The 57,671-nt window shown below is 46.9% G+C and carries 44 protein-coding genes (1 of these 44 running past the window's edge); 13 read left to right on the top strand and 31 right to left on the bottom strand.

The annotated features are described in order from the left end of the window. A protein-coding gene (locus E2R66_RS05860; protein WP_158288341.1) for a gliding motility-associated C-terminal domain-containing protein crosses the window boundary here: on the bottom strand, nt 1–1,692 show its 5' portion. Its footprint begins 57 nt before the window's first position; the window shows 1,692 of its 1,749 coding nt (coding positions 1–1,692); its start codon is at nt 1,690–1,692; the stop codon falls past the left edge of the window. 351 nt (nt 1,693–2,043) lie between these two features. Between E2R66_RS05860 and E2R66_RS05855 the strand changes: the two genes are divergently transcribed. Continuing rightward, entirely contained in the window at nt 2,044–3,369 is a 1,326-nt protein-coding gene (locus E2R66_RS05855) for a cytochrome ubiquinol oxidase subunit I (RefSeq protein WP_133227908.1), read from the top strand. A 15-nt stretch (nt 3,370–3,384) separates the two neighbouring features. After that, nucleotides 3,385–4,407: a cytochrome d ubiquinol oxidase subunit II gene (locus E2R66_RS05850; RefSeq protein ID WP_133227998.1), complete on the top strand. Its 1,023-nt coding sequence runs from the start codon at nt 3,385–3,387 to the stop codon at nt 4,405–4,407. A gap of 188 nt (nt 4,408–4,595) precedes the next feature. On the opposite strand, the gene E2R66_RS05845 is transcribed toward E2R66_RS05850, so the two are convergent. From E2R66_RS05845 to E2R66_RS05735, 23 genes are all read right to left on the bottom strand, one after another. Further along, the gene (locus E2R66_RS05845) at nt 4,596–7,982 is read right to left on the bottom strand and encodes a DEAD/DEAH box helicase (RefSeq protein WP_240049243.1); all 3,387 of its coding nucleotides are present in this window, start codon (nt 7,980–7,982) and stop codon (nt 4,596–4,598) included. Nucleotides 7,983–8,133: 151 nt separating this feature from the next. Further along, nucleotides 8,134–9,132 carry a hypothetical protein gene (locus tag E2R66_RS05840; RefSeq protein ID WP_158288340.1) on the bottom strand — a complete coding sequence of 333 codons (999 nt, stop codon included), beginning with the start codon at nt 9,130–9,132 and terminating at the stop codon, nt 8,134–8,136. Nucleotides 9,133–9,312: 180 nt separating this feature from the next. Next, entirely contained in the window at nt 9,313–10,485 is a 1,173-nt protein-coding gene (locus E2R66_RS05835) for a pyridoxal phosphate-dependent aminotransferase (RefSeq protein ID WP_133227912.1), read from the bottom strand. Between the two features lie 21 nt (nt 10,486–10,506). Then, nucleotides 10,507–12,093: a flavin monoamine oxidase family protein gene (locus E2R66_RS05830; protein WP_204985872.1), complete on the bottom strand. Its 1,587-nt coding sequence runs from the start codon at nt 12,091–12,093 to the stop codon at nt 10,507–10,509. A gap of 263 nt (nt 12,094–12,356) precedes the next feature. Then, nucleotides 12,357–13,043 (bottom strand): retron system putative HNH endonuclease, encoded by a 687-nt coding sequence (locus E2R66_RS05825; RefSeq protein WP_133227914.1) that lies wholly within the window; start codon nt 13,041–13,043, stop codon nt 12,357–12,359. A gap of 1 nt (nt 13,044) precedes the next feature. After that, nucleotides 13,045–14,331, bottom strand: coding sequence for an AAA family ATPase (locus E2R66_RS05820; protein WP_133227916.1), 1,287 nt, complete (start codon nt 14,329–14,331; stop codon nt 13,045–13,047). Between the two features lie 163 nt (nt 14,332–14,494). Continuing rightward, complete coding sequence (locus tag E2R66_RS05815; protein ID WP_133227918.1) at nt 14,495–14,968, bottom strand: DinB family protein; 474 nt, start codon at nt 14,966–14,968, stop codon at nt 14,495–14,497. A 58-nt stretch (nt 14,969–15,026) separates the two neighbouring features. Then, nucleotides 15,027–15,788: a hypothetical protein gene (locus E2R66_RS05810; protein WP_134737908.1), complete on the bottom strand. Its 762-nt coding sequence runs from the start codon at nt 15,786–15,788 to the stop codon at nt 15,027–15,029. Nucleotides 15,789–16,012: 224 nt separating this feature from the next. After that, nucleotides 16,013–17,314, bottom strand: a complete 1,302-nt coding sequence (locus tag E2R66_RS05805; protein ID WP_133227922.1) for a sensor histidine kinase — start codon at nt 17,312–17,314, stop codon at nt 16,013–16,015. Then, a complete protein-coding gene (locus tag E2R66_RS05800) occupies nt 17,298–17,903 on the bottom strand; it encodes a sigma 54-interacting transcriptional regulator (protein WP_240049242.1) in 606 nt (201 codons plus the stop codon). The genes E2R66_RS05805 and E2R66_RS05800 overlap by 17 nt, the downstream gene beginning before the upstream one ends. Then, nucleotides 17,887–18,444 (bottom strand): hypothetical protein, encoded by a 558-nt coding sequence (locus tag E2R66_RS05795; protein WP_204985871.1) that lies wholly within the window; start codon nt 18,442–18,444, stop codon nt 17,887–17,889. Before E2R66_RS05795 ends, E2R66_RS05800 begins: the two co-directional genes overlap by 17 nt. A 4-nt stretch (nt 18,445–18,448) precedes the next feature. After that, nucleotides 18,449–19,696, bottom strand: a complete 1,248-nt coding sequence (locus E2R66_RS05790; protein ID WP_133227926.1) for an efflux RND transporter periplasmic adaptor subunit — start codon at nt 19,694–19,696, stop codon at nt 18,449–18,451. Nucleotides 19,697–19,943: 247 nt separating this feature from the next. Then, nucleotides 19,944–20,828 carry a PorP/SprF family type IX secretion system membrane protein gene (locus E2R66_RS05785; protein WP_133227928.1) on the bottom strand — a complete coding sequence of 295 codons (885 nt, stop codon included), beginning with the start codon at nt 20,826–20,828 and terminating at the stop codon, nt 19,944–19,946. A gap of 287 nt (nt 20,829–21,115) precedes the next feature. Continuing rightward, nucleotides 21,116–23,146, bottom strand: coding sequence for an alpha-amylase family protein (locus E2R66_RS05780; RefSeq protein WP_204985870.1), 2,031 nt, complete (start codon nt 23,144–23,146; stop codon nt 21,116–21,118). Between the two features lie 15 nt (nt 23,147–23,161). Further along, complete coding sequence (locus E2R66_RS05775; RefSeq protein ID WP_133227930.1) at nt 23,162–25,489, bottom strand: glycoside hydrolase family 95 protein; 2,328 nt, start codon at nt 25,487–25,489, stop codon at nt 23,162–23,164. A 357-nt stretch (nt 25,490–25,846) separates the two neighbouring features. Beyond that, nucleotides 25,847–27,790: an SGNH/GDSL hydrolase family protein gene (locus tag E2R66_RS05770; protein WP_133227932.1), complete on the bottom strand. Its 1,944-nt coding sequence runs from the start codon at nt 27,788–27,790 to the stop codon at nt 25,847–25,849. Nucleotides 27,791–27,927: 137 nt separating this feature from the next. After that, entirely contained in the window at nt 27,928–29,157 is a 1,230-nt protein-coding gene (locus E2R66_RS05765; RefSeq protein WP_240049241.1) for a DUF4998 domain-containing protein, read from the bottom strand. Between the two features lie 19 nt (nt 29,158–29,176). Then, on the bottom strand, nt 29,177–30,421 hold the full coding sequence (locus E2R66_RS05760; RefSeq protein ID WP_133227934.1) for a DUF5000 domain-containing lipoprotein: 1,245 nt from the start codon (nt 30,419–30,421) through the stop codon (nt 29,177–29,179). 37 nt (nt 30,422–30,458) lie between these two features. Then, a complete protein-coding gene (locus tag E2R66_RS05755) occupies nt 30,459–32,369 on the bottom strand; it encodes a RagB/SusD family nutrient uptake outer membrane protein (RefSeq protein ID WP_133227936.1) in 1,911 nt (636 codons plus the stop codon). Between the two features lie 24 nt (nt 32,370–32,393). Then, entirely contained in the window at nt 32,394–35,648 is a 3,255-nt protein-coding gene (locus E2R66_RS05750; protein WP_133227938.1) for a SusC/RagA family TonB-linked outer membrane protein, read from the bottom strand. A gap of 597 nt (nt 35,649–36,245) precedes the next feature. Further along, complete coding sequence (locus E2R66_RS05745) at nt 36,246–37,898, bottom strand: sodium:solute symporter (RefSeq protein WP_133227940.1); 1,653 nt, start codon at nt 37,896–37,898, stop codon at nt 36,246–36,248. Between the two features lie 26 nt (nt 37,899–37,924). Then, entirely contained in the window at nt 37,925–39,157 is a 1,233-nt protein-coding gene (locus tag E2R66_RS05740; RefSeq protein WP_133227942.1) for an enolase C-terminal domain-like protein, read from the bottom strand. After that, nucleotides 39,154–39,987: an SDR family NAD(P)-dependent oxidoreductase gene (locus E2R66_RS05735; RefSeq protein WP_133227944.1), complete on the bottom strand. Its 834-nt coding sequence runs from the start codon at nt 39,985–39,987 to the stop codon at nt 39,154–39,156. The genes E2R66_RS05740 and E2R66_RS05735 overlap by 4 nt, the downstream gene beginning before the upstream one ends. Before the next feature lie 564 nt (nt 39,988–40,551). On the opposite strand from E2R66_RS05735, the gene E2R66_RS05730 reads away from it, so the two are divergent. Further along, nucleotides 40,552–41,460: an AraC family transcriptional regulator gene (locus E2R66_RS05730; RefSeq protein WP_133227946.1), complete on the top strand. Its 909-nt coding sequence runs from the start codon at nt 40,552–40,554 to the stop codon at nt 41,458–41,460. A 78-nt stretch (nt 41,461–41,538) separates the two neighbouring features. Here E2R66_RS05730 and E2R66_RS05725 read toward each other — a convergent pair whose 3' ends face one another. From E2R66_RS05725 to E2R66_RS05715, 3 genes are all read right to left on the bottom strand, one after another. After that, entirely contained in the window at nt 41,539–42,270 is a 732-nt protein-coding gene (locus tag E2R66_RS05725; RefSeq protein ID WP_134737907.1) for a DUF6794 domain-containing protein, read from the bottom strand. 11 nt (nt 42,271–42,281) lie between these two features. Then, the gene (locus E2R66_RS05720) at nt 42,282–43,118 is read right to left on the bottom strand and encodes an aminotransferase class IV (protein WP_133227950.1); all 837 of its coding nucleotides are present in this window, start codon (nt 43,116–43,118) and stop codon (nt 42,282–42,284) included. A 279-nt stretch (nt 43,119–43,397) separates the two neighbouring features. After that, nucleotides 43,398–44,444: an RluA family pseudouridine synthase gene (locus E2R66_RS05715; RefSeq protein ID WP_133227952.1), complete on the bottom strand. Its 1,047-nt coding sequence runs from the start codon at nt 44,442–44,444 to the stop codon at nt 43,398–43,400. 142 nt (nt 44,445–44,586) lie between these two features. Between E2R66_RS05715 and E2R66_RS05710 the strand changes: the two genes are divergently transcribed. The 4 genes from E2R66_RS05710 (at nt 44,587) to E2R66_RS05695 (ending at nt 48,360) form a co-directional block, all read left to right on the top strand. Further along, nucleotides 44,587–45,474, top strand: coding sequence for a 1-aminocyclopropane-1-carboxylate deaminase/D-cysteine desulfhydrase (locus tag E2R66_RS05710; RefSeq protein WP_133227954.1), 888 nt, complete (start codon nt 44,587–44,589; stop codon nt 45,472–45,474). Between the two features lie 132 nt (nt 45,475–45,606). Continuing rightward, nucleotides 45,607–46,029: a hypothetical protein gene (locus tag E2R66_RS05705; protein ID WP_133227956.1), complete on the top strand. Its 423-nt coding sequence runs from the start codon at nt 45,607–45,609 to the stop codon at nt 46,027–46,029. A gap of 350 nt (nt 46,030–46,379) precedes the next feature. After that, the gene (lat, locus tag E2R66_RS05700) at nt 46,380–47,711 is read left to right on the top strand and encodes an L-lysine 6-transaminase (RefSeq protein WP_133227958.1); all 1,332 of its coding nucleotides are present in this window, start codon (nt 46,380–46,382) and stop codon (nt 47,709–47,711) included. A gap of 202 nt (nt 47,712–47,913) precedes the next feature. Continuing rightward, complete coding sequence (locus tag E2R66_RS05695; RefSeq protein ID WP_133227960.1) at nt 47,914–48,360, top strand: hypothetical protein; 447 nt, start codon at nt 47,914–47,916, stop codon at nt 48,358–48,360. Nucleotides 48,361–48,563: 203 nt separating this feature from the next. Here the strand turns inward: E2R66_RS05695 and bshB1 are convergent, their stop codons facing one another. The 3 genes from bshB1 to E2R66_RS05680 are packed head-to-tail and all read right to left on the bottom strand — an operon-like array spanning nt 48,564 to nt 50,419. Next, on the bottom strand, nt 48,564–49,289 hold the full coding sequence (bshB1, locus tag E2R66_RS05690) for a bacillithiol biosynthesis deacetylase BshB1 (RefSeq protein ID WP_133228008.1): 726 nt from the start codon (nt 49,287–49,289) through the stop codon (nt 48,564–48,566). A gap of 15 nt (nt 49,290–49,304) precedes the next feature. Continuing rightward, the gene (locus E2R66_RS05685) at nt 49,305–49,805 is read right to left on the bottom strand and encodes a glutathione peroxidase (protein ID WP_133227962.1); all 501 of its coding nucleotides are present in this window, start codon (nt 49,803–49,805) and stop codon (nt 49,305–49,307) included. Next, entirely contained in the window at nt 49,805–50,419 is a 615-nt protein-coding gene (locus E2R66_RS05680; RefSeq protein ID WP_133227964.1) for a DUF4294 domain-containing protein, read from the bottom strand. Before E2R66_RS05680 ends, E2R66_RS05685 begins: the two co-directional genes overlap by 1 nt. 110 nt (nt 50,420–50,529) lie before the next feature. On the opposite strand from E2R66_RS05680, the gene E2R66_RS05675 reads away from it, so the two are divergent. The 5 genes from E2R66_RS05675 (at nt 50,530) to E2R66_RS05655 (ending at nt 55,531) form a co-directional block, all read left to right on the top strand. Then, nucleotides 50,530–52,755 carry a RelA/SpoT family protein gene (locus E2R66_RS05675; RefSeq protein ID WP_133227966.1) on the top strand — a complete coding sequence of 742 codons (2,226 nt, stop codon included), beginning with the start codon at nt 50,530–50,532 and terminating at the stop codon, nt 52,753–52,755. A 149-nt stretch (nt 52,756–52,904) separates the two neighbouring features. Further along, entirely contained in the window at nt 52,905–53,375 is a 471-nt protein-coding gene (locus tag E2R66_RS05670; RefSeq protein ID WP_133227968.1) for a Fur family transcriptional regulator, read from the top strand. 1 nt (nt 53,376) lies between these two features. Then, on the top strand, nt 53,377–53,670 hold the full coding sequence (locus tag E2R66_RS05665; protein WP_133227970.1) for a DUF6922 domain-containing protein: 294 nt from the start codon (nt 53,377–53,379) through the stop codon (nt 53,668–53,670). Next, nucleotides 53,625–54,254 carry a nucleotidyl transferase AbiEii/AbiGii toxin family protein gene (locus E2R66_RS05660; protein ID WP_133227972.1) on the top strand — a complete coding sequence of 210 codons (630 nt, stop codon included), beginning with the start codon at nt 53,625–53,627 and terminating at the stop codon, nt 54,252–54,254. Before E2R66_RS05665 ends, E2R66_RS05660 begins: the two co-directional genes overlap by 46 nt. Next, nucleotides 54,254–55,531, top strand: coding sequence for an adenylosuccinate synthase (locus tag E2R66_RS05655; RefSeq protein ID WP_133227974.1), 1,278 nt, complete (start codon nt 54,254–54,256; stop codon nt 55,529–55,531). The genes E2R66_RS05660 and E2R66_RS05655 overlap by 1 nt, the downstream gene beginning before the upstream one ends. Before the next feature lie 130 nt (nt 55,532–55,661). Here E2R66_RS05655 and E2R66_RS05650 read toward each other — a convergent pair whose 3' ends face one another. Beyond that, on the bottom strand, nt 55,662–56,138 hold the full coding sequence (locus E2R66_RS05650) for a CPBP family intramembrane glutamic endopeptidase (protein WP_133227976.1): 477 nt from the start codon (nt 56,136–56,138) through the stop codon (nt 55,662–55,664). A 102-nt stretch (nt 56,139–56,240) separates the two neighbouring features. Here E2R66_RS05650 and E2R66_RS05645 point away from each other — a divergent pair, with 102 nt between their 5' ends. Then, the gene (locus E2R66_RS05645; RefSeq protein ID WP_133227978.1) at nt 56,241–57,530 is read left to right on the top strand and encodes an anthranilate synthase component I family protein; all 1,290 of its coding nucleotides are present in this window, start codon (nt 56,241–56,243) and stop codon (nt 57,528–57,530) included. The last annotated feature ends 141 nt before the right edge of the window (nt 57,531–57,671 follow it).

Here is a 57,671-nt window from a genome sequence, read left to right as displayed (position 1 = left end):
GTTTAGTTCAAGCAGGTAATAATAGGTACCATCGGCAAGACCATTGGCATCCCAGGTGTTGGCGTAATTCTCCGATTTATAAACCTGGTTTCCCCAGCGGTTGAAAATCATCAAACGGCTACCGGGGAACCCCGCTATGCCTTTCACTTCGAAAATATCATTCTTGCCATCGTTATTCGGCGTGATGATGTTCGGCACGAAGATGACGCCATCGGGGTTTGGTGCTTTCACGATAACATCCAGGCTGGCAGCCAGGGCCGAAGTGATCACATAGGCCCAGGTATCGATGCTTTTGTTATTACCAAAGTCGTCATCGTCGTTACTACTCAGGGCCGGGCCGCCCCATTTGTGCCCGTTGGTTAGGCTGCTTAGGCCTGTGGTATTGGTTACGGGGTTGGATGGTACACCATTTGGGGTAATGGGGCTATCGTCCCAATAAATGGTATTATCGGGCGAGTTAGCACCATTCGTACGTGTAAGCTTTATGCCGTTTAGGTTACGTTCCACATCAAAAAACGGGAAGTGTACCTCCGCAGCAAACAGCGATACGTTGATATTTATGGTGTAACTGGCCGCATTTGCCGGTACTACGCTTCCGGCACCGTCCTGCCCGTCCCAAACCACCTCATTGCTGCCCGCATTGATGGTGCCACTTAGTATTCGGTCTATCCCATCGGTAAAAACGCCGTTGCGATTAATATCTATGCTAATGGTGTAGCTGCCATTTGCCGTAGCCGTGAATTTAATTTTCCCACCGGGATTTGCCGTACTGGTTTGCCCGCTGATGCCATCGGCCCCTATAAAGCTGATATTGCTTAAAGTGGGTAAAACAGGTACGTTTACCAGCCAGGTAGTGCCCACAGGGGTATTTGCAGATGCGGGGAGGTCCGCAGCCGGGGTATTGAAGAATATTTTATGGGTGATGTCTGAAGGGGTATCGTCATTTGCGGGGTTATACACATCTGGGCTGCTGGTGTTGTTTACGCTTTTGTATGATGGCGTACCATCGGCATTGCGGAAACCCTTGTTATTGGCAAAAAATGTAAACCCGTTGCCTGCCTGGCCGTTATTATCCAGCGTGTAATGGTAGCCATCTTTAGTGAGGATGTGCAATATGGCGTTAAAACCCACGTCGAAAGTACCCAGGATGCCCGTTAGTACATTAGTGAACACCCTTCCGGTTAAAAATGCGGTATTGCCTGCATTGCGCACCGTAACATCGAACGCAGCGATATAGCGGTTGGAGGGTTGCACCCATTGCGCATCAACAGCCAATTGCGGCGGGTTGCCGCCCGTATCGCCGCCATTATTGGGCGATATAAAATCTATCTCCCAGATGCCTCCCTGACCTGCCAATACCGTGCGGGTAAAGGCCAGGTAACCGCCAACATTGGGTTGCGGCCCGGCAACTTCCTGCGCGCGGGTGCCGATAAAGCCTACTGTTTTTGAGTTACCGCTGGTGTAAGTGGCACCATCGGGCGAGCGCAGGTTAATAGTGCCCAAGTTTTGCCCCTGTGTGCTGGAGCCTACATAAATAGTTTCACCTTCCTTTACATAAACCTTCATGGTGCCAGGCGTAGGAAAGGGGTATGAAGGATTTGCTACCGTGGAGGATAAAAGATAAGCACGATTACCACCATTGGAGGCAAGCTCTTTGCTTCCTTCGGCACGCGAATTTACCGTGTAGAACATTGCCAGCAAAACAATGCAATAGCAAGGCAAATTACGAAGCCATAAGTTTGAAAAATATATCTCCATAAATTACCGAACGGTAAGCATTGGCTAAGTTTAAGGGCTGTGGCTAAAGTAAGAATTTCTAAGGGCAAAATAGCCATTAAAATACCGGTCGGCTAATTCCTCCGAATCGATACAACAAAGCGCTGTATCATCTAATTCTAAGTATGTAGCAGACAGACGATAGGCAATTACGAATAGTTTAAAAACAGTAGAAAACCAATTATAACCACAATACATAATCAATTTAAATTGCAATAATTGCTTGATAGGTAAAGCGTTGAAACCGCATTTGCGTAAATTTACGGCATGGATAATTTTATGGCCGCGCGCTCGCAGATGGCATTGTCCCTCGGCTTCCACATCATATTTTCGTGCATAGGTATGGTGATGCCCTTTTTTATGGCGGTATCGCACTTTATGTACCTCAAAACCAATAATCTTATTTACCAGAACGTAACCAAGGCCTGGAGCAAAGGCGTAGCTATCTTTTTTGCTACGGGAGCGGTATCGGGCACCGTCCTGTCGTTTGAGCTGGGGCTGCTTTGGCCCACCTTTATGAAACACGCAGGACCCATATTCGGCATGCCATTTTCGCTGGAGGGTACTGCCTTTTTTATCGAAGCTATCGCGCTTGGCTTCTTCCTTTATGGCTGGGACAGGTTCAACAAATGGTTCCATTGGTTTACCGGGGTGATCGTGGGTATTAGCGGTCTAACATCGGGTATCCTGGTAGTAGCAGCCAATGCCTGGATGAACAGCCCTACAGGTTTTACGCTGGTAAACGGCAAGTACACCGATATCGACCCCATAAAGGCCATGTTTAACCCCGCCTGGTTTTCGCAGGCTTTGCACATGTGCGTAGCGGCATTTGCAGCAACCGGGTTTGCCGTAGCCGGTGTGCACGCGCTGATGATATTGCGGAAACGGAACGTTGATTTCCATATGCGCTCTTTTAAAATAGCGGCAATATTCGGCGTGGTGGCGGCTATATTGCAGCCCTTAAGCGGCGATATCTCGGCCAAGATGGTGGCCAAAAGGCAACCCGCCAAGCTGGCCGCCATGGAGGCCCATTTCAAGACTGAACCCTACTCACCCCTCATCATCGGCGGCATACCCGATGTGAAGAATAAAAAAGTGGATTACGCCATCGAACTGCCCGGCATGCTGAGCTTTATGGTTTACGATGATTTCAAAACGCCTGTAAAAGGCCTCGACCAGATACCCCTTGCCGACCAGCCCCCTATTGCCGTAACGCACTATGCCTTTCAACTAATGGTAGGCCTGGGCATGGCTATGATGGCCCTTGGGGTAGTTTACCTTATCGCCCTGGCAAAAAAGAAAAGCTGGTTTAGCAAAGCTTGGTTCCTGAAGCTGTTCATCGCTGCCACACCGCTCGGCTTTATTGCCGTCGAAGCCGGGTGGACAGTGACCGAAGTTGGTCGCCAACCCTGGATTATACAAGGCGTGATGCGCACGGCAGATGCGGTGACACCTATGCCGGGTATAGGCTATTCTTTTTACCTGTTCACCGCGGTGTATTTTACGCTGAGTATTGCGGTTACCTTTTTGCTTTATCGCCAAATAAAAATGGTACCCGTACTTTACGATCATGAACCCACAGTTACGAATTAAACCGAAAAACTTATGATGATTTACGTGGTAATGGGTTTCTTATGGCTGGCGCTGTTACTGTACCTGGTAATGGGCGGGGCGGATTTTGGTGCGGGCATTGTAGAGCTGTTTACCTCCAACGCCAATAAAAACCGCACGCGCCGTATCATGTACAATGCCATTGGCCCTATTTGGGAGGCCAACCACATGTGGTTGATTATTGCCATCGTGATACTCTTCGTAGGTTTCCCCGTGATTTATACTACCATGAGCACCTACCTGCATATCCCGCTGGTGATTATGCTGATGGGCATTATTGCGCGGGGAACGGCCCTTACTTTTCGCAACTACGACGCTGTTACCGATAATATGCAGGCCGTGTACAATAAGATATTCGTGTATTCCAGCTTTATTACGCCCCTGTTCCTGGGCATTATTGCAGGCAGTGCAGTTAGCGGGCGCATAGATACCGGCGCCACCGATTTCATGACGGCCTATGTGTATAGCTGGCTAAACTGGTTTTCGGTAGCCATCGGCTTCTTTACTGTGGCGCTTTGCGGATTTCTGGCCGCTATTTACCTCATTGGCGAGGCGCAGGACCCCGAGGAAACCAGACGCTTCATTCGCAAGGCGCGGTTCATGAATATTGCAGCCGTGGTAGCGGGTGGACTAGTTTTTATTGCCTCGGTGGAGGAGAAGATACCGTTGGTACAATGGGTGTTTGGGAATATCATCGGCATTTTGGCCGTAAGCGCGGCCAGTCTTTCGTTGGGCGTTATGTGGTACCTTATCATCAAAGGCAAACGGTTCATCATCCGCGTACTGGCCGGCTTCCAGATGACCATGATTTTGCTTACCACCACCTACAAGCATTACCCTAACATCGTCATCCTGAAAAATGGCGGCTACCTTTCCCTCCTCGCCGACCGTGGTGCCGATAAAGCAATCGAAGGCTTGGGCATTGCCCTGTTGCTGGGTAGCTTGTTCATCCTACCCGCGCTTGGCTACCTTATTTACAGCTTCCAGCGGAAAGATAAAGGAGATGTGGCGGGGCATTGATGGCAATCGTCATCTTTCGTATTGTCATTTAGATAGAGCGATAGCGAGGAGAAATCTTGATAGACCTGCATAGTATCGAACTTTGCAATCGTAAGCATAGTAGTGAGCTTTGCATATCTAACAAGATTTTTTCACTTCGTTCAAGAGATAGTTCTCCCTCGTTCCTCGGTTCGAAATGACATTTTTTTTCACAACACCGATAACAACCCCAACAAATCGCTCTTAGTAAGCGATTGGAATATCGTATCCGATGATACCAGCTTCCCCGCCAGTTCTTTCTTGGTCTCCTGCAATACGATAATCTTTTCTTCGATGGTATCGGGGCATATCAGCCTAACGGCTACCACGTTTTTATGCTGACCTATACGGTAGGCACGGTCTATCGCCTGGTTTTCGATGGCGGGGTTCCACCAGGGGTCTACCAAATAAACATAATCGGCGGCAGTGAGGTTGAGGCCTGTACCGCCTGCTTTCAGGCTCACCAAAAACACGCGGGTTGCCGCGTTATCCTGAAAATTGTTCACCACCTGTTCGCGGTTGCGGGTAGCCCCGGTAAGGTAGGCAAAGCCGATTTTGCGTTTTGCCAGCTCCGCTTTAATCAACTCGAGCATACCTACGAACTGCGAAAACACCAGTATTTTATGGTTTGGCGATTTACTTTCTATCTCGGCTATCAGCGTATCTATCTTAGAAGAAGCATTGCCGGGCACCCGCTCGCCCTGCAGCAATTGCGGTGAATCGCATATCTGCCGCAGCTTGGTGAGGCCTTTCAGTACATGCATGGCTCGTTTGGGTAATTCATCCTGCGTGGTGGCGGATATGTATTCCCTAAACTCGCGCTCGTAGGCCAGGTAAATACTCCGCTGCTGCTCGTCCATGGGGCAATGCAACACCATTTCGGTTTTTTCGGGCAGTTCGGCGGCAACCTCCTGCTTGGTGCGGCGTAACACGAAGGGGAGTATCTTTTGCTGCAATTCGCTGGCGCGTTTGCTCACCTTAAACTGGTCGATAGGTACGGCGTATATCTCTTTAAAATACTGATGCGTGCCCAGCAAACCCGGACAAGTAAAGGATAGCTGACCATACAAATCGAAGGTATTGTTCTCTATCGGCGTACCGGTAATGGCTATCCGGTTGCGGGCATTCAGCAATTTGGCTGCCTTGTACCGCTGCGAACCGGGGTTCTTAATATTCTGCGATTCATCCAAAAAGACATAATTGAAGGTATAATCTTTAAGGTAATTCACATCCGCCAGCAGCGTGCCGTAAGAGGTGACGACCAACTCGTATTTATCGAAATCCGCAATGCTCTTCACCCTATCGGCACCGTAAATGGTATGTATTTTCAGCGATGGCGCAAATTTGGCAACCTCGGCCTGCCAGTTGAATATGAGCGATGTAGGTACCACCAACAGGTTGGTATTCTGCGCCACCTTCTCGCGTTGCGATAGGATGAATGCCAATATCTGTATAGTTTTGCCCAAACCCATATCATCGGCCAAACAACCGCCGAAGCGGAAATCATCCAGAAAATTCAGCCAGTTCAAACCCTGTTTTTGGTAAGGGCGCAGGGTGGTGAGCAAGGTATCGGGCACGGGCACTTCCGCTATCGATTCGAAATTGGCAAAGCGGCGGTGAAGGTCCTTAATCTCCAGCTTCACTTGTTCATCCAGCATCTGTTTTTCAAAGAGTTGCTCAATAGTTTCGTAATTGGTTTTGGGGATGCGCAACTCATCTTCCCATATCTGCCCGGCCCTGAAATACTTGTCGAATTTTTCGAGCCATTCCTGAGGCAATATGCCCAGGGTGCCATCATCAAGTTGCACAAATTTGGTTTTGTTGCGGATGGCCTTGTGCAGGTGCTTCAACGATGCCCTGCGTTTACCAAATTTGGCTGTGATATGCGCATTGAACCAGTTGATGCCGCTGAGTATCTTGATGGTGATATTCACCTTGTTGGGGTTCAGCTTATTGCCGCTAAGCTCGTTGAAACCCAAAATGGTGATGCCCGCCTTGTTCCAGGCTTCGAAGGCTTCCAAGAACCAATTCTCATCTAAGAAACGCTTTTTCTGGAGGTAGAAGTACTGTATCTCATCGCCTACCTGCTCTTCGAAATAGGGATGCTGTTGAATGATGAGACTGTTGAAATGCTTTTCGGCCGTATCGTTGCGTTGTACCAAAAACTCTCTGCCATTACTATCGGGGGCGTATATCTGGGTATCCTTGCGGATGGGTATCTCCGCATCGCCATAGCGCATCACGGGGAGTAACATCACGTGTTGCCCAAAATCCGACAGATAAATAATCATCTCGTTCTTATCGAACTGATGCTTCTTCAGCTGCGCAGGCGTGGCCTTCAGGATGTAGGGATAATGCACCGCCATACTCTCTTCCAGCTTATTCAATATCCTGGCGCGGAACTCCTTGAATTGCGAGCGGTGTATCAGCAGGTTCTCGCCCGAAGATTTGAAGAGGCCCATCGCACCCATCATCTGCAAATCCTTCACCAGGTAAAGCGTGTTGTCTAATTTAATGAAATAGCCGAAAGCCGTTTCCAATTTGTTTACCGCGTACCGCACCTCGCCCAAGTGTAGCTCACCGGATATCTCGTAAAACTCGCCGTTCTCATCCACCGTCAATTGCAAACCCTTGTTGATGCTGCGCAATGCAACAGGCTGCAAAGCCGAAGCCGATACTTTTTCTGACACCTCGCTATTGTGCAGATAGCAATCCAGGTTAAGCGGATTCTTGATGATCGACCGCAAAGCCTCTAAATTAGCCTGATTGATCTTCGCGTCGATATTTTGCTGAAAACGGGATACGGCGGTGAAGAATTTCAGTTCGAGCGCATCATTGGTATCCGTTATCAATTGCAGCGGGGCAACCTGCAAGAGCGGGTTTTTGATGCGTCCATCTTTGGCGGTGGAGGCATCGTAAAGTTCTACCAGCAGGTGTTTGTAAAATTTATGCTGCTTGAGTACCAGGATGCGCCTGGTATCCTCATCTGTTAATGATTTCGGTGCACTATCAGGCGCGGATTGGAACATCAGCTGCCGCTCTAAATCCATCAAACTTGCATTACTCACCGGGAATAAAGCCTTGTTTTTCGGTTTGATAACGAGGCGGCTATCCTGCAATACGGGTACAAAGTGCTCGTCGGGATTGGCTACATCGGCCATGCCGTAATCAGCGGCGAATTTCCGAAGCTTATCGTACCGCAGCTTGTCATCAAAAAATATCAGGTAATTTTGGTTGCCGATGATTTGCAGCAGTGCCGAGGATTGATGACTGCAGAGTTTGCTTTTAGACTGACTACAAGTACAGTGGAGCACAATGCAATCCGGGTGGCTGTTAATGCTTATTTCTACCTCATTAGCCCCTTCCCTCCCATTAAAAATGGCCCGATCAACCTGTATTTTAACGGGCGTTAAAGGCTCCCCGCCCAATTCCTCATAAGCCGTAACCGACGAGTGGCGGGCAATGAGCACGGCGTTTAACTGTGTTATGCTCTTGTCCTTCAGGATGTACATCCCATCGCTTACCTTTTCATCGCCACCGGTAAAAACATGCTCCATTTCTACCGGCAAATTACGATAAATACGGCAAAGCTTCTTACCGTAGAAACGCAATACTTTGCGTCTTCCGCATGCAAATCCTCCCAGCAATCGTGAATGGATTGTCAAGACGCGAAGTATCGCGTCTCTACGATAAAAAATTAGCTGATGCTTACTTCTGCATCACCATTACCCCATTCATCATGATGGTACTACCGTGTTCGGCTACGATGTTGTAAACGTTTTGCACGCCGCCGGCTTGCTCGTTTTTTTGCAGCACCGTGTAAGCTTCATACTTGCCGGTAAAATCGTTAAGGCAAAGCACCTGCTGGCCAATGGCAATGTCGCCAATTTTAAGTTTGCCTTGCTTAGTCAACATCGGGTGGTTTGGCGTGGCTTTCAACACCTTGGCGCGCAGGCTTACAATTGTGCCGCTCGCGTTAATATTTTCCTGTGCCGATACCAGCACCAACTGCGTAAGGGCGTAATTCTTGGCTGCATGCACTGTCAGTTCCTTTACTTTGGTGGCGGTAGCCTTTTTGCTAAGCGGGTCTATGGTGATTACTTCATCGCCACTTTTCACGTCTTTAAGCAGTTTCGTTGCACCATTGGCCATGGTTACCAGCTCATCGCCGGGAAAACAGATGTCGTTACCGTAAGTGGCCGATTCTTCTTTCATATCCTTGCCCGCGTTCAGCACCTTATATTGCTGGAAGCTGAATTCCTTGGAAAGCACATAGCTCAGTTTCAGGATGAAGTTCTTCTCTACCTTATTGATATCGTCAATATCCTGAAAATAAGCTGCCCATACCGCTGCATCCGAGGTAAAATCAGGTACCAAGGCCTGGTAACGCTTGCCGGTTTCGCTGGTGTAGAACACCATGGTGCCAATCTCATGCATACCCTCTTTAGCGATGAATTTATACAAGTCGATGCGTTTTTTGAGGTTGTCGCTGCCGGTGATAAAGTAGGGCTTGCGGCTTTCGTACCTATCCAGCACGTAAGCGTTGTCGAACTTCACATAGGTATCGTTATCCAGATTAGCGATGGTGTAGGTTTTTGCCTTGCTGTACTCGGCCAGTGTAAGCGGGCGCGGATTAGGGGTTTTATCCTGTGCAAAGGCGAAAACGCCGATAAGTGCGATAGAAATCGTTAAAAGTAATTTGCGCATTAGTAACATGTTATTTTGACTATCGTCATGCTGAACTTGTTTCAGCAACCCATAGGCAAAGTACGCGTCATGCAAAGCGGACCTGCATATCGTGACCGTATGATGGGGTCCCGAAACAAGTTCGGGATGACGACTTATTATTTTGTTTAATTAGCCTTTGTTGGTGTTGTCACCAACAACCTACGAGATCTCCTTAAACGCCGCCGCAAAGGCTTCCATTTCGTCCATACGACCGATGCTGATGCGGCACCATTCCTGGCCGGCCAGTTTCCAGTTGCGCAGGCCTACGCCGCGTTTCATCATTTCGCTAACAAACTTTTTACCGTCCATCTTTAGGGGGAACATTACAAAATTTGCCGATGACGGGATGTAAGTATAACCCTCCTTCTTCAAAACGCTGTATAAGTACTCTTTAGAAGCGTTAGTCTTTTTAAGTGCATCCTGCAGGTAGTCGGTTTCCTGATAGGCGGCCATTGCAGCGGCAAGCGTGGTGGCCGATATGGCAAATGCACCGCTGGTATATATGGACAAGGTGTCGATAGTATTGGGCTGAGCCACAATATAGCCACAACGGATGCCTGCGAAGCCGTAAAGTTTTGAGAAAGTACGCGCTACAATAATGTTTTGCCCCGCTTTTATACCGCTGATAAGCGTGGTGCCGGCCGGATCGGGCAGGTAATCTATGTAAGCTTCATCCACAAAAACCATCGCCTTTTTTGATACACGCTCGCAAAATGCTTTCAGTTTTTCGGTATCTACCACAGTAGCAGTAGGGTTGTTTGGGTTACAGATGTACACCAGGCCGGTGTTGCTGTCAACCTTAGCTTCCATAGCATCCAAATCGAGTTTATAATCTGCCGTAAGGGGCACTTTTACCCATTTTCCCTCAAAATGTTCGGCTTGTGTTGGCAGGTCATCATAAGATGGATCGCCGGTGATGATGCTTTTACCACCTTTGGCATAATGCATAGCTGCAGCCAGCAATAATGGCGAAGAGCCTGCATCCATCAAAATGTTTTTATTCAGCACTCCTTCGTGTAATGCAATTTTACCCGCCAGTTGGCTCAAAGCCATAAACGCATATTGGTAACTTGTGTCTAATGAATCGACAATTGCTTTCTTTGCCGCGGCAGACGGACCGAACGGATTTTCATTTGCCAGCAATCTTGCCTTAAACACTGGCGGTGCAGCAATCACGGCTTCCTGTTCGGCAAGCAGCGTGTTAGTTGCCTTAAATTTGCGGATCACCGGCATGGCAGCCAGTTTACTAACGGTGCTGCTTAAAAAAGCAACGCCTCCGGCCAACAGTGCGCTACTTTTTATCCAGTTACGGCGGTTTAATGAGTTTGACATATCGTTTAATTTTAGTTTTGTCTATTGTTTCGTAGCCGGGTAGCTTACCCTTTGCTCGGTTACACGGGCATGTATTTGCGCTACCACGCTCCTTGCCGATTCGAAGGCCCCCGCCATCCAGGCGTTGAGGTATGTTAAGTGCTCACCCGCAAAGTACACCTGCTTATCCGGCTTCAGCAATGCCGGGTACTGCGTTTTGCGGGTCTCGTTGTTATAGACCGCCCAGCCGCCCAGGTTGTATTTGGTTTTATGCCAGCTTACCGAGAACGAACGCTCGAATTCCGCATCATATTGCGGATGTACCAGCCTGCCTTTTTGCAAGGCCAGCTTCTCGCGTTCGGCATAATTTAAGTCGCCCATGCGCACCGCTTTTTCGTTGAAATTGTAATACCCAATCAAGATACCCTTTTTGCCCAAATAATCATAACTTGGGTAAAATATTTGCGTTAAATCGTTATTAGTGTGGGTGATACCGCCATAAATATGGTCATCCTCCTCCCAAAAGCGACGTTTGAACTGTAGGCCTATCTTGCCCGTTTGGATGTAGCCGATGTAATCTATCGCCCGGCTTACGTCGCCCGAAAAGTTGTTGTTGATATTGCTGAGCACGGGCAGCGGCAAAGTGCAAATGCAAAGATCGCCCTGCAAAACGTGCTCGCCCGTGGCATCTTTATAAGTTACCTTTACGCCTTCGGGCAGGTTGGTGATATTGGTAACTTCGGCACCTAATTTAAGCGAGGGTGCCACCTGCTTTTGTAGTGCTTTGGCTATCATATCCATGCCGCCTACGGCCTGGAACATGGTCATCTGCAGCTCATAGGTGTACTCTGCCACGTTATAAAAATCAGGGTCTAATAACCCCGACTGGATGATACCCGCCAGCTTATTGGCTTCGGCTATTTTTCCGGGTTTGTTCCCCGCCCCCGGCGATTCGGCATAGCCCCTGCGGGCGGATGCCTTATACAATTTATCAATATCCAAACCGCCTTCGGCAGCCAGGTATTCCAATACTTTTTGGGTATCTTCTTTGGTAAGGGTCGCGTCTAAAGCGCCATGGTCTACGCTTTTGCTCAGCAGTTCGGCCATATAGCCGCGTACATCGTTATGTACCTCGCGGGCGCGTATCTTTTTGTTGGAGAGCGGGCCCTTGCCTTCGGCGAAGTAGTATGCGCCTTCGTTTACGTTGTTGTAAACCTGTATGGGTACGCCCAGTTCTTTGCAGTAATGCAGGGTGAGCTCATGATGGTGGGGTATGCGCGAGGGGCCCGCGTTGAAGTACAGCCCGTCATCGAATTTGGCGGTTGTGGCAGGCATGCCCGTTTCCTGGTTGGTGCTGCCGTTGCGGATGCTCCAACATCGCCCCCCTGCCCTTTCGCGGGCCTCTATTATGGTGGTTTTATAGCCGAGTTTATTCAACTCGTAGGCCGATGCCAATCCGGCCAGGCCTCCTCCTAAAATAATAATGTGCTTGCCGTTGCCCGTACCGGTAAGGTTAAAGGCATGTGCGGGTGCAGCTTTGAGCATGCCCAGCGCCAGCATGGCGGGATAAGTGCCGCCGGCCAGCATGGCCCCTTTGCTTAAGAAATTCCTGCGGGTTAAATTTTCCAATGTATAGATCAGTGACAGGTGTTGCCAGCACGCAGGGTCATTTTCAAGAGACCTTACTGAGACAGGCGTTTACACTCGAAATTTAGGAATTTTTGAATAACAAGGCAATTAAATTATCAAGATTGGTGAAAATGACGTGTTTGTTATCAGAAAAGCAGGGATTAGTGCTTAGTAGGTTGAGGCAGCCCCGCTTTCCGCTTTACCTCGTGCCGCTACATGCGCCTTCAGATGGGTTTGGGCAACTGACGTGTAGCTTGCTTCTGTTAACTTAGACCAATTTTCTTACCTATATAAATAAGCATAAATTGCCGAAAAGGTTGCCGTGGATTTACGAGGATACGGCTATACCTGCTTTTCCAAAAATTCGCACGTTCATTAATTGGAATCTGTGACGAAACCTGGATTATCGGATCGAGTGCGTCCTTGGCCCGGGCTTCTCTTAAAAGCAAATGATTTAAATTCAAGGTTTCTATGAACGCCTCTGTTTGCTTAAAATGTTCTGCCGATGCGTTGTGCTTTGGCACAATTGACCCATCAGATCGGGCATCAAACCATGAATTATTTCTGTCAATATTTGCAGAATTGTTGGAAATAAAGATAAGCGGAATGATAATACGGCTTTGCTTTTCTTTATCACAATGTAATCGACTAGTAATAGGGTCCTTTAAAGGCGATTTACAAACAGCAACTAAGTTGTAGTAGTTTGTTGACAACTCTACATTATATTCTTTAGGAATAACGTGCTCGATTGAGGCTGATTCTTTGGTTAAAGTTTGTTGACAGTAAGCGCAAAGAAAATTTTGTTCTCGCAATAAAAACTCCTTTGCACTAGGCAAGTTAGTCAATGCCCCGTAATCGCTTCCATAATCAAACGTCCTAACACCTGTTGCTGTAGTAAACCACAAATCCCAATCTTCAGGAGGCCCTTCTTGCTTACGGATATATTCCATCTTAGACGTTAGCTATATCCTCTTTCCATTCAATAAGCGTTCGCGCTTTAATTACATCCGGATCTTCCACACCAAGAAGTTCTGTCAACTCGGTCAAGAGTGGCAGATAAAGGTTTGAGAGGTTATCATCAATTGCCCTGAATAGCCCATCTATTTTTTGTTGCGTTGGCACGTGCCTATCCGGCGCACCTAAGATGTTCCGTAAAACATTGTTTATTTGTTTGCCAAAAAAGTTATCCGCGTGCCTCTCGATTTGATTGGCGTTAATAACGTACAAACTACCTTTTTCAAAATTGGCTACTACCGTCGGACTATGCGTTGTGATAAAAAATTGTACACCCGGAAATACTTGCTGGATAACACTTATTGTTTTAGCCTGCCATTTAGAATGAAGATGAAGGTCAATTTCATCAATGGTTACTACGCCAAATATTATTGCTTTCAACTCCTCGAAATTTAACCAGGGATTTAATTGAGACGCGCGCCAAATCAGGTCAAATATCAAATAAAGAAGATTACGAAATCCGTCGGAATAATAACTAATTGGCAGGTTGTGCTCTTCATCATAATTTACAAATAACTCATTGTTGAAATCAGGGTCTTGATAGATTTTAAGAGAAAAATCAGATGGAAGATTTAAAAATTCAATGAGGGTAAATCTAATTGCCGCCTCCACATTTTCAAGAATGAGGTCAATATTTTCAATATCTTTTATTTGAAAGGTTGCACGACGGGTTACAGCGTTAGCAAGCCATTCATCAAGCACGCCTTTAATAGCATTTTCTTTTAAACAATTCAAATAACCGTTTCTTCTTGCGTTGGCTGCATCATATTTCTGTTTACTGGAAGAGCTTGAATCTTTAAAAAGCCGTTGAGTTGAATAGTAAGCTACAAGTGGTGTGACCGTGCGGTCATCTGGCAATTCAAATGCTTCAAAAAAAGTTTTTCCGTAATCACTCGCTGCTTTAATTCCTTTGGTATCGTTTGCTTTCGTATCCCTGCGAATGGTGCGAGACCAATCATTTTGAATTAATTGAGATGAGGCCTTTATCGTTGTATAAGGTGCACGTTGCCCATTGACTATCCTGATTTCGTCATAATCAATGACTCTTTGCAATTTTGGTTCTTGTGATCCAAAAAAACCGCCGGCAGCTACGTTTATAGCTTCGAGTATACTGGTTTTACCACTTCCATTGCTGCCTACAAAGAGATTCACGCCGGGATCAAAAGAAACCTCGAGGTTGTCAAAATTTTTAAAATTCTGGACCTTGATACTGTCAATTCTCATGTTAAATCTATTAGTTAATTACCAGGCCCACTAAGCAAGAGCGATTCTTGGCTCCAAATATAAAGATAAATTAATGTTACATCTAAGCCAAAAAACCGTTCCAAATATTGTCAGTATTTATGAAAGTTTCATCGGGCCGCAAATTCATATAATCATTACATTCTTACACCAAAACCAACTGCCCAAAATGATAAGCAATATGATTTGTGCGGCTGAGCAATACGCTGAGGCGATTGCGGGTAGGGTCCTTGGCGAAGTCCTCATCCGTCATGGCGTTGTGGCGTTTGAACCAGTCTTCGGCGGGCAGGGCGGCAAATAGTTGGCTTAAGCGGCTATGCACATCTACCCAATATTGTTTGAGTTCTCCAACGGTATATGCATCTACGCCGGGTCCATCAGGCGTACGCAGGAATGCGGGGGTTAACTCGGGATATAGCGCCTCGCCAATACCCAGCGTTTCGATTAGCAGGTCGTGGTAACTGGTAAGGTGTCCGTAAAGGTATATGATACGGTTTTTGCCGGGTGCTATCGTCTTCTGGAAATCGGTATCGCTAAGGGCATCGAAATATTTTTCGGCGCGGGCTACGTGGGTGTTCCATCCCTGTAATGCCATGGTTACGAATAATTGCTGCTCCATCTTTTTTTGCGATAAAGATGGAGCAACAAGTATGTTGCAGCAATTTTTTCTTTTTAAATTACTTCTTGTTGACGGTTAGAAGTAGCGGCTGCTTACCGGCCACGCTAACCTGATCGTAAAACGTTACCATTTTTATAACAGCCTGTTCTTTATCCGCATCGAATTCGATAGCATTATCTTTAATGTAAGCCGACAGTTCCTGTTTCCTATCTTTAAAAAAGCTAAGCAACGACTTTTTACTATCGAAATTTTTATAAGTGCCATCTACTTTAACATACATGCTTGTGGCTTCGGCCGAAAAACTACCTGCCTGCATAGCCTTTTGCCGGTGAACAATGAACTCGGTTTTGCCGCTGTACATTACATCGTAAAAACCATCAGGCACCGAAGAGCTTCCTTGTGTAGAAAAAGCATCCAACCGAACAAAATGGTGGCCTGCAATATCGAAGCTTTGTACCCTATCGCTTACCAACTCCACCATTGATGATCTGTTAGGCAATTGCATGATAACCGAACCCCGGTTCAAATCGTACATCAACTGCATATTTTTGTAGCTAAAGCCATCATACTCAACATTGCCGTTAGTAAATTCGGCTGGTTCGGCAAAGTAGGCACTACCTTTTATGGTTTTATCGTAAGCGTCGTATTTGGGGGAGTTGAACAAGCGCGACTGATCGCCACCACTGTTATAATCAGCTAGCATATTGTCTATCACCGACTCCTTTAAAGTTAAGGAGGATTCGGTATTTTGACCGAAACTATTGGTGTGGATTAACAGGACTGCCACGCAGCCCATTGCGTAATTGGCGACTCTTCTCATGAAAATTGGTACAATTGGAATGATGAAGATACAAACTTCAAATTAAATACCAACAATTACGGTTCAAAAAACATGCGATTTATTATTTCCGCCGGACGATAGCAAAAGAAACCGAAAAGAAAAGTTAAAAGAAAGCAATTAGAAGCCATAAACTACAAAAACTTCAAAATTAGATAGATAACCCCAACCAATAAGCAATTCCATCACCTTGTAAACCGAAATTTTCAGTTAAAACAAATGGAGAAAACGGTACAGTTCTTTTTTATCGTTTTCAAGGAAAATTCGTAGCCGTGGTTCAGCATAATTTCGCGCACCAGGGTGAGACCTATGCCCTGACCATCTTTTTTGGTACTGAAGAAGGGCGAGAACAGCTGGGCGCTCTCTTCGTCGGTAATGCCTTTACCGCTATCCATAATGGCAAGCATGCGTGTTTTGGGATTAATGACGAACTCCACCCGGCCACTGCCTTCAATGGCTTCGATGGCGTTTTTTACCACATTGATCAATGCCTGCTCTAATTGCTCCACATCTGCGCTGATGATGCAGGGCTTAGCCGGTGGCGTAAATACCAGTTGCACCCCTTTACTCCCTGCTTTTATCTGCATCAATTCTATCACAGCTTTAAGCAGCAGGTTAAGGTCGGTTTGTTTTTTGTTGGCGGGGGGCAGCTTTACCAAATCGGCAAAGTTGCGCATAAAGTGGTTGAGGTTCTGGTTACGGTCGAAAGCTACCTGCAGCGCATTGTTCAACATCCCATCAGTTTGGGTTTGCCAAAGGCTATCGGTACGCAGGGCCGATTGCAATATGGAATTTACCGGACCTATGGTATTGTTTACCTCGTGTGCCATCATGCGTATCACTTTACCATAGGCGTTCTTTTCTGCGGCCAAAATTTCGGCTGTGAGCTCTTCTACCATCAAAAACCCACGTTGGAACCCCCTGTCTACAAAATGCGATTTTTGTAGCTTGTAGGTGTTGATACCATCGGGCTTTACCGTAACAGTATCGCCTGCTCGTAACGTGGCGGCTTGTTCCATAAGCGGATTATGTACGGTGCCTATCTCCTGCCCTTTAAGTTCCTGTTCCGTTAGGCCCAATATTTGCGTAGCCTTGGGGTTAAGCTGTTGTATGCGGTTATCGTGGTCCAGTATCACTATGCCCGTTGGCGAGGTATGTATCAGCTTCTCCAAAAAAAAGTGCTGCTCTTCCTGTCGGGTGCGTTCGTGCCGTAATTCGTCTATCATGTGGTTATAAACGTTTATCAGTTCATCAACTTCGTGTTTGCCCGTAGGCAGAAATTTCACGTTAAAATCCTGGTCTTTTATCGCTTCTATCCCTTGCAGCAGCATTTTTATCGGGCTTATCAACTGCCGGTAAAGGCCCACGGAGATGATGATGGATATGATAACCACCACCTCTGATACGATGAAGAAAACTCTGTCTTTATTGAAAATATAGAAGCTGAGGGCCAGCACAAGCGAGTGCAGCAATACAACGAACAGTATGTACTTAGTCCTCAGCTTCATCGTAAGGTATCTCGAATTTATCCAGCCTGCGGTATAACGCGCTGCGTGTGAGGCCCAATGCAGTTGCCGCCTTGCTCACCCTGTTCTTGTGAAAGGCCATGGCGCGTTTGATCATCTCTATCTCCATCTCCTCCAGCGTTACCGTACCCACGCCCGGCCATTTGGTGTTGCCGTTTTTTTGGGGCGATAACTCTAGCTGGGTTTTAAAATCATCAATCTCCAACACGTTCTTGTTGCTCACCAGTATGGAGCGTTCTACCAGGTTCTTCAGCTGCCGTATGTTGCCCGGCAGAGGTAGTTGCTGCAACCATTTCATGGCGCTTTTACTTACCGATAAGCCGGGCCGGTTGTATATCTGCTTAAGATTATTGATAAAAAACTCTACCAGCAACGGGATATCCTTCGGCCGTTCGCGCAGGGCGGGCAGGGTTACGGTAATAAGGTTGATGCGATACAGCAAATCTTCCCTGAAGGTGCCGTTATTGGCCATTGCCGTAAGGTTTTTATTGGTGGCGCAAACCACCCGCACATCTACTGATTTAGTGCGGCTGCTGCCCAACACTTCGTAGGTCCTATCCTGTAATGGCAATCTGCTCCTGCGATTCGATATACGCCTGCTTGCTCTCATTGAATTTAAGCGGCTCTATCTTTTTATCCCACCTTAAGGCATTGAATTGGAACAAGGGCTGGCTGTACCCGATGGCATAAGGCACGCCATTGTAAAACTGGTTATGCCGGTCGAAATCGTAGAAACGCTGCATAGAAGTTGTTCCGTACACAGTACCACCGGTTGCGGTGATACTCTGGCTAAAATCCAATTGCAGCGACGAATTATCGTTATGCACCGGTTGGAACAATATAGTACCATCGGGCTGCAATACCTGCTGGGTGGTTTTGCTATAGCCCGGCAATATGCCGCTCAATGACAGCTGCGGCTGATAGTTTGATTTGAAGGTGCGCCACTTCCAATAGTTAGTTTCGCGCACGGTTGTGGCTTGCTTGGCGGCAATGGAATTGCGCTTGGCCATCTCTACCACGTCCTGCAAGCTCAGGCGCAAAGTATCGCCTCCGGTAGTTGCACGGGCGTTGCCGACTATGAACAGTAAGATGAATATATATAAGTACTTCATGGCCTTAATTTTTAAGGGTTAGTTCCCTGGCGTTTTTAAACTCACTCATGTCCGACGTGATAACCACATCGCCGGCCTTTACGCCATCCTTAATCTCCACGAAATCGAAATTGGCAAGGCCGATGTGCACATGGCGACGCTCGGCTTTGCCAGCGTTCAGCACGAAGATGTCCTGATCTGCCGGGCCTTTGAAAGCTGCGCCGTTGGCCACACGCAGGGTTTTGCTGTGCACATCGGTAACCAGGTAAACATCCACCTTCATGTTGGGGCGTAATTGCTTGTTGTTGCGCTCATCCAGCTGCACATCAAAAGTGACAATACTGTTTTGAATGGATGGATACACGTTGATCACGTGGCCCTTCATCTGCACCTCGTTTATGCGCACAATTACGGGCATGCCGGCATGCAGCTGATCCAGATAGGTGTCTGATATGCTGCCATTTACTTTAAAGCTGCCTAGGTCGGCAATTCGGGCCAGGGCATCGCCCTCGTGCACGGTTGCGCCTATGTTTTTATTTACGTAGGTTACCACGCCACTGCGGGTAGCTACGATGTTGGCCAGCTGCAATTTGCGCTGTAGGGCAGTGAGGTCGTTTTGTTGGATAGCCAAGGCAATTTCGGCCTCCTTTATCTCTATCTGCATGGTTTGCTGCTTGCTTTTGATCTCGTTTTCCAGCTGTTTCTTTTCCAGCTGGGCCACGCGCAGGTTCAGCTCGGCTTGCTCTATGCCTTCGCGCGTGCCGCCGCCGGCTTTAAACAGGCGTTTGGCATTTTCAACTGCATCGGCCAGGCTGCTGATGCGCAATTGTTTGATATCATTGTTGGATTGGATATCGAAGAAACTTTTGTTGAGATCGAGCTTAAGTTTGGCAATCTCGTTGCGCTTGCTCTGCATCTGGAAGTTAATTTTCTCGAACTCGGTTTGCGCTGCCGACTTATCAAGTGACAAAATCGATTGCCCGGCATTTACCTTGTTGCCAGCATCCATTACCACGCTTTTGATCGATGCATTGATGGGGCTGGTGAGTATCTCTTCAAACTCGGGCAGCACCTCGCCGGTGGCATTGAGGGTGTTCTCTACGCTGCCCTCGCCTACCACAGCAGTAGTAATTTCCGAGCGGCCAACGCTCGATTTGAGGGTACTGCGCATCAGCCATATGGCCCCTACCAACACCGCTATGGCTACTATTGCTATGATGATGCCCTTCTTTTTTTTGCGGGCCGTTACTTCTTGTTCTATTGCCTGATCCATATAATTGCGATATTGTTATATGCACAACGGTTTGCAAGCCTTATACCAAACTTAAAATACTAACAAACAATTGATTATGAAAAATAGGAGGTGAAAAAGTGACCGATATCGGACAAAGCATCCCGGTATCGGGAAGAATGAGACGTTATATGAGATAGACGGATTTGCTTTTTTAGAGATCATGACAAAACAAAAAACGCCGCAGGCATTACACCCACGACGTTCCAACCTAAAAAAATATGCTCTCTTACAAAAGTTTCCTTTGCAAATCGGTACCCCAGCGGTAGCTGATACTTACCTCGTGGGTGGCGTTGTTAAAGCCCCCCAAATTGGTAGATGATGTATTGAACTGGTAGCTGTAGCCTACCTTAAAGCTGTTGGCGTTTACAGATATAATGCCAGCAACCTGTTTATTGGTGCGGTAGTTTACCCCCAGGCCCAGTTGCTCTTTGAGGTAGATAGTACCCGATATATCTGCTACCACGGGCGAACCCTGCAGGTACGATACCAGCGCCGCCGGTTTCAGCTGCACGTCTTCGTTCAGTTTGGCCAGGAAGCCCCCGCTGAAATAGTAGTGGCTGCGCAGGTAGTTGGCCTGCGGCACCGATGCATTCCCTAGATTGCGGAAGCTGAGCTCTGGCACCGATAAGCCCACGTAGTAATTATCGCCATAGAACATCACCCCGAAGCCGATGTTTGGCTTGGTTTCGCGCACATCCTGGCTAAATAATGGATCGCTGGCATCCAGCGAGGAGTAATTGGCCACATAGCTGCGGATGCCCGCGTTGAGCGATACCGACAGGTAGCTGCCACCACTCAACTGTACTGATTTGGCGAAGAAGGCGTTAACCTCCGTTTGGTTCTCTACCGCAAACTTATCGTTCACCACAAAAAAACCAGCCGCTGCGCCCATCTGCTCCAGCGGGAAGCTGCCGCTGAGCAGCAGGCTGCTTGGCGCGCCATCTAAACCTATCAGCTGCCTGCGACCCAACACATTGATGCTGTTGGCCTTATCAAGCAGTGAGTAGGCGGGGTTTACCGGCGTAAGGTTATCTGCATACTGGTTGTAGCTGAACATGTTCTGCTGTGCCAGTGCCCTGCTGCCTATGAAGAGCAGCAGGATTAGGGCCATCAATTTTATGGTGTTGGGTTTTATAATGCTGGTCGCATTGTGTTTAGCTATCAATTTGTTTGTGGTAAGGTTATCAATATTCGATCACAAGATAGCCAATTTGCGCCTGATCGTATAACCTGATTTGTATGCAATCGAATAAAAATAAGTACCGGGCTGCTGTAGCTTACCCACTCTGCCTTGCCATGAAAGACATTTCCAATCAGGAACAATCGAACTCATAAGGAAAAGTTGGTTCACTCCCGCGAAGCGAAACACCTGCCTTGAAAAAGTGCTGCTGTGGTTGTCTATTTCAGCGTAAATTGATACAAAGCGGCATCTTCCGCACCCAGTTTCAGGCTGATGCCATTATCATATGTGATAACATTGTCCTGTAAAACTTCTTTTACTGAGGCTATCCGCTTAGTGTCTAAACCGAGCCGCTCCGCCGACAGCGCAAACGTTTTCGGCTGCTTGCCGTAGTTGAGTACGGCGAGATAAAATGTTTTGCCTACCTGCTTTACAAACACTTCGGATGCGCCGGTGCCTGTGTTCCCTTCAACCGGGCGAAAGGCCTTGCCGTCCCTGACCAGTTGCAGCAAATCGGTATTTTGGTAGTATTTTTTGATGCGCGCGGTCCATTGGCCGGTTGTAGAAAGGTCGTCGCCGCTTATCCAGGTGCCGGTTACCAACGCCGAAAGCAGGCGCGCGCGGTTGGCGCCCTCCTTTTCATCATTAAACACTACGTGGTCGGCATCTATATAGTTGTATAGATAGGTTTGCCACCAGCCGTAACTTACGCTGTTGAGAGTGTATCGCGTATTTTCGATGCTTTTGAAGGCATCGCAGGCTATGCGGCGCATATGGGTGTACCGCCCCGTAGCCAGGCTTGGCGATATGGCCGCATAAACCAGCATCTGGCCGCCCAGTTGCTGCGTAAGGTATTCCATACCGGCTTTGTAGGCCTGCATGCCGGTAGTTATTTTGGGGTCATAAAAATGCTCGCTCTCTACCGCGCCATGGCCCAGGAAATCTATTTTTATCATAGTGAATCCGCAGGCTTTCAGCTTGCCTATGACGTAAGCGATGCGTGCTTTTGTACCGGGGTGCGTTGGGTCGAGGGCACGTGCACCGTCGATATCGTGGTAGCCGCCGCCGGTTTTGGTCCACATATCGCCGAATTTGTAGTTGCCGCCGTCGGCAATCCTATCCGGACCGCCGCCGTGACCCCAGTCGGTAAAGGGTGCCCAATATACGCCGGGCTGCAGGCCTTTGCTTTTGCAGTAATCGGCCAGTTCTTTCAATTTGCTGTAATCGCTGTGACTAACCATCATATCCCAGTACGAATCCAGGTCGATATAAGCTGTGTTGCCCGTGCGGAAGGCTGGAATGCTATCGGCAAAAAAATTGGCCACTTTTACGGTTTTATCGAAGCTGATGTGTTCCTGTATCACACCCCAGCTGTTCCAGCCAACGGGGGTAGGCTTGGTCCAGTTGAAGATGAATGGCGGCTCGGCAATGCGGTTGGCTTTGCCGTATGCCTCCATCCCTATGCGCCAATCGGCAAAGCCGCCAACAAATATCTTTGGTGAACGTACCGTATTACCGCTGATAGCGCCATGGGCAATTTTGTCGCGTGTAACGGCCTCCGAAGTGTAGCCTGCCCAAACTTTTATTTGGTTAGCCGATTCACCGGCCTGCGTTTCTACGCCGGTTTTCCATACTTCATGCTCTACCGAACCGGCTATTATACCCGCGCGACTATCATTGGCATACACTGCTCCTACTTCGGCACTCATGCCCTTGAAACCCTGGGCAAAGGGCCTGGCATCGTAACTGATAAAGGTATCGTTATCAAATGGTACGAACAGGCTGCGCACATCCTGCCGGGCAATGGCTTTAAACTCCCCTACTACTGGCTGCATGTGATTGGTACTCAACTTATCGCCGCTAAAGGATAATTCCGTAAGGAAATATTCGTGGCCGGGGTAAGTATAAAATACCTGCTTCATCAGCGGCTTGCCGATGGCGCTAAGTACAATAATGTGCTTACTGCCTTTGCCAAATCCATCGGTAACAGGTACCCTGTAATGCTTGCGTATTTCGTATTTTTTGGTGCTGAGGGTATCGCCGTTTACCGTTGCCAAAGCGTAGATGCCCAGGAAAACCTCTCTACCGTTTTGTGATACATTATAGGTACCGGTACGCAGGTTATAGCGAATTAAGCCGGCTTTACCGAAAGGGATTGCCACCACAGCCGGCTGCTGCGCAGCAGCCGGGAATATGAAAACACAGGCGAGTAGCATGCAGAGCAAATAATAGCTATTGCGTTTGGACATAGTGCTATGTTGAGTTTAGGCTTTTACTGTTCTTACCAATTTCACCTGGCCGTTTATCTTCACTTTCACTTTCCGGGGGAGGGAAGAGATGATCTTATAGCTAACCACCCTTCCATTCAACCAACTAAAATTTACCGTATAATTTCCCCGGGCTTTCACCCCCTTCACCTGGCCCGATGCTTTCCAGCTATCGGGTACTGCGGGCAGCAGTTCTATAAAGCCCGCGTGGCTTTGTATCAGCATTTCTGCTATACCCGCCGTGGTGCCGAAGTTGCCATCAATCTGGAACGGTGGCCCCGCCGATAATAAGTTCGGATAGATTCCCCCACCCGCGCCGTAATTGATATCGGTACGGGTGGTGGGTTTCATAATTTCGGTAAAGAGTTTATAAGCGCGGTTGCCATCGTGCAGGCGTGCCCAGAATAATAATTTATAGGCGATAGACCAGCTTGGCCCATCGTCGCCCCTGGCCTCTAAGGTTTTTTTGCAGGCTTCTGCCCATTCAGGGGTACCCTCCGGCGTAATAAGCGATGCCGGGTATAAACCATACAGGTGCGAAACGTGCCTGTGCTGCAAATCGGTTTGCTTGTAATCTTCCAGCCATTCCATCAGGCTGCCGTCTTTGCCTATTTGGCCGGCGGGTGGCAGCAACTTCAGTTTGGCGGCGAGGGTTTTGGCGAAATCGCCGTCCTTACCCAAAAGTTTGGAGGCCGTAATTACGTTGCCGAAAAGCTCGCGGATAATTTGGTTATCGATGGTGGGTGCTACGCAAATGCTGGCCGTTTTTCCGTTGGGCAGGTAAAAGCTATTCTCGGGCGATGATGAAGGCGAGGTAACGAGCCATCCGGTTTTCGCATCTTTAACCAGCATGCTGCTGTAAAATTGCGCCGAACCTTTCAGTATGGGGTATATATCGGCCAGGTATTTTTTATCTTCCGAGAAAGCGTAATGATCCCACAGATTGTTGCACAGCCAGCCTGAACCAGCCTTGGTTACGCCCCAGGAGGCACTCTCGCCAGGCTCGGTAAAGCCCCACACGTTTGTGATGACGTGCGCCACCCAGCCATCGGCATTATAGTAAGCTTTGGCAGTGCGCTTGCCGGGTTCTACCATGCCTTTCACTAATTGGGCAAGCGGCAGGTTCAATTCCGATAGGTTAGATACCTCTACCGGCCACTGGTTCATTTGTATGTTTACGTCGAGGTGGTAATCGCCGTTCCATGGCGTTTGTATCTGGTTGGCCCATAATCCCTGCAAATTGGGTGGCAACAAGCCTACACGCGTGCTGCAGATGCTTAAATAGCGTCCAAACTGGTAAAACAGCACGGGCAGGCCTTTATCAGCATTAGGGTTTTGGTGAAACGTGAGCAACCTTTTATCGGTGGTTCCATCCGGGGCGGTGCTGGTGCCTAAATCTACCGATACTCTTTTAAACAGTTTTTGGTATTGGGTAATGTGCGCTGCTTTCTCGGCAGCGTAATTATTTTTCAGCGCGGCAGCAAGCTTGGCATCCACGTTCTTTTTGAAATCCGCTCCGCGGAAATCAGTACCAGCGGATAAGTAGATGAAAACCTCGGTGGCATTCTTTACGACCAGCACATTACCATCGTGGCCTAGGCTGCCGCCTGTTAGCCGGGCCTTTACTTTGGCCAGGTACTGCATACCGCCCGCGCTGGTGCCACTGGGCAGTTGGCCCGTCATTTCCAGGCAGCCCTTGTTTTCGATGGTGGTAGCGCGTTCGGGCCGCGAAAGGTCTATGCTGAAATTCAGCTGCCCTGGCTTATCGGCAGATAGTTTGATGATGCTTACATCACTGCCGAAACTGGTAAAATACTCGCGTTTGTAGGTAACCCCACCTCGTTGGAAAGAGGCTGAAGCTACGGCATTATCCAGCGATAGCTCGCGTTTGTAATTGGTAACCTGTGCATTTGCATCGGCGTAATTGAATTTAAGCTGCAAGTTGCCCAGCGTTTGGTAACAACCAAAGGGCACACCGCCCGAGCCAATGCCCTTGCAAATGAAATTCTTGTCGACCAGCGCCTGTGCTTCATCATTCTTGCCTTCGGCAAGCAGGCGACGAATCTCGGGCAAGCTCTTATAAGCCTCGTAATTATTAGCATCCTGCGGAGCACCGCTCCATAGGGTGATATCGTTGAGGGTGATGTTGTCTTCGTTGGTGCCGCCGTCGGGCATCATGCCCAACCGGCCGTTGCCCAAAGGCAGGGTTTCTTCCCAGCGGTTGCCGGGTTTGTCGTACCAAAGTTTCAGCGGCTTATTTTGCGCAAAAGCACTAATGGTGGCAGATAAGGAGAAAATAATAAACAGGTAACCGTGTCTTTTCATTCTATTTTGATTTATTGCCCAAAAGGGCGACGATTAAAGAAGCTTTCTTTGCTACTTCTTTAAAGCTTAGTCTGTGGAAATCACTTTTAAACTATATTGCGGGCAATGGCTTGTGCGGCTCCCCTCTTGACCGCGTGCCGCTGAAGCTTTAGCGGAGGAGCAGAGGGGGTGGAGGGGTGTGTTAGGCGTTATACAAATCGGCTAACACACCCCAGCCATCGCTTATGCCCAGCCCGCCCCCTCTCGAGAGGGGAAATCTGAAAGCGGCTTCCTTCTATTTGTTCAATCTGATTGGCTGCAATAAAAATAAAACCTTATCCATGGCTAAAAAATGGATAAAATCCTAAAAAGGATGGATTATTCGCTCCTTAAAAAATTTACGATACGGCAGGCGTAGCCCTTACTCGCCGGTGCATGCGTGCCAGCAATTTTCAGCTTCAATACATGCTTACCGGGTTTTAGGTTACCATCAAAAAGGATATACCAGGGCAGGTGCAAAAAGCCGCTCCACTGGGTGTAGAGGTCGATTGGTTTGTAGGCTTTCCCGTCGATAACATAGGATACTGTCCCCGCATCCCCGCCGGATACAATGGCCATCCCAATAGCTCTACCCGTAAAATTCAAGGTCAGTTCAGCACCCGGCTTATATGCTGAAAGCACCGGAATATTCACGAAACCCGGGCGCGTGCCGAGGCCGTCTGTGGGTGTCCAATTGGGGTTGATGCTCCAATCCGCATCGTACCTGGCGTTATTGATGCTGTAGTAATTGCCGTTGGCAAAACTCGCGGAATTTAGCCTTTTAATCCGAGGCATGTATTTCCGCAGAGGAACGCCGGGATCCATAGCCACTTGAAGCAAAGCTTTAATGGTGGCAAAATAAAGTTCCTGCCCAAAAGGCGCGGGATGCAGGTCTTTAAAATCCTTATCCCAATCAAATTCTTTGTTTTGAATTTTGTCGTAAACTTCTTTGGCAATGTTAATAGATGGCAAATCATACCGCGAAGCCACCAACTCGTGGTTAATAATCTCCACAGGTATTTTGCCGGATGCATAATCTTTGTTCTTATCGGGGTCGGCAAAAGACATCATTAAGATATCTATCCTTGGGTTTGTCCGTTTGGCATGCAGCACTATTCCCTCCAGATCACGTACCTGAGTTAGGCTATCGGTGCCGTTTACGCGGTCGTTTACGGCGGCTTCTATAAATAGCAGGTCGATTTTGCCCGAATCGAGCAAATCGCGCTGTAGGCGGAAGACATGCGGCAAACTGCCCAGCGAGGGTATGCCTGCGGCGATAAACCTGAACTTTGTTTCAGGGAAAGTTGCTTTTAAATAAGTCGTTATCTTATCGCGCCAGCCTGGGTTAAAAGTTATGGAGCCGCCAAGGAAGGCAACGGTAGCCTGTTTGTCTTGCTTGATTACATAGTGCGATTTATTTAACCCGCCCCGCAGCTTAAAATAATCGCCATACGGCAAGACAGGCTTTACCGGATAAGCGTTGCTCATTAAAAAATCAGCAATGGCTTCCGGATGCTCGATAATAAAATGATGCCCGAATAGTTCCTGCGGCTGCTTATCTATCACCACTTCCGTAGCCTGGCCGCCTAAAGCTTTGTAGTTTTTGACGAGGACATTCGAGTTCTCGGCAACGGGCACTAATTTATCGGCATTGCTGATGTAGTGCAGCAATGGCACATGAAAGGCTGCCAGGCCCTCCAAATTATCAATGGGGTTATCCTTAAAGGCCATAGCCTGCGCTTCGGTAAAGCCAAATACCTGTTTGTACTGCGCCCACGATGTGGTATCGCCCATGCCCGCACCTTTTCCGCCGGGCCAGCTTTTGATATCGCAAACCGGCGTTTCGCCATAAATGCAACTCACCTTATCGGGGTTGCGTTTGGCCCAGGCGTAAGCGTATAAGCCGCCACGGCTCACGGCCTCCAACGCTGCTTTTGTGCTGAAAGCTGCGTTCCTTTGCAGGTATGCATAAAATTCATCCCATACCTGCATAGCCTGCGGACTACCGTATTGATTATCTACATCTACATAGGCCACGTACATGCCTCGGCTCAACAAAATGCTATCTGCATCGGTATGCCAGTCGGGGAAAGAAGAGCGCCATACCCAGGGGTTGCCGGGGAGTGGTTTATTGGGTTTTACATAATAAGCAGGATGCCCGTCAATGGTGAAATTTACGCGTTCGAAGCCTTTCCATTTAAGATCGGCGGTTTGCGTTTGCTGCGCGCTTAATGGCAAAGCAAAGCCTGATAAAACTAAAAGGAGGTAAAAATATTTAAGCATAGGTATCTATGTACAGGCTGTTTCTCTACAAATGCTGTGCAGCCATACATCAACGAATTTAAGGGCTTTAAAATCAATAAGCCATCCATTTTTTAAAACGAATGGCTTATTGATACGCGCATCGGCTTGGATAAGGTTTAGTTCAATACGTCGTTCCAGAAGGTCATCTCGCTCATGTTGCTGTAATTACCGTCGCCGGTGGTTACATGCTTAATGCGTACGCGGATATACCTAACCGGTGGCACCGTGCCGAAATCGTATTTCTGCGCATTGATGCCATCATCAGTCCTCTGAATATCTTTCAGCAATGTCCAGCCTTTGGATACCATCTCGGCGCTCCAACCACCATCGCGCGGCGATAGCGTTGTTGCAGCATCGGTGATATCTGCTATACCCCAAATCTCGAACTGGTCGGGGTTGTTGCAGCAGTTACGGCCAATCTCTTCTACAGAGGTCAATTTTTTGTAAACCTTGCCCATATCAAAGGTGATAGTGTGAGGCATGCCGTGGTCGCCATCGCTGTGGAAAATATTTGGATAACCCTGCGGGCCCTGTGAGCCATCCCACAATTTGCTTACGCTGGTTTGGCCTTCGTAGGTGCCCGCATCGCCATTTAAGCGGTTCTCGCGGAACAAGGCTTTGTTACACTGTGCTATCCCGCTAATAGTTGGGAAGGTGCCGTAAGTGTTTACGTAAAAGGTATCTATCGAATTTTTTACCGGCAGGTAACCCGAGCGGAACTGCACCGGTGCGCCAGATTTATAATCGGTAAGCGTAATGCCCAAACTGTCCGGTTTCAATTGTTTTACCACTTCTACCCCACTGCGGTTAGTGTATTTAATATCGGTACCTACATTAACAACGCTGGTATCCCTTGATAAAAAGTTAAGCCTGATGTTTCCATTCTCGCTCACCGTGAAAGGGTTGGCGGCATCTATAGTACGGTTAAGCAAACCCGATTGATAGATAGGCCCGTAAACCTTTACGTTATTGATATCCAATGGTATAGAACGGTTACCCTTCGCATCGTACGAATAGATCGTAAACGAATAGATATACTCGTTCAAACCCGGAATAACGGCGGTCAACGAATCGCTGGTGTTATGGTTAGAAGATGTCAAGGTGAGCGAATCGGCCTTGTTGTTCCAATAGACAACGTACTTGGTTATACTTGGATCGGGGCTTGGGTTCCAAACCAATGCGGCGCGCAGGTTACCGCTTTTGGCATGTATTTTTGCAACAACGCCCGGGTAGGTTACTTCCTTATTGTTAAGGAAATTCTTAAAGTCTTTATCCTTCTTGCTGCAGCTAAGCAAGCCAAGCAGCAAACAAGAAAACAGGCTTATATTTAAAAGATTTTTCATCATGTCTTTATTTAATTGGCTGTTACTGTGGTTTACCATAAACGGTTACTTCCATTAAGTGGGCAACATCGCCTTTACCCCAGGTATCGTGTACCAAAATGCGCAGGTATTTTACCGGTGGTGCCGAGGTTGGGAACACGAAATCTACCCCTGCTTCCACGAATTTCTCGTCGGCGGCGTTGGTAAAGCCCGGCTGCAAGCCCGATGGCGGGTTTGGATAGCGGAAATTGCTCAGGTTTGTCCAATCGCCTATCACTGTGCCGGCAGGTGCCGATTGTGGCAACACTACATCGGCAGGCGACTCTTTTGCTGAACCCCAAATAGTGAAGTTTTTTGGGTTACCATGGAAGAATGCATACTCCAGCGGGCGTTCCCAAATTTTAATACGGCTCAACTGCGTAAGCACACCAATGCCGAAAGTGCCCTGTATGGGTTTGCCCGTGCCCGGTTGGGTGTGCCATCCGTTAGAGTATCCGTCGGTCTTGCCATCCCACAAGTAAGGCAAGTTCCAGCCGTAACCAATTTCGCTATCGCTGGCCTGGCGGTAAACCGAGAATTTGGATTTATCCAATTGTGTTTCGAACAGCGGCGTAAGGGTTACGATGGTAGTATCAGACAGGTTGCCGAACTGGTCGGTTACGTACACGCCGAACTTGGTAGGCACCGATGGATATCCCCTTACCGAGTAACTGATGGTATCGGTATTGGTGTAATGCTGATCGGCGACCTCAAGCGCCTCTGTAGTTTTATCCAACGCAACCAAAATCACCCCTACTTCTTTACGGTTTGGGTTAAGGGCATTGATGTGTACCCCACCAAAATCGGTAGTGATATTCACGGTGGGCTTTATCAGTTTATAAAACGGTGTGTTGGGGTGCACGGTTACCTTAACCGGATCTGATGATACGTTGGCACGACTTACTACGGTAAGCGTAACATCGTAATCTTTCGCCGCAGCGAAACCATCAACAGTAACCGTATCGGTATAGTAACTCGATTTGGTTTCGCGACTGGTTTTATCATTGATATTGTACCTGGCCAGCACGTACAATATATTATCCGAGTTGGGCAAATCGTAGGTAATGTACGCACCGCCGTTGAAGTTTTTAACCGCTATATTGGTTACTACGCCGGGCTTGGTTTTATCGGTAGATACCGGCTCGGTATTAAAGCCCTCGTTCTTTTTGCAGGAGCCTATGATACACACCAGCACCAGCGAAGCCAGCCATAGCGTTGTTTTGGTGGAAAATCTGTTTATCTTTTTCATATATCTATACTTTTAAGATGTCCTCTGTTTTTAAAGCCTACCAGTATGAGTTTTGTACCAGGTTGCTGTTCACGATCAAATCCTGATCCTTTATCGGCCACAGGTAATTCCTCACCCCAAATACCGAAGTAAATACCGTACGCGGCTGATAGTAGTTAGCCGGCTGTGCTTCATAAACGTTCCAGCCTTGTATCGGTTGGCTCAGCACATTCTGCAGTTCTTTCCAGCGACGCAAATCCCATCCGCTCTGTGCTTCGAAACAAAGCTCTATACGGCGTTCCTGGTGAATGATCTGGCGCATGCCATCTTTGGTGGTAACTTTGCCCGGGTTGTTAGAGTAGCTCGTCCACGCGGTAACTACGCCCGGTAAGCCTGCGCGGGTACGCACCTTATCTATGTAGGTAGCCACTTCGCCGGTTGGGCCGCTTTGCTCGTTAAGTGCCTCCGCATATAACAGGTACAGGCCCGATAGCCTCATCAAAGGCAAACGGTAGCTGATCTCCTGGAAACCATCATCGTAAACCGATAAGTAATTGACCAGTTTTTTTGGCCAGTAGCCGGTGATGTTCAGCGTATTGATGTCTTTAGGACCCGCGAATGATTCTATACCGCGCGCCTCTACGTGGTACATATCGGTAAGGTTTACCTTGCCGTTGCCAAACCATATACCGCCATCAAAACCCAGGTTGGCATACATCCGCGGCTCGCGGTTAAAGTGTTCTTTAACGGTAGAATAGCCCTGTGCTATATAAAAGCGGCTTGCGTTATCGCCTGTTTTGATGGAATAGCGGCCGGCATAATCAAAGGTCTTATCCTCATTTATCGGTACGCCGTTATCGGTATAAAACATCTCCTGCGTGGCCAATGGCACTGCAAAAAGCGATGGGTTGCTGAAGATATTGATAACCGATTTGTTGGTTAAACGCGGCGTAGCATATCCCTGGAAAGGGAAGGTTGGGTTTAGCGCCCAGATAAGCTCACTGTTCAATTCCCATTTTTCGGTAACAGCATTCTGTATCGATAACACCTTGCGCAATGAATCGGGTAATACGGTGATGTTTGCCGGCGGGATAAAGCTGTACAGATGCATACCATCGGCTTCGCACTCGGTAATGGCAGCTTTAGCGGCATCGGCAGCAAGCTTCCATTTATTGGCATCATAAGCAGCAGGGAAAAGCGCTGTACCGTCTTTGTCCTTAAGGCTTACATAATCGGGGTTACCATTAAATAACGGGCTTGCGGCGGTAGCCAACACTTCGGCTTTTATAGAAAGCGCGATAGGTTTGGTAATGCGGCCCAACTCCTGCACCTGGTTGCCGATAACCGAAGGCAGATCAGGCGCAGCCTCGTCCAGCAGACTTACGATGTAGGCGAAGGTATCGTCAACCGTAGCGCGTTTTACTTTGATCTCGTCAATTGACGCGGTGATATCCAGATTTGTTTTTATCAATGGTATCGGGCCGTACATACGCGCCAGGTAGTAGTGATAATAAGCCTTCAGGAATTTCACCTCCGCTATCCAGCGTTTCTTTTCGGCTATCGACAGATCTACAGGCTTATCTATATTTTCCAGCATGATGTTGCACCTGCGGATAGAACGGAAGATAGCCTGGCCGTGGTTTTCGCCATCCCACCAGTTAAGGCCGGGGTTATTGCTGTTCTGCGTACCACGCAGCAGGTTAAAACCGGTTTCATCAAGCGGGTGCTTGGTAAGGTTATTAGGGTAAACAATTTCTCCTGAGGTAACGAAACCGGGGTTTGCTGTTGCATCATACATTTGCTGTAAGGTTGCGTAGCAGGTAAACAGGTAGTTTTCCGCTTCGTTACGGTTGCGGAAGGCGTACTCCAGCGTACCGGTATTATCAGGCGCAACGTCCAGGTACTTCTTGCACGACCCACCCAGTAGCAGCACTGCTAAAACGCATACTATTTTTGATATTTTTTTCATGTTAAGCTATGTAAATGGTGCTGATTATAAGTTGACATTGAGGCCTATGTTGAATACCTTTTGTATCGGGTACGAAAAACCATTGCCACCAATTTCGGGATCCCATAATTTGAAGGGGCTCCAGGTAAATAAGTTGAGGCCGTTGAAGTAGATGCGGGCCTTGGTCATGCCCAGGCGCTTGGTTAAACTGGCAGGCAGGCTATAGCCAAACTCTACCGATTTTAAGCGCAGGAAGCTGCCATCGCGCATCCACCAGGTGCTTGCCTGCCTGTTATTCTCTATCTGATTACCTGTAACACCCAGGCGTGGATATTGCGCATACAGGTTTTGGTTATCTACGCTCCAGTGGTCATCGGCAAAAGCTTTCAATAACTGCGTGTTACCGCTTGAGTAAGCACCATCCGGGCTTTGTATGAAAGGACTGGTGCGGCTTGGATCGATAAAGAAACTAACCTGTGCCTGGCCCTGGAAGAAGGCCGAAAGATCGAAACCTTTGTAGCCACCAGATAAGCCGTAACCGTAAACGATTTGCGGGATGGTTGGGTAACCAATATAGGTTTGGTCGGCACCGTCAATCTTACCATCGCCGTTCAAATCGCGGTATTTGATATCGCCGCCTTTTGGCGCAATTCCATTGGTTGAGAAAATCTGCGTTGGCGAGTTGCGCGCTTCGTTATCATCAACAAACAAACGCTCGGCTATGTAACCGTAATTACGGTTAATATCCTGGCCCGATTGATAGCGATAAGCTTCGGCATACTGGGGTTCTTCGTACTTGTCGTATTTGGTGGTGGCGAGTGTAAAGTTACCCCGTGCCTGTATCCAGCCGCTGCCGCCCAGGCTTTGCTTATAATCCGTCTGAAAATCGATACCTTTTGAATTAGCAGTACCGAAGTTTGCACTCACACCAGATTCCAGACCCATTGTAGTTGGGATGGCAGAACGCTGCTGCAGAATGTTGTAGCGATGGTATTTGTAAACCTCGGCAACAATGTTCCAGTTTTTAAACAGGGTAAGCTCTAAGCCTAAGTTAAGCTGGCGCGAAGTTTCCCAGGTGATATCGGTATTGGCATAGTTATAAACCTGTACGCCATTGCGGCCATAGCCGTTATTGGTACCAAAAACCGCAGGATTACCGCCGTTAAGGTTAACATCAGACAGGTAGAAGAAACGTTGCGCACCAATCTGGTCGTTACCTACGGTACCGTAGCTGGCCCTTACCTTCATGCGCGAGATGGCATTATCAAGGTTGCGCATGAATTTTTCTTCAGAAATTATCCACGAACCGCCGATAGTTGGGAAGAAACCCCAGCGGTGGTTAGACGAGAAACGCTCGGTACCGTTATAACCAAAGTTGAACTCTAAAAAGTAACGACTTTTGAACGAGTACGTTGCACGGCCCGCCACGGTTAAGTTGCGGTACGGCAGCGAGGTGAATAACGAGCCCGCGTTACCATACAGCGTTTGCTGGCGCGTGCCGATCAACGAGCTGCTGATGTTGTGATCGCCAAAACGTTTAGAGTAGTCCATCACGCCCTGGAAAAACAGGTAGGTGTTCAGTTGGCTGGTGTTAGGATCGCGGTAGTAGCTCAGGTATTCGGTAGCGGCACCCGGCTGCGAGTTTAACCACGATAGCGTGTACTGGTTGGTTTGCTTATCGTAGCTGCCAATGTTGTAATAAAATGGCGAATAGCCCATAGACGACTCGAAGTACGAGTAACGGTTGGTATGGAACAAGCCGTGAAAGTTAAGCCCGCTGGTCAGGAAATCTAAATTCTGATTGAGCTCTAACTGTGCCGACATGCGCGACTGCGAAAAGTTCTTATGCCCACGTAATAAAGCTGCATAAGGGTTTACGTAGCCTATATTGTTTGACTGCGCTGTGCTACCTGGGGCCACTGCGTTACCGAACAAAATGTGCTTGGTATTTTGGTTAGCATCATCGGCAGGGTACGATGCAGGGAACAGCACCGGGCTGGTGTGCATGGCTATATTATACAGATCCGTAGAAAAAGACGCATCTGAAGTTAGCGGTCCGTTGTATTCGTTAAAAGTACCCACCAGCCTTACAATCATCTCGGTTGATTTAGAAAGGTTGATGTTTACGTTAGAGCGTAACTGGTAATTTTTAAAGTTGATGTTGTTATTGTTGTTGTTCTGGATATCCTCGCGCAGAATACCATGATCAACATTGTACGAACCGGATACATAATATTTAGCTACACCGCCGCCACCGCTTACGCTCATATCTGCACGCTGGGTGTTGGTGCGGTCTTTAAACAGGGTTTTTATCCAGTCCACAGCCGGGTAAACGTATTGGTTGCTGCCCGGGGCTTTATCTAAAGTAGCCTGCGTATTGATGATTTTATTTTGGCTGAAAGGCAATGGACTCAACGGGTCGCGGGTAATGGTGGCCTCGTTAAAAAGCTTCATGTAAGTGATAGGGTCGGCCAATTCGAGATTCTTGACAGATTGCGAGGTAGAATTTTCTACACGGGCATTAATCACCGGCTTGCCAACTTTACCCTCTTTGGTGGTAACCAAAATTACGCCGTTTGCACCACGTGCGCCGTAAAGTGCCGTTGCGCTGGCATCTTTTAGGATAGAGAAGCTGGCGATATCATCTACCTGCAAACGAGCCAGGTCTGATGCGGAAAGCTCTACGTTGTCTATTAAGATAAGCGGATCTTTCTTGTAACCGAAGGTAGTTACACCGCGGATAAAGAAGGATGCGTTATCCTGGCCAGGCTGGCCGCTTGGCTGGTAAGCAATTACACCCGCAACCTGGCCTGCTAAGGCGTTGGTTAAGTTACTGGCTGGTATCTTTAAATCACCGGGGCTTACGGTGGTTACCGAACCAACTACAGCTTCCTTACGCTGCTTGCGACCATACGCGGTCACTACTACGTCGGCAAATTCATTTTTGGCTTCCCTGATGATGATAGGGTAAATGGTTTTGCCTGCTAAAACGGTGAAGTTGGTTTCTTTGTACCCCACATAGGTAACGCGGAACACCGTACCGGCATCTGCGTTTACCACGAAGTTACCGTTCACATCGGTAACGGTGGCCAGGTTCTTGCGGTTTTCGGCAACAATGCTGGCACCGATGATTTTAAGCCCTGCGGTATCGGCAACGGTACCGGTAATGGTTACTTTAGTTTGTGCAGATACGGTGCCGGCGGTGCTGCATAGTAATATGATGCAGCACAAGGCGGCGAACGTGCAATGCACTATCCTGAGTAACCAATGGCTTTTTATGCAATCGTAAAATGGTCTCATAAAGGTTTCGTCATAAATTGGTTTATCGTGAAAATATTGGGTGGCTGGCGGGCAACTGAACTTAAAAGACATAGCAATCCACCTTCACAAAATCAATTGCAAAAAATGGGATGGCCGGCCCGGTTTAAGCCTTAGTGTTTGCCTGGCGATAAATTGAGGCTACGGCTATTGGATACTTTTATCCATTGCCAAAAAAGAAGACGGGGGTTTAAGTACTTTTGGTGCGTAAGCGTGTTTCATAACTTTAAGAATTGGTAATTGGTTCTATAAATGTAGCTGCAAAAAAAACGCCTTAAAATGGATAAACCTTTAAAGGTGATGGACAATCGTATTATTTCCCTTTACACGTTATTTCAACCACCTTTCAAATACACCAATCGCCATATAACGGCGCATTATATGATTAGCCAAATACTCGTCTATTTGTCAAAAGCAATCGAATGTTATTACAAAAACAGGATTTCAAGGACTATACAGCTAAAAAAGCGTCAAAACGTGTCCGAGCGAAATGCCGTTGCATATATTATTCCGGGCCAGCGGAGATGCCGGCCATGCTAGCGAATATCGTTTAATAAAATGCGTATTAGCGATATTCGCTTATCTGAATAGCCAGGACAGGGCTATCATGATGCCCAACAAAAGCACCGACAAGAATTTATAATTCCCCAAACCTGCCCAGCCGGGGTTCTTGAGTGATTCCAGCGGCGAGCGCCAATAAAGCGTATCGCTTTCGGCATTGTGCTGCACTTTATACACCAACGAGAGGCTAATCTGCAGCAGCAGGCAAAATACAAACAGGTAAAAAGCCATCATCATAAATGGCACCTGCCCTATCAGCGATAGTGGAGCAAGCTTCCCGTACACAAATACCCCTACCCCCGCTGCCGACCCGATATACAAAGTAAGCCGTGCCGAAATAGCCGATGCCCCCCGCCAGAACACACCTAACAAAAACACGCAGGTAATAGGCGGAGCAATGTGTGCAATGATATCATTGAGTCCATTGAAGATGCTTTCGTAATTATTTAATAAAGGCAGCAATAAAAGGGATACCACAAAGGATATGCCCGCTGCAATTTTGCCGGCCCGCACCAGTTTATCGTCGCTGGCATCGGGCTTGTATCGCTTATAAATATCGTAACTGGCCAGTGTGGATATCGAATTCAGCGCGCCGGATATCTGGCTCATCAATCCGGAAAGCAGTGCCGCTACCAAAACGCCGGCGAGCCCTTTGGGTATCAGCTGTAATATCATTAGTGTATAGATACCTTTGCTGTTTACTACTTCCTTACCGCCCTCCCCTGCCGTTTTAAGGCTGCTTAAATCGAGGTGGCCGCTTTGGTACAGCGCATAAGCAAACAGCCCCGGCATTACGAAGATGAACACCGGTAATATCTTAATGAAGCCGCAAAACAGTGGACCCACACGTGCGTGATTCTCATCCTTCGCGCCCAAAACACGCTGTACGATGGTTTGGTCGGCGCACCAGTACCAAATGCCAAGCACAGGGTAACCCAACAGTACCGCATACCAGGGCAAGCCGCTGGCATCTCCATGAGGGCGCATCATCGAAAGTTTGTTCAGTTCGTTTTTCTGTTGCAGCACGTGGACCATATCATCCCAGCCGCCCATTTTATTATAAGCCACTACGCTCATGATCATAGCGCCGGCCAGCAATACTACCGTTTGTATGGATTCGGTAACTACAACTGCTTTCAGCCCGCCTACGACGGTGTAAATAGTAGTGATAACCGAGATAATGATAACGCTGGTGTACATATGAACGCCAAACAGCGTTTGCAACACAATGCCACCCGCCAACAGGGAAAACGAAATATGGATAATGATGGCCGAGAGGATAGAGATAAAGGCCAACCAGTCGCGACTGGCGCGGTCGTAACGTTTCTCCAAAAAATCGGGCAGGGTGGATACGCCCGACTTGATATAGAAAGGCACGAAAAACAAAGCCAGTAAAATCAGCGTAAACGAGGCCATCCACTCGAAGGTGCCATTGAGCAGGCCGGTATCAAAACCGCTTTGGGCCAGGCTCACCAAATGCACGCAGGATATGTTGGTGGCAAACAGCGCCAGGCCTATCATGGGCCATTTTAAGCTTTTGCCCGCCAAAAAGTAGCTACTGGCTTTATCCCGTTGGTTTGCGCGCCTATGCCGCAGCCCGGTGTACAGGCCAATGGCCAATATGGCCAACACATATAAAATACTTACCGTGGCATCAAAAGAACCTATCATAGTTTGGTATGCACTGTTTGGTAAAATTAGTTATTTAAGATGAGCAGATCGCAACTACTGCCGGGCACTTGCGGCGTTTTGTAAACGCCGCCTATTATTTGCGCAGGGTTTACGAAGTGCTTTTGCAGATGCGGAATATGCTCCAAAAACAAAGCCTCGTGCCCCATAGCAATATGGTTGAACAATACCAGATGCTGATGCAGCTGCCCCATATCGCCCACGTGCGGCACCACCGGCACCCCATACTTTTTGCACAACAGGCTCACGGCAATAAATTCGCTCACGCCGCCTACCCGCACGGCATCTACCTGTATAAACGAAGCGGAGCCCGATTGCAGGTAATTTTTGAAGATAATTTTATTGGGTACATGCTCGCCCAGTGCCAATTTTATCGGCGCAATGGCTTTTGCAAGCGTGGCATGGGCGTTTACATCATCCGGATGGGTGGGTTCTTCTACCCAATATGGGTCGATTCCTTTTAGTTTATTGCATATAGCTATGGCCTGAGGCAGGTTCCATTGCTGGTTGGCATCCAGCATCACTTTTACATCCGGGCCGGCCACTTCGCGTACGATATGCGCCCGGCGGATGTCGCGTTGCGGGTCGGCCGAACCTACCTTCAGTTTCATAGCGGTAAAGCCTTCGGCGAGGGCTTTTTTGCAATTCTCGCGGACTAATTCGTCCGAGTAATTGAACCAGCCGATGGAGGTATCGTAGCCGGGGTAGCCCTGCTCCAAAATCGGCATGCGGCTTTCTTTTGTAAGCTGCTGGCCTTTCAGCAATTCAATGGCCTGGGCAGCAGTAAGTTCATCTTCCAGATAAGACAGATCGAGCGTGCTCACGATTTGCTCAGGCGAAAGATCGATAAGCAGTTTCCAAAGCGGTACGCCGCGTTTTTTGGCCCAGAGGTCGTAACAGGCATTGGTAACAGATGCCAGCGCCAGATGCACCACCCCTTTATGCGGCCCCAGCCAGCGGAATTGCTGATCGTTACTTAGCTGAAGGAACAACGCTCCAAAATTGGCCATCACTTCTTCAATATCCTTTCCCTGCAAAGCCCTGCCATAATATTCGGCGGCTTTGCATACCAAATCGTTCCCTTCGCCTAGTGTAAAGGCAAAGCCGGAACCCACCAGGCCGCTATCATCGTGCAGTTGGGCTACGGCATAAGAGTATATTGGGTCGCGGTGGATGGCATCGCTGCCTGCATCGCCCTCCAGCGGAAAACGGGCATCGGCTACGGTTACTTTCCTGATCATGCTTGCTTTGCTTTAATATCTACGGATAGGACTGCCTTGCCATCTTTAACCTGCTGCTCCAGATATTTACGGTAGCCCAGTTCGGCACCGCCGGTTACCGGCAAAATGCAACCGGTAATAAACCGCGCCTGCTCAGATATCATGAACAAGCACGCATCGGCCACTACATCGCCCTCGGGGCAGTAACCTAAAGGGTGTATGCCATCCAGATATTCTTCTATGTGCGCGGCCTGCGGTTGCTGGTTGCTCCAGCGGCGCAGCATGGGCGTCCATACCCCGGCGGGTGCAACCGCGTTAACCCTGATGCCGAAAGGTGCATAATCAAGCGCCATTGATTTAGTGAGGGCATTCACAGCACCTTTGGTGGCGGTGTAAGCGGCATGCAGTTCCTGCCCTATATCACCCACCAGGCTGCCGGTGTTCAAAATGGTGCCTTGGGTTTTCTTCAGTTCTTCTATGCCATATTTGGCGGTATGGTAAATACCTTTAACGTTTACATTGAAAACCTTATCCCACTCCTCATCGGTGGTATCTGAAACGGTTTTTGATGGGTTGGACACTCCGGCGTTGTTATGGATTACATCTATGCGGCCAAACACCGCTACCGTTTCAACAATAGCGCGGGCAATATCGGCAGCCCTGGATACATCGGCCAGGATATAATGGATATCATCGCCGAAAAACTGCCCCTGGCATTGCTGCAGACTATCCTCTTTATGGCTGATGATGCTGAGGCGAGCACCGGCTTTATGGTAGGCTTTGGCGCATTCGTAGCCAATGCCCTCGGTACCCCCGGTTAAAAAAACAACCTTATCTTTTAGTAATTGCATAAGTGCTTATACTGGTTTTTAATTTGCAGGCAAACGCAATTCCGCATACGCGGTGTAATTGGTGCAGCCTGATGATGTAAATATTGAACGTATTTAAGCGGCGTCATTACAAAAAGCCATGCGCTTTTGCCGTAATGCTTACAATTGGTTTTGTTAAATACAATGACCAAATTTAACTGTCATTACAAAACCAGTTAATAGGTAAAACGGCTATTTTAATGGATAATTCGCCTGAATAAAAAATACACAATAATTGCCGCTGATCACCCGCATTACATAAATAAAATATAAATTTAGCGCACAATTATAAACTAAGACGGAAGTCGCGTTCGAGTTTTCCCCTCTTGAGAGGGGGCGGGCAGGGAGAGCGCGAGAGCAGTGGTATGTTATGCGATATGCATTAGCGCACAACACACCCCCTCCCCCTCTGCTCCTCCGCTAAAGCTTCAGCGGCACGCGGTCAAGGGGGAAATCGCACGGGCCGTAGCGCGCATTATTTAAAGTGATTTCTGATTATAAACCGGTGCCCTTCCTGGATGCGCCAAATATTAACAAAATAAAATAATGGGTAACTCTTTTAAACGGAAAGACGGGTTCGACGGGGAAAAGCTCATCAGCATACCGCAGAAGGTGCTATCGGGTTACGTGAAGAAGTACCCGGCGCTGTTCAATATTTATATTACCCATATCGGCTACTTCCCCAAAGCATCGTACCATTATAAGGAGCGCCGTAAGGGCTGTGTAGATAACATATTAATTTACTGCCTTAAGGGCAAGGGCTATTTTGTTATCGATAAAAAGAAATTCGAGGTTACGCCAAACCACTTCATGCTGCTGCCTGCTACCGAGCATTACATGCGCTACTGGGCCGACGACGACGACCCATGGACCATCTATTGGGTACACTTTACCGGCGATACCATCGAGGATTTCAACGCCTCCTTAAACCTCAATATTTTCAAGGGACCTGTACCTATCCCCTTCAATAACAAAGCGCTGGAGATATGGAACAATATTTACCAGAACCTGGAGATGGGCTACAGTATCGAAAACTTGTGCAATGCTACGTTTTGCCTGTATAATTTCATTGCCACCTTTTTGTTCCCCGATAAGCACATCGTGAGCGAACAGGTAGAAACAACGGATATCATCACGCTCACTATCCTCAATATGAAGCAAAACATCGAAAAGAAAATGACCGTGGAGGATATGGCCGGCCAGCATAAGTTATCCAGTTCGCATTTCAGCAGCCTTTTCCGCAAGGCAACGGGCATGCCGCCGATGGACTATTTCATCCACCTGAAAATGCAGAAAGCCTGCCAATTCTTATACGCCAACGAAGCTAAAATAAAAACCATCGCGCTCGATCTGGGCTACGATGACCCCTACTACTTCTCGCGCGTGTTCAAAAAATATATGGGCATGTCGCCGGAGCAGTACAAGCTGAATACGAATATCAGGACGCAGGTTTAAAAGCTTTTTTCAATATCGAACATCGAATGCCCAATACAAAATAATGAAGGAAAAAAATAAAGCTCTCCCAATTCAACTTTACTCTATGCCCAAATGTTCCAGTTGTAAATGTAATTCTTTCCCAATTATCATATCTTCACCAATCACTTGAAGGTTTGTTAAATTAGCCTGGTTTATCCTCACTTTGAAGAACACATTATTTACTGAGTTGATGTTGTATTTTTCTGTAATAGTCCCGTGCATCTCCAGGTCCTTTTTGGGGTCAAATGTCCAGTCTGGGTTGGGACATTCATATATGGTAGCGTTTTTGCTGCCGTCTTCCTCAACATATACCGGCATACGAATAATGACCGTATCACCCACTTTATGTTTATTGTAAACTTCGACAGCACGTTTTTCTGCAGTTGCGTTGCAATCCCCTGTCGTTTTCCAATATGCTGTATATTCGTCAACCTGGGCTTTAATATTGAGTGGTTTATTATTGAGTTTACGATGATAAGAAAGCAATATTACCGATGAAATATCATCGGGATTGTATAAGCCAATCGATTTGAAATATTTAATTAACGGCGGGTTGCGGTTACCACGAATCCAATTATTTCTAATCCATAATCCCATCGAAAAGTGTTCGGAAGAAACAGCTTCTGATTCGGGCATCGTCTTAAATTGCAACCTATGTACTGCGTTCCAGTCGTTATCCAAATATGCGAACACCTCGTTTAGGTTGGCAGGCACTTTATTTTGTGCCGTGGAGCATGCAGATGCAAGCGTTAGCAAAAACAAGATGATAGTTATGTTTTTAATGCTCATCACCTTCCTCCCTACAACTTATTCAACTCATCCATCAGCACTTTGCTTAACCGGTTAAAGTAGCGTTTTACACCGTAGCCCATTACCCATTGTATGCCGCGGCTGGCGTTGGTGAGGAAAACCTCGTCGGCCTCGTTCAGAATCTCGGGGTTTATCTGGGCCTCGGTAATGGGGATATCATTGTCCTGCGCCAACTTTATGATCACCTGGCGCATCACACCTTCCACGCAACCTTCGCTGAGTGCAGGGGTATATAAATGATCCTGATATAAAACGAAAATATTGGCGGCACCGGCCTCGCATAAAAAACCGTTGGCATTCAACAAAAAAACCTCATCCAGCTTGTTTTGCTGCCGGTAAAGGGCTGCCATTACATACAATAACGAGTTGCAGGTTTTTATGGTAGAGAGAAAATTGAGGGGCTTGGGCAGCTCGCTGTAGATATCCATAATGAGGCCGCGCTCGTTCATGAAATACCGGGGCTCATCCAGTGGGGTAATCTCAATGCAAAAACCCATCTTATTTTGGGTAGGTGTGTACAAGCCCTCTGCATCGCGGTAAACGGTAAGGCGTAAGCGGCCATGGCGTATTTTGTTGCGGCGGGCCAGCATTTCGCACTGCTCGCGCAGGAACCAGGTATCCGTTTGCGAGTAGCCATCAATTTTAAGGGCTTTCATGCCACGCTGCAGGCGTTCGGCGTGCAGCTCGGCAAATTGCAGCTTGCCCTTCATCAGTCGCATGCTCTCAAACAAGCCGTCGCCATACTTAAAGGCCCGGTTGGCTATAGTAAGTAATATGCTGTCTTCAGGAAGTATTTCGCCGTTATAATTGATGTACCTGGGAGACATTTTTAGATATGAGATTTTAGATGTGAGATTAGCTATTTAACAGATATGAGATTTTAGATGTGAGATTTGAGATTAGCTCTTTAACAGATATGAGACTTTAGATATGAGATTTGAGATTAGCTCCCTGTAATAACATTTGCAAATTTAAAAAATTATAAGGCCAATGATAAATTTCGTTTACAAAGAACCTGAAACGAATTTATTCCTGTCTCATATCTCTTGTCTCATATCTCAAATCTCACTTCTCATATCTGAGTTACTTTGGTTTTGTCTCAAATCTCATATCTCACTTCTCATATCTAAGCTGCTATACTTTCGCCATTTCTCCAACACCGTTGCAAAATCAAGCGGAAGTGGCGCCTCAAAATAAATGTCTTTTTTTAGGGAAGGATGCACAAAACCAAGCGATTGGGCATGCAGGGCCTGCCGGGGCATAATTTCGAAGCAATTCTCTACAAATTGCCTGTATTTACTGAATACGGTACCTTTCAGTATTTTATCTCCGCCGTAAGTAGCATCGCTAAACAGGGGGTGGCCAATGTGCCGCATATGCGCACGTATCTGGTGCGTGCGGCCGGTTTCCAGCTTGCACTCCAGGAGGGTAACATAGCCAAACCGCTCCAGTACCTTATAGTGGGTAACGGCCCATTTGCCTTTCTCGGGGTCGTCATATATCGACATTACGCGCCTGTCGGCTACGCTGCGGCCGATGTAGCCGCTAACAGTGCCATCTTCGGCAATATCGCCCCAGGCCAGCGCAATGTAGCGGCGATTGATGGTATGATCATAAAACTGCTTGGCCAGGTAGTTCATGCTGCGCTCGTTCTTGCTGATGAGCAGCAGGCCAGAGGTATCCTTATCTATACGGTGCACCAATCCGGGGCGACCATCGTTACCCGGCAGCGTAGGCAGCTGCTGAAAGTGGTACACCAACGCATTTACCAAGGTACCTGTATAGTTATTATAACCCGGATGCACCACCATGCCGGCGTCTTTGTTTACAATGAGCACATCGTTATCCTCGTAAACAATGTTAATGGGCAGGTTTTCGGGGTAAACTTCAGTATCGCGGGGCGGATGCGGCAACACTACCGATATCACATCCATCGGTTTTACGCGATAGCTGGCCTTTATTGGCTTATCGTTCAGCAGCACGTTGCCCGCTTCAATGGCGTTCTGGATGCGGTTGCGCGATGCATTTTCGATGCGGTGCATCAAAAACTTATCAATCCGCAGCAGCGATTGCCCTTTATCCACCACCACACGCAGGTGTTCGAATAAATCCTGCTCGTCGCTTTCTAATAATTGGGGATCCTCTGCTGCCATGGCGCAAAAGTAAGAAAAAAAAGCCCCAGCCCCCTCTAAATCTCCCCCGGCAGGGGAGACTTTGGCTTCGTCTGCATTGCTTTTTTAAAGTCCTCCCTACCGGGGAGGATTTAGGAGGGTCTTTTTCCTTACCTTCGCCCCAATGCAAATCGACCTCGACATCAACAGCCCCACCCATCAAATAACCGACCCGTTGTTTGACGCTAAGGGCATCGAGGTGTTCATCAAGCGCGATGACATGATACACCCCCTCATCTCGGGCAATAAATGGCGTAAACTGAAGTATGTACTGCAAAAAGCGCAGGCAGAGGGCAAAAGCCATTTGGTAACCTTTGGTGGCGCGTATTCCAACCACTTGCTGGCCACAGCTGCGGCGGCGGCAAAATTCGGCTTTAAGGCTACAGGAATCGTCCGTGGCGAAGAGGTGCAAAACGACACCCTATTTATGTGCCGCCTACACGGCATGCAGCTCATTTTTTCCGACAGGGACAGCTACCGCGATAAACCTGCCTTGTTCGCTCAATATTTTGGAGCAGATGCCGATGCCTTTTTCATCGACGAAGGCGGCGCATCTCCCGAAGGCGCCCGAGGCTGCAGCGAATTAATCGATGAGTTACCCGAATCCTACAACCATATCTTCTGCGCCTGTGGCACCGGGACAACTGCGGCGGGTATCATCAACGGTATCGCGCAGCACCAATTAATCACCCGCTTCCATGCCATCCCCGTTTTCAAAAAAGGTGGTTTTATTAAAAACGAGATTGACGAATACCTCCTTACCCCTATCGATTACGATTTGCACCTCCATTATCACTTCGGCGGTTACGCCAAAACCACACCCGAACTAATAGACTTCATTAAACAATTCGTAGCGAAAACTGGCGTATTGATAGAACCTGTTTACACCGGCAAAATGCTTTACGCCTTATACGATTTGGCGGCTAAAGATTATTTTAAGCCGGGCGAAAGGATACTGGCCATCCACACGGGTGGAATTTGGGGATTGCTGGGGATGAGGGAAAGATTTTAGATGTGCAAACACACTGGATATTCTCCTCATAACTATTCTGTTAGAGATACCCAAGGATTTTTATTCCTTCAGAATAGAATTACAAATCGAGGAATATAAAGTCTATTTACAAATTATTTGGGATTTTAAGTTATGATAAATTTAAATGAGCTAATCTATAATAGCGGAGATTCGACAATTGAAGGATATTCGTATAGTGCAGGAATCTTAACGTTGGACTTAAATGCAGCTGAATTTGAAAACAAGATACGAGTTAAAATCCATACTGATATGTTGTCATTTAATGGCTACTATTTAAATAACAAGATTGATTTATATAAAATCTGTAGAATCGAAATCCAACCACTAACAATGGTTCTCAATACCGAAAATGGGATTTATATCCCTGCTAAAACTTTCGAGGCGATTATGAAAGAGACCAGATTGCATTATAATTTAGCTTATGGAAAAAAGGCATCGGAGTTTAAATACCTTTTTTCTTTAACGGGGTATGATAGAATAGTAAATTGTTTGCTTTCTGACCTAAGTAGTATCACCATAATTGAGATATTTTAATTTCAAATCAACACAAGGATACCTAACTTGCACATAAGCATTGACCATTAGTGCCTACTAAATATGTACAATAGCCCCACCCGTCCGCCTGTTGTGGCAAAAAATAATTCCATGGCAGCGTACATCTGCGCAAAATCATGCCGGATTTGCACATCTGAAATCTAAAATCTGCATATCTGCACATCTTTTTTTGGCATTTGCAAATCATTTCTATCCATACTCTTTCCCACTTCGGTACAAAAACTAGGTTTAGTTAATTTAAAGTTACTTTTTGGCCAATCGGTTCAAAAACCTTTAAATTATTGTTTTTAAGGCCTTTTTGTTAGATTTGTTAAAACCAATTTATGCTTATGCCAACTTTACAGATCACCCCGCAGAACGTACAGGCCACCTTGAGTAAGCACATCCTTGCCGATGGTTTCGACCTTACCTTCGATATGGAAAAAAGCCAGGGTGTCCATATTTACGATGCCAAAAACAAGCGCACCCTGCTTGATTTTTTCACCTGCTTTGCATCTGTGCCCTTAGGCTATAACCACCCCAAAATGCTAGCAGACGAGCGTTTTAAGAAAGACCTGATGCTGGCAGCGCTTACCAACCCCTCCAACTCCGATATTTACACCGAGCAATACGCACACTTCGTGGATACCTTTAGCCGTGTGGGCATCCCCGATTATTTGCCCCATGCCTTCTTTATTGCCGGCGGCAGTTTAGCCATAGAGAACGCCCTAAAAGTGGCGATGGACTGGAAAGTACAAAAGAACTTTGCCAAAGGCTACACGCAAGAAAAAGGTCATAAAGTATTACATTTCGAAAACGCTTTCCACGGTCGCTCGGGCTATACCTTAAGCTTAACCAACACGCAGCCGGTTAAAACCAAGTGGTTTGCCAAATTCGATTGGCCGAGGGTTTCCTTACCGGAAATCCACTTCCCGCTGAATGAGAACAATATAGTAGACCTGGCGCTTCGCGAAGCAAAATCTATTGCCGAGATACGCACCGCCTTCGCCAGCAACCCCGATGATATCTGCGCCATTATCATTGAACCCATCCTGTCTGAAGGGGGCGATAAGCACGTGAGGCAGGAATTTTTGGAACAATTGAGGCAACTCGCCGATGAATATGAGGCCATGCTTATATACGACGAAGTGCAAACCGGCGTAGGCCTTAGCGGCAAGTTTTGGCTGCACCAGCATTTCGGCGAAAACGCCAGGCCGGATATCATTGCTTTTGGTAAAAAAATGCAGGTTTGCGGTATTTTGGTGGGTAACCGGGTAGACGAAGTGGAGGATAACGTATTTAAAGTGTCATCGCGCATCAACTCTACCTGGGGAGGTAGTTTGGTAGATATGGTACGGTCCGCCAAGATTATGGAAATCATAGAAGAAGATAACCTTTGCGAAAAAGCTGCCGAAACAGGTGCCTACCTGCAAAATGGCTTACATAATATTGCAGCAAAAAGCGGATTGATAAGCAACGTGCGTGGCAAAGGATTATTAACGGCTTTCGACTTCGCCGATACCGCCACACGCAATAGTTTTATAGACAAAGGGCTGGAAGATAACATCATGTACCTGGGATGCGGCGAACGCACCATCCGTTTCCGCCCGGCGCTGATTATTGAAAAGGAAAATATAGATGAGGGCTTATACAACATCGAAAAAATATTGCCTAAACTATAATATAATTGTAATAATATAGCGACAAGCACCGTTTTTTTAACAAAACCGGTGCTTTTTTCGTTTAGAATATACTATTATCGCAGCTTAGCGTTATTAGACATATTATTAACTATTATATAATGGTTTTCAAAAACAAATCGCATTCTACTAACGTTTTGTAATACATCAACTTATATAAAATAAAAAAGGGTTACTATTTAGGATGAACAGGCAAATTGAAAAATTAAAAAAACAACTGGTGGAGATAGCTGAGGTTGTTAATTCTTTCCAGTCTGAGGCCGTGCAAGTTAGAGTTGTAGACAGGCTGTTAGACGAGATTATGGAAACAGAGCGGGCGGAAACGGAAGGATCTGAAATTTTCAATAAAAGGGCGCGGAAAGCGAATGGAGAAAATGAAGATGCGCAACGCCTGAGCTTACAAAGGCGTAAAAAGCCGGGAGCTACCAAAGTATTGAACCAATTGCTATCGAGCGATTTCTTCCGTACACCACATTCTATATCGGCTATTGCAGAGTATTGTAAAGACAATTTTGATTCGGATTTCAAAACTTCCGAATTATCGGGCATATTGCTGAAGCTTGCCAAAGAGAACAAGCTGCGCCGGGAGCGCAGCGACAAAAACAACCGCTTCGAATACGTTGGGGTTTAAAACAACAAAGCCGCTCATTTTGAGCGGCTTTGTTGTTTTATTACCACGCCGTCATTGCGAGGAACGAAGCAATCTCTACGAAGCACAAGCAGACTTTCAAAGCCGCTCTGCTTACCGATGGTTGCCGCGCTGTGCCCGCCATGACGCAGTGGTTAAACGGCTTCATAACTAACCTCTAACCTCCAGTCTGTAACCTCTAAAACCTATCTTAACTCCAACAAATCATCCACGCCCAATATCTTCCTCGAGGTAAAACCTTCTGCATATTTTACGTTGATGCTTTTGCCAAATTCACGCCCGCGACCATTGATCATATCTATAAATTCGGGTGAAGAGATATAGGTCTGCGGTTCGTCTTCTTTATAATCCGGGTTATGAAACTGCGAGGCATAGGCGTAAACACTCGCTATTTTTTTGTCCCAATATTCGGTTACATCTACCAGAATATCCGGCTTGATATACCTGTCTTGTATAAAATGCAGCACCTGTTTTGGGCGCCAGGCTTCCTGCTGATTGCCATCGGCATCCAGCGTTTCTATACGGCGCAGGCCCGATAAAAAGCTCGCAGCTTCTACCAGTTCGTTGGCGCGGCCATGGTCGGGGTGGCGGTCGTGATAAGCGTTGGTGATAATAATATCAGGCTGATACTTGCGTATAGCGGCAATCACTTTCAACTGGTATTCTTTCGTGTTCTCAAAAAAGCCATCGGGCAGCTCCAGGTTCTCACGTACGGTTAATCCCAATATTTCGGCGGCTTTTGCGGCCTCTTTGTCGCGTATCTCGGCGGTACCACGGGTACCTAATTCACCACGGGTTAAATCGGCAATGCCTACGTTATGCCCAAGGGCTATGTGCTTTAAAATTACACCTGCGCAGCCAAGCTCCGCATCATCGGGGTGTACCGGCAAAACTAAAATATCTAACTTCAACATATTGCGTATAGTTTATTTATCAGGCGTAAGCAAACGCTGTACCTTTTTCCTGATTTTGGAGGCTGTTGGCTTGGTAAACGGGTAAAAATAATCAACCAGCAAGCCATCGCGGTTAATTAAATATTTGTGGAAATTCCAGCGTGGGGCAGAGCTCAGCACGCCATTTTCTTTCTTGTCGCTTAAAAACTTATAAAGCGGATGGGCATAGGGGCCCCGCACACGTATCTTATCAAAAACCGGGAAATTGTTGCCATAATTGCTACAGAAGGCGGCTATGGCCTGCCCTTCCAAAGGCTCTTGTCCGCCAAAATCATTGGAGGGAAAGGCCAGTATTTCAAAACCCTGCGGGCCAAATTCGGCTTTAAGCGCCACAAGTTCTTTCAACTGCGGGGTAAAACCACATTCAGATGCAGTGTTTACAATGAGCAGCACTTTGCCTTTATAGTCGGCAAGGCTGATAGGTTCGCCATCTAACGCGTTAACGTTAAACCCGTAAATATTTTTACTGTCCATTAATTATAGTTCGGGTTGTAGTGAACAGACTCCAATATCGACTCGATATCGCGCTGCTCTTCCCTGTCGTAGGTTTCTTTCAGGTCGTGCCCGAAAATTTTGGCTACTGATTGAATTACGAAGGCATTGAAGCCGCCTTTTAGCTCTTTAACCATGGCAAAACTGGTATTGCCCGTTTCGCGGTTAATGAGTTTAATGAGTACTTCGCCCTGGTTTATGGTAAGTTCTTTAATCTCTTTGTTGAAGATGCCTTTAATTTCAATTTCGCAGGCTTTCATCAATTCTTTTTGCTTTTTCTTATCGGCGGTTAGCGCAAGGTCGCGCTGCAGTTGGCGGTAACGTTTGCCTGCAAACTGCGCGTAGGGCAATACCTTCATTACATTGTATCGCAAACGGAAAAAATTTGCTCTGTCTTGCGCGCTCGCAAAAATACGGGTATCTACAATGCGTACTTCGGGCGTAACTATCCAGGGAATGATTTCGCCATCAACTTTTGTCGCCAAAGTTTTGATGGTATCATTTTTGCCAAGGATAACGGGAGGTGCAGGTTTATCCTGTGCCTTCAAGCCGCCGCAAGCGCAACATAATACAAGCAGAAAAGCAATAATTTTCATATATTTACTTGAACACAAAATTAAAGCATTTTATCCGGTTATTTTATAACTGCCTGCAATAATAATTATTGTTGCAAGTTGATGATATTATGTAGCATATTAGCCTATACATGAAAGATTTAGTGATTGACCTGGAAGCCGAGAAAACGGAAATACTAAAACGCTACCGTGCCCTGTTGCGTGCAAGCAAATCTACCCTGCAAAAGGGCGATAAACGCATGATACGCAAGGCGTTTGATATGGCATTGGAGAGCCATAAAGATATGCGCCGTAAAAGCGGTGAACCCTATATATACCACCCTATTGCTGTTGCCCAAATTGCTGCCGAAGAGATAGGTTTGGGTACTACATCTATCGTGTGTGCTTTGCTGCACGATGTGGTAGAAGACACCGACGTAACGCTGGAAGATATAGAGATGGAATTTGGCAAAAAGGTCGCCAAAATAATCGACGGCCTTACCAAAATATCGGGCGTATTCGATACGAACAGCTCACTGCAGGCCGAGAATTTCCGTAAAATGCTGCTTACGCTTGCCGATGACGTACGGGTGATACTGATAAAACTGGCCGATAGGCTGCATAATATGCGCACCATGGAGTTTATGCCGCGAGATAAGCAGCTTAAACTGTCCTCAGAAACGGTGTACCTGTATGCCCCATTAGCACACCGCCTGGGCTTATATGCCATAAAGTCAGAATTGGAAGACCTCTCCATGAAATATATGGAGCGCGACATGTACTCGTTCATCAAAGCCAAACTGAACGAGAAAAAAGCCGAACGAGAAAAATTCATCCGCGATTTTATAGAGCCGGTAAAAAAAGTGGTGGCCGACCAGGATTTGAACGCAGATGTTTTCGGCAGGCCGAAGTCTATCCACTCTATTTGGAATAAGATGAAGAAGAAATCGATACCCTTCGAAGAGGTGTACGATCTTTTTGCCATCCGTATTATTCTGGATAGCACGCCCGAGAACGAAAAAGCAGATTGCTGGAAAGCATACTCCATTATTACCGACCTGTACCGCCCCAATCCAGACAGGCTGCGCGATTGGATATCCTCGCCCAAGGCCAATGGCTACGAAAGTTTGCACACCACTGTAATGGGCCCGCGCGGACAATGGGTTGAGGTGCAGATACGCACCAAACGCATGAACGAGATTGCCGAGAAGGGTTTTGCCGCGCATTGGAAGTATAAGGAATCATCCTCAGATAGCGGGCTTGACCAATGGGTGCAAAAAGTGCGCGATATGCTGAAGAACCCCGATTCGAATGCACTCGACTTTTTGGACGACTTTAAGATGAACCTCTTCAGCGATGAGATATTCATCTTCACCCCAAAAGGTGCCCTGATACAATTGCCTTTAAGCGCCACCGCGCTGGATTTTGCCTTTGAGATACATACGGATGTTGGCGCTACCTGTATTGGCGCAAAAGTAAACCATAAACTGGTACCGCTTAGCTATAAACTGCAAAACGGCGACCAGGTAGAAATTATTACCTCCAGCAAGCAAACGCCAAAAGAAGACTGGTTAAATTTTGTAGTAACTGCAAAGGCAAAGGCCAAAATAAAATCGGCCTTAAAAGAAGAAAAACGCAAGGTTGCCGAAGATGGCAAAGAGATACTGGAGCGCAAACTGAAATCGCTTAAGATCACCTACAACTCCGAGAATATCCAGAAGCTGAGTTATTTCTTCAAACTTGCCTCCACCCAGGACCTGTTTTACAACGTAGCCAAGGGCCTCATAGATATGAAGGACCTGAAGGAGTATCAGGCATCGGAAAAAGTGATCGAAAACAAGCCACAGGATAAAATTGAGCACGAACAATTGGCCACCCTGGTGCGCAGCATCAAAACTAAAGACAGCGATGTACTGCTTTTTGGCGAAGACCTGCAAAAGATAGATTACAAGCTGAGCAACTGCTGCAACCCTATCCCAGGCGACGATGTGTTTGGCTTTGTTACCGTAAGTGACGGCATTAAGATTCACCGCACCAATTGCCCCAACGCAGCCAAACTGATGGCTAACTATGGCTACCGCATTGTAAAAGCCAAATGGACCAAACAATTGGAACTGGCTTTCCTTACCGGCCTGCGCATCCGCGGTATTGACGAAGTAGGGCTGATCAACAAGCTGACTACCGTGATATCCAACGATTTTAAGGTAAACATCCGCTCCATTACGGTTGATAGCGATAATGGCATATTCGAAGGTTCGATAATGATTTATGTGAATGATACCGAACATCTGAACAATCTTACCAAAAAGATTCTGCAGATAAGAGGCATTACCTCGGTGGAAAGGTTTGATTCGGTGGCAGCGGAGCGAGCATCGTAGACTCAGAGTCAAGAACCAAGAAATAAGAATCAAGAGGTTAGACGAATGAATAGGGACGTAAGAGCATTATTTTATCTTGTTTCTTGATTCTTAACTCTTGCCTCTTGTTTTATAAATTATTAATACCTTTGGAGGGTTAATTTAACATTATGCCTGTACAGGAAACCATAGCGTTGGTAAAGAAGATTTTTGAGGCTTACCTCGAAAACAAAAGCCTCCGGAAAACCCCCGAGCGCTTTGCCATACTGGAGGAGATATACTCCCGCAGCGACCATTTCGATGTGGAGAGTTTATACATCCACATGAAGAATAAAAAATACCGCGTAAGCCGCGCCACGGTATATAACACCTTAGAACTTTTAGTATCCTGCGATCTGGTTACCAAGCACCAGTTTGGCAAGAACATGGCCCAGTTCGAGAAATCGTACGGCTACAAACAGCATGACCATATCATTTGTATCGACTGCGGAAAAGTGGTAGAGTTTTGCGACCCACGCATACAGCAGATACAAAGCATGATGGGCGACATCCTGAAGTTCGATATCAAGCACCACTCACTAAACCTCTACGGTAACTGCGCTAAACTGCGCGCCGGTGCCTGCGACAGAAGAGTACAATAACATGAATAAGCCCGTTCTAAGCAAGCAAGCATTTTGGGATGTCGATATGGATAAGATCGACTACGAGAAGCATGCGCTTTATGTAATGGAAAAGGTTATCAACAGAGGGTCTCTTGAAGATATAATTTCCGTTAAAAAATTTTATGGGGACGACAAAATAAAGAAAGAAATAGTAAATGCAAGTTGGCTCGGCGACAAAGAGATATATTTTTGCTGTGCAATTTTCAACTTAGAACCTGCTGATTTTAAATGCTACATAAAAAAACAGTTGAACCCGCAACTTTGGCTCTCTTAAAAGAGTTAATGGTGTTGGATGAACTGAAGGAATTCAGATTGGTTGGTGGTACAGCATTATCTTTACTAATAGGACACAGGTCATCAATTGATTTAGATTTATTTTCAGACCATCCTTTCAATCGGGATAGCATCATCGACAAATTAAACGAAAATTACGCCTCATTTCAGTTCCAGGGAATAACAAGTGCCCGCTTATTTTTCACAATAATTAATGATGTTAAAGTTGATTTTGCCAATCCATTTGAAAAGTTCGCGTACGATTACACCGTTATTGACGAAATAAGATTTGCTGCCATTGAAGAAATAATAGCTTTAAAACTAAATGCGATAGCAGGCAGAGGCGCAAAAAAGGACTTTTGGGATTTGCACGCACTGTTGGACATATACTCTTTTGAGCAGATGATATCTTTTTATCATAAACGATATCCGAATAATTCTCTCGGTATGGTTGCCAAATCAATTTCTTACTTTGCTGTCGCCGATTTGCAACCTGACCCTTATTGCTTTAAAAATCTTCAATGGGAGAACATCAAAAGCAACATTCTAACTAAATTCAATACTTATATTCAAAATATTAATTAATGGCTGTTGACGTATTATTAGGCCTCCAGTGGGGCGACGAAGGTAAAGGCAAAATTGTTGATGTACTGAGCGCAGGTTACGACCTGATAGCCCGTTTTCAGGGCGGCCCAAATGCCGGCCATACCCTGGAGTTTGAAGGCAAAAAATTTGTGCTGAATACCATCCCTTCGGGTATATTTTTCGATAACACCATGAACCTTATCGGCAATGGCGTAGTTATCGATCCTATCACGCTTAAAAAAGAGCTGGATAAGCTAAGGGATGCCGGTCATGATTTGCTGGCCAAAAATAACCTGATGATCGCCAAAAAGGCGCACCTGATATTACCTACCCACCAATTGCTTGATGCCGCTTCTGAGAAGAAAATGGGCGATGGTAAAATTGGTTCAACCCTAAAAGGTATCGGCCCGACTTATATGGATAAAACCGGCCGCAACGGTTTGCGCATTGGCGATATCACCCTGCCCGATTTTAAAGAGCGTTACCAGAAACTGGTTGACAAACATACTGCAATGCTGCAAGCCATGTATGGTGAAGTAGCCGATTTCAGCGAGCGCGAAGCTTTGTTTTTTGAGGCGATAGACTTCATTAAACAGTTCCCGCTAGTTGATAGTGAGCATTTGGTGAATAACTACATTAAAGAAGGCAAAAAAGTACTGGCAGAAGGCGCACAGGGCGCTATGCTGGATATTGATTTTGGTTCGTACCCTTTTGTAACTTCATCTAATACTACTGCAGCCGGCGCTTGTACCGGTTTGGGTATTGCCCCAAGCCAGATAGGCGACGTAATAGGCATTTTTAAAGCCTATTGCACCCGTGTAGGCGGTGGCCCCTTCCCTACCGAACTGAACGACGAAACAGGCGAAGAGTTACGCCGTATAGGTCACGAATTTGGTGCCACCACTGGTCGCCCGCGCCGTACCGGCTGGATAGACCTTCCTGCCCTTAAATACGCCATCATGCTGAACGGGGTTACCCAACTGGTAATGACCAAAGCCGATGTATTGAGCGGTTTCGATAAGATTTACGCCTGCACGCACTACAATTACCTGGGCGAACAAATAGACTACATGCCTTACGACATCTGCTCGGTTGATGCCCATCCGGTTTTAAAAGAAATCGACGGCTGGAACGAAGACCTTACCGGCATTACCGAACTAAACGAGATACCGGAGAAACTGCAGAACTACATCGATTATCTGGAAGCCGAACTGGGCGTACCTGTAAAATGGTTATCGGTAGGGCCGGATAGGAAGCAGACGCTGGTATTGCACTAATGTAATACTGTCATATCGCCGGGTTCAACACTGGCAATACCGAATAAAACTTTAAAGGCTCCGATAAAACGGAGCCTTTTTCTTTTCCTTTGCTTGCTCGCATACGTCTTCAGTGTCTACACCGAGAATATCACACAAACAGAATCCCAAAGAGATTATATAAACAGTGCAGTAACGCCACCCACCAAAATGCCTTATAACCGTTTGCCTGGCAATACAGAAAAAGGTAATTCATGATAAGCCCCCCAATAAACATAGCCATAATATAAAGGGGATTGTAGTAATGGCTAAGCCCGAATAAGACAGCAGGAATTGTTAGCAGTAGGTAGAAATTACGTATGCCTATCCTCTTTAATAGTTTGATGACGGCATATTGAAAGATAAGGGTTTCTATCAAGGGCGCTACGATACAGGCCAGGAACAATTGCTCCGGCACCGATTCTTTGTCGATTGGGTTACCGTCTAAACCAGGGAAAAAAGTTGACCCAATATAATCAAACAGGTAGCCGTTGCATAAAGAAAAGACAAAACAGACCAAGAATACCTTGGCAAACTTACTATTACCAGCAAGCGCAGGCTTATTGTACTCAGCAATTTCATATCCCATGGCAACAACGTTATTGAACAGTAAAAATGCCGGTAATAATTTGGAAAACAAAAAGCTTAGTTTAACCTTTGTCGGTGTTAATAATTCCCTATCCGGTAGCCTGTGATTTTCGATATTAATGATCCGCAAATTTTCAAGGAAAAAGCACTCGACTGGGCCGCCACATTTGACACTATTTGCTACCTCGACAGCAACAACTACACGGACCCCTACGGAAAATTCGATACGCTGATAGCGATTGGTGTAAAAGATGAAATCAAATCGAATACCGGCGATTCTTTTAAGAAAATTGAAGATTTCCGCAGGAAAAACGCCGGCTTTATCACGGGTTTTTTTGGTTACGATCTCAAAAACGAGGTAGAGAATTTAGCCTCGAACAACCCCGACGGGCTACAATTTCCCGACCTGTACTTCTTCGCTCCACAAATCGTAATCACCATCAATAGAAACACGGTGGAGATAATTGGAGAGAATGAAGCTGAAATTTTCGAAAAGGTGGAGAGATTCAAACTTTCCCCACATGAGGGTTCCACATCCCTAAACATCCAGGCACGTTTCAGCAAGGCGGAGTATGTGGCAACCGTCGAAAAAATAAAAGCACACATCGCCCACGGCGATATTTATGTAACCAACTTTTGCCAGGAGTTTTATGCAGATAATGCTAAGATAGACCCCCTAAACATTTTCAATAAGCTAAACAGCTTATCCCCAACGCCCTTTGCGAGTTATTTTAAATGGAAGGGCAACCATATCATCTGCGCCTCGCCCGAGCGCTTTTTGGCAAAACGGGGCAGCAAACTAATCTCCCAACCAATAAAAGGCACGGCCAGGCGCGATGAGGACAAATCCATCGACCAAAGCATCAAACAGGAACTCCGCAGCACCCCAAAAGAACTACAGGAGAACGTAATGATCGTAGATCTGGTACGTAACGATCTCACGCATTCGGCTAAACCCGGTACGGTAATGGCTGAAGAGCTTTTTGGCATACACAGCTTTAAGCAGGTGCATCAGATGGTATCGACGGTGGTATGCGAGCTGCACGACGATGTAAGCGCCGTACAAGCCGTTATGAACACCTTCCCCATGGGCAGCATGACAGGAGCCCCCAAAATAAGTGCCATGCAACTGATGGAGCAATACGAGCGCAGCAAGCGTGGCGTATATTCAGGCGCTATCGGTTATTTCGCACCGGATGGCGATTTCGATTTTAATGTAGTGATACGTACACTGCTATATAACTCCACAGAAAAATACCTGTCGTTCCATGTTGGCGGGGCCGTCACCTACCATGCGGACCCGCAAAGGGAGTATGAAGAATGTTTGTTAAAGGCTAAAGCTATCTTGGAGGTGCTGGGCGTGCGCAACAAAATGCAATTGCCTAACGTTTGATATTTGCATATATTTATATCATAGGATTATGTATTTAGTTCGCAAAGCGTTTTTTTTGTTAATAAATTATTGATAATCAGTAAGTTATTTAGTATATTTAAGCTAAATAACTTGCTATGTTTAGCGGAATTAGTATCAACG

Origin of the sequence: Mucilaginibacter psychrotolerans (assembly GCF_004519315.1) — a bacterium.
GTDB lineage: Bacteria > Bacteroidota > Bacteroidia > Sphingobacteriales > Sphingobacteriaceae > Mucilaginibacter > Mucilaginibacter psychrotolerans.
Note: the sequence above shows the minus strand (reverse complement) of the source record. Positions and strands in the feature narration are given on the sequence as shown.

Excerpts from the sequence above, each read along its gene's own strand:
- E2R66_RS05855 (WP_133227908.1), top strand. The coding sequence starts at position 2,044 with ATGGATAATTTTATGGCCGCGCGCTCGCAGATGGCATTGTCCCTCGGC.
- E2R66_RS05850 (WP_133227998.1), top strand. The coding sequence starts at position 3,385 with ATGATTTACGTGGTAATGGGTTTCTTATGGCTGGCGCTGTTACTGTAC.
- E2R66_RS05845 (WP_240049243.1), bottom strand. The coding sequence starts at position 7,982 with ATGGAGCATGTTTTTACCGGTGGCGATGAAAAGGTAAGCGATGGGATG.
- E2R66_RS05840 (WP_158288340.1), bottom strand. The coding sequence starts at position 9,132 with ATGCGCAAATTACTTTTAACGATTTCTATCGCACTTATCGGCGTTTTC.
- E2R66_RS05835 (WP_133227912.1), bottom strand. The coding sequence starts at position 10,485 with ATGTCAAACTCATTAAACCGCCGTAACTGGATAAAAAGTAGCGCACTG.
- E2R66_RS05825 (WP_133227914.1), bottom strand. The coding sequence starts at position 13,043 with ATGGAATATATCCGTAAGCAAGAAGGGCCTCCTGAAGATTGGGATTTG.
- E2R66_RS05820 (WP_133227916.1), bottom strand. The coding sequence starts at position 14,331 with ATGAGAATTGACAGTATCAAGGTCCAGAATTTTAAAAATTTTGACAAC.
- E2R66_RS05815 (WP_133227918.1), bottom strand. The coding sequence starts at position 14,968 with ATGGAGCAGCAATTATTCGTAACCATGGCATTACAGGGATGGAACACC.
- E2R66_RS05810 (WP_134737908.1), bottom strand. The coding sequence starts at position 15,788 with ATGAGAAGAGTCGCCAATTACGCAATGGGCTGCGTGGCAGTCCTGTTA.
- E2R66_RS05805 (WP_133227922.1), bottom strand. The coding sequence starts at position 17,314 with ATGAAGCTGAGGACTAAGTACATACTGTTCGTTGTATTGCTGCACTCG.
- E2R66_RS05795 (WP_204985871.1), bottom strand. The coding sequence starts at position 18,444 with ATGAAGTACTTATATATATTCATCTTACTGTTCATAGTCGGCAACGCC.
- E2R66_RS05790 (WP_133227926.1), bottom strand. The coding sequence starts at position 19,696 with ATGGATCAGGCAATAGAACAAGAAGTAACGGCCCGCAAAAAAAAGAAG.
- E2R66_RS05785 (WP_133227928.1), bottom strand. The coding sequence starts at position 20,828 with ATGGCCCTAATCCTGCTGCTCTTCATAGGCAGCAGGGCACTGGCACAG.
- E2R66_RS05780 (WP_204985870.1), bottom strand. The coding sequence starts at position 23,146 with ATGTCCAAACGCAATAGCTATTATTTGCTCTGCATGCTACTCGCCTGT.
- E2R66_RS05775 (WP_133227930.1), bottom strand. The coding sequence starts at position 25,489 with ATGAAAAGACACGGTTACCTGTTTATTATTTTCTCCTTATCTGCCACC.
- E2R66_RS05770 (WP_133227932.1), bottom strand. The coding sequence starts at position 27,790 with ATGCTTAAATATTTTTACCTCCTTTTAGTTTTATCAGGCTTTGCTTTG.
- E2R66_RS05765 (WP_240049241.1), bottom strand. The coding sequence starts at position 29,157 with ATGATGAAAAATCTTTTAAATATAAGCCTGTTTTCTTGTTTGCTGCTT.
- E2R66_RS05760 (WP_133227934.1), bottom strand. The coding sequence starts at position 30,421 with ATGAAAAAGATAAACAGATTTTCCACCAAAACAACGCTATGGCTGGCT.
- E2R66_RS05755 (WP_133227936.1), bottom strand. The coding sequence starts at position 32,369 with ATGAAAAAAATATCAAAAATAGTATGCGTTTTAGCAGTGCTGCTACTG.
- E2R66_RS05750 (WP_133227938.1), bottom strand. The coding sequence starts at position 35,648 with ATGAGACCATTTTACGATTGCATAAAAAGCCATTGGTTACTCAGGATA.
- E2R66_RS05745 (WP_133227940.1), bottom strand. The coding sequence starts at position 37,898 with ATGATAGGTTCTTTTGATGCCACGGTAAGTATTTTATATGTGTTGGCC.
- E2R66_RS05740 (WP_133227942.1), bottom strand. The coding sequence starts at position 39,157 with ATGATCAGGAAAGTAACCGTAGCCGATGCCCGTTTTCCGCTGGAGGGC.
- E2R66_RS05735 (WP_133227944.1), bottom strand. The coding sequence starts at position 39,987 with ATGCAATTACTAAAAGATAAGGTTGTTTTTTTAACCGGGGGTACCGAG.
- E2R66_RS05730 (WP_133227946.1), top strand. The coding sequence starts at position 40,552 with ATGGGTAACTCTTTTAAACGGAAAGACGGGTTCGACGGGGAAAAGCTC.
- E2R66_RS05725 (WP_134737907.1), bottom strand. The coding sequence starts at position 42,270 with ATGAGCATTAAAAACATAACTATCATCTTGTTTTTGCTAACGCTTGCA.
- E2R66_RS05720 (WP_133227950.1), bottom strand. The coding sequence starts at position 43,118 with ATGTCTCCCAGGTACATCAATTATAACGGCGAAATACTTCCTGAAGAC.
- E2R66_RS05715 (WP_133227952.1), bottom strand. The coding sequence starts at position 44,444 with ATGGCAGCAGAGGATCCCCAATTATTAGAAAGCGACGAGCAGGATTTA.
- E2R66_RS05710 (WP_133227954.1), top strand. The coding sequence starts at position 44,587 with ATGCAAATCGACCTCGACATCAACAGCCCCACCCATCAAATAACCGAC.
- E2R66_RS05705 (WP_133227956.1), top strand. The coding sequence starts at position 45,607 with ATGATAAATTTAAATGAGCTAATCTATAATAGCGGAGATTCGACAATT.
- lat (WP_133227958.1), top strand. The coding sequence starts at position 46,380 with ATGCCAACTTTACAGATCACCCCGCAGAACGTACAGGCCACCTTGAGT.
- E2R66_RS05695 (WP_133227960.1), top strand. The coding sequence starts at position 47,914 with ATGAACAGGCAAATTGAAAAATTAAAAAAACAACTGGTGGAGATAGCT.
- E2R66_RS05685 (WP_133227962.1), bottom strand. The coding sequence starts at position 49,805 with ATGGACAGTAAAAATATTTACGGGTTTAACGTTAACGCGTTAGATGGC.
- E2R66_RS05680 (WP_133227964.1), bottom strand. The coding sequence starts at position 50,419 with ATGAAAATTATTGCTTTTCTGCTTGTATTATGTTGCGCTTGCGGCGGC.
- E2R66_RS05675 (WP_133227966.1), top strand. The coding sequence starts at position 50,530 with ATGAAAGATTTAGTGATTGACCTGGAAGCCGAGAAAACGGAAATACTA.
- E2R66_RS05670 (WP_133227968.1), top strand. The coding sequence starts at position 52,905 with ATGCCTGTACAGGAAACCATAGCGTTGGTAAAGAAGATTTTTGAGGCT.
- E2R66_RS05665 (WP_133227970.1), top strand. The coding sequence starts at position 53,377 with ATGAATAAGCCCGTTCTAAGCAAGCAAGCATTTTGGGATGTCGATATG.
- E2R66_RS05660 (WP_133227972.1), top strand. The coding sequence starts at position 53,625 with ATGCTACATAAAAAAACAGTTGAACCCGCAACTTTGGCTCTCTTAAAA.
- E2R66_RS05655 (WP_133227974.1), top strand. The coding sequence starts at position 54,254 with ATGGCTGTTGACGTATTATTAGGCCTCCAGTGGGGCGACGAAGGTAAA.
- E2R66_RS05650 (WP_133227976.1), bottom strand. The coding sequence starts at position 56,138 with ATGGGATATGAAATTGCTGAGTACAATAAGCCTGCGCTTGCTGGTAAT.